The sequence below is a fragment of the Rhodobium orientis genome (assembly GCF_003258835.1).
Taxonomy (GTDB): Bacteria; Pseudomonadota; Alphaproteobacteria; order Rhizobiales; family Rhodobiaceae; genus Rhodobium; species Rhodobium orientis.
In genome coordinates this window covers 1-56,545 of sequence record NZ_NPEV01000021.1, presented here as the reverse complement: position 1 = coordinate 56,545, position 56,545 = coordinate 1, and the positions used below count along the sequence as shown (strand labels likewise).

The 56,545-nt window shown below is 66.9% G+C and carries 53 protein-coding genes; 24 read left to right on the top strand and 29 right to left on the bottom strand.

Going from position 1 to position 56,545, the window contains the following annotated elements:
- Positions 1-179: 179 nt before the first annotated feature.
- From CH339_RS11345 to CH339_RS11305, 9 genes are all read left to right on the top strand, one after another.
- Positions 180-1,355 (top strand): penicillin-binding protein activator, encoded by a 1,176-nt coding sequence (locus tag CH339_RS11345; protein WP_111434465.1) that lies wholly within the window; start codon positions 180-182, stop codon positions 1,353-1,355.
- A gap of 66 nt (positions 1,356-1,421) precedes the next feature.
- Positions 1,422-2,642, top strand: coding sequence for a bifunctional phosphopantothenoylcysteine decarboxylase/phosphopantothenate--cysteine ligase CoaBC (gene coaBC / locus CH339_RS11340; RefSeq protein WP_111434464.1), 1,221 nt, complete (start codon positions 1,422-1,424; stop codon positions 2,640-2,642).
- Complete coding sequence (gene dut, locus CH339_RS11335) at positions 2,639-3,094, top strand: dUTP diphosphatase (RefSeq protein ID WP_111434463.1); 456 nt, start codon at positions 2,639-2,641, stop codon at positions 3,092-3,094. The genes coaBC and dut overlap by 4 nt, the downstream gene beginning before the upstream one ends.
- Before the next feature lie 229 nt (positions 3,095-3,323).
- Entirely contained in the window at positions 3,324-4,316 is a 993-nt protein-coding gene (cysK, locus tag CH339_RS11330; RefSeq protein ID WP_111434462.1) for a cysteine synthase A, read from the top strand.
- Between the two features lie 190 nt (positions 4,317-4,506).
- Positions 4,507-5,658, top strand: a complete 1,152-nt coding sequence (locus tag CH339_RS11325) for a YbfB/YjiJ family MFS transporter (protein ID WP_201240946.1) — start codon at positions 4,507-4,509, stop codon at positions 5,656-5,658.
- A 91-nt stretch (positions 5,659-5,749) separates the two neighbouring features.
- On the top strand, positions 5,750-6,310 hold the full coding sequence (locus tag CH339_RS11320) for a helix-turn-helix domain-containing protein (RefSeq protein WP_111434461.1): 561 nt from the start codon (positions 5,750-5,752) through the stop codon (positions 6,308-6,310).
- A 92-nt stretch (positions 6,311-6,402) separates the two neighbouring features.
- Positions 6,403-7,605 (top strand): glycine C-acetyltransferase, encoded by a 1,203-nt coding sequence (locus CH339_RS11315; protein ID WP_111434486.1) that lies wholly within the window; start codon positions 6,403-6,405, stop codon positions 7,603-7,605.
- Between the two features lie 177 nt (positions 7,606-7,782).
- Positions 7,783-8,811 (top strand): L-threonine 3-dehydrogenase, encoded by a 1,029-nt coding sequence (tdh, locus tag CH339_RS11310; RefSeq protein WP_111434460.1) that lies wholly within the window; start codon positions 7,783-7,785, stop codon positions 8,809-8,811.
- 27 nt (positions 8,812-8,838) lie between these two features.
- Complete coding sequence (locus tag CH339_RS11305) at positions 8,839-9,534, top strand: NnrU family protein (protein ID WP_111434459.1); 696 nt, start codon at positions 8,839-8,841, stop codon at positions 9,532-9,534.
- 67 nt (positions 9,535-9,601) lie between these two features.
- Here the strand turns inward: CH339_RS11305 and CH339_RS11300 are convergent, their stop codons facing one another.
- The 9 genes from CH339_RS11300 to CH339_RS24670 form a co-directional block, all read right to left on the bottom strand.
- Positions 9,602-10,246, bottom strand: a complete 645-nt coding sequence (locus tag CH339_RS11300; protein WP_111434458.1) for a NapC/NirT family cytochrome c — start codon at positions 10,244-10,246, stop codon at positions 9,602-9,604.
- Positions 10,247-10,375: 129 nt separating this feature from the next.
- Positions 10,376-10,810 carry a nitrate reductase cytochrome c-type subunit gene (locus CH339_RS11295; RefSeq protein ID WP_111434485.1) on the bottom strand — a complete coding sequence of 145 codons (435 nt, stop codon included), beginning with the start codon at positions 10,808-10,810 and terminating at the stop codon, positions 10,376-10,378.
- 22 nt (positions 10,811-10,832) lie between these two features.
- On the bottom strand, positions 10,833-11,783 hold the full coding sequence (napH, locus tag CH339_RS11290) for a quinol dehydrogenase ferredoxin subunit NapH (RefSeq protein ID WP_111434457.1): 951 nt from the start codon (positions 11,781-11,783) through the stop codon (positions 10,833-10,835).
- The gene (gene napG, locus CH339_RS11285; protein ID WP_111434456.1) at positions 11,783-12,679 is read right to left on the bottom strand and encodes a ferredoxin-type protein NapG; all 897 of its coding nucleotides are present in this window, start codon (positions 12,677-12,679) and stop codon (positions 11,783-11,785) included. The genes napH and napG overlap by 1 nt, the downstream gene beginning before the upstream one ends.
- A 92-nt stretch (positions 12,680-12,771) precedes the next feature.
- A complete protein-coding gene (gene napA / locus CH339_RS11280; RefSeq protein WP_111434455.1) occupies positions 12,772-15,291 on the bottom strand; it encodes a nitrate reductase catalytic subunit NapA in 2,520 nt (839 codons plus the stop codon).
- 32 nt (positions 15,292-15,323) lie between these two features.
- Positions 15,324-15,551, bottom strand: a complete 228-nt coding sequence (locus CH339_RS11275; RefSeq protein WP_111434454.1) for a chaperone NapD — start codon at positions 15,549-15,551, stop codon at positions 15,324-15,326.
- Entirely contained in the window at positions 15,548-16,051 is a 504-nt protein-coding gene (gene napF, locus CH339_RS11270) for a ferredoxin-type protein NapF (RefSeq protein WP_111434453.1), read from the bottom strand. The genes CH339_RS11275 and napF overlap by 4 nt, the downstream gene beginning before the upstream one ends.
- Before the next feature lie 296 nt (positions 16,052-16,347).
- Positions 16,348-17,400, bottom strand: coding sequence for a Fe(3+) ABC transporter substrate-binding protein (locus CH339_RS11265; RefSeq protein ID WP_111434452.1), 1,053 nt, complete (start codon positions 17,398-17,400; stop codon positions 16,348-16,350).
- A gap of 405 nt (positions 17,401-17,805) precedes the next feature.
- Positions 17,806-18,720, bottom strand: a complete 915-nt coding sequence (locus CH339_RS24670) for a Spy/CpxP family protein refolding chaperone (protein ID WP_170138494.1) — start codon at positions 18,718-18,720, stop codon at positions 17,806-17,808.
- 352 nt (positions 18,721-19,072) lie between these two features.
- Between CH339_RS24670 and CH339_RS11250 the strand changes: the two genes are divergently transcribed.
- From CH339_RS11250 to CH339_RS11240, 3 genes are read left to right on the top strand one after another with little or no spacing between them, the layout of a single operon-like run.
- Positions 19,073-19,819: an ABC transporter ATP-binding protein gene (locus CH339_RS11250; RefSeq protein ID WP_420825896.1), complete on the top strand. Its 747-nt coding sequence runs from the start codon at positions 19,073-19,075 to the stop codon at positions 19,817-19,819.
- Positions 19,820-19,870: 51 nt separating this feature from the next.
- Positions 19,871-22,237, top strand: coding sequence for an ABC transporter permease (locus tag CH339_RS11245; RefSeq protein ID WP_207189578.1), 2,367 nt, complete (start codon positions 19,871-19,873; stop codon positions 22,235-22,237).
- Positions 22,238-22,241: 4 nt separating this feature from the next.
- Entirely contained in the window at positions 22,242-23,462 is a 1,221-nt protein-coding gene (locus CH339_RS11240) for an efflux RND transporter periplasmic adaptor subunit (RefSeq protein WP_111434451.1), read from the top strand.
- A 323-nt stretch (positions 23,463-23,785) separates the two neighbouring features.
- On the opposite strand, the gene CH339_RS11235 is transcribed toward CH339_RS11240, so the two are convergent.
- The 10 genes from CH339_RS11235 to fabA all read right to left on the bottom strand — a co-directional run bounded on the left by CH339_RS11235 (position 23,786) and on the right by fabA (position 34,348).
- The gene (locus CH339_RS11235; protein WP_111434482.1) at positions 23,786-25,120 is read right to left on the bottom strand and encodes a bifunctional folylpolyglutamate synthase/dihydrofolate synthase; all 1,335 of its coding nucleotides are present in this window, start codon (positions 25,118-25,120) and stop codon (positions 23,786-23,788) included.
- Positions 25,121-25,259: 139 nt separating this feature from the next.
- The gene (gene accD / locus CH339_RS11230) at positions 25,260-26,282 is read right to left on the bottom strand and encodes an acetyl-CoA carboxylase, carboxyltransferase subunit beta (protein WP_111434450.1); all 1,023 of its coding nucleotides are present in this window, start codon (positions 26,280-26,282) and stop codon (positions 25,260-25,262) included.
- Positions 26,283-26,497: 215 nt separating this feature from the next.
- Positions 26,498-27,337, bottom strand: a complete 840-nt coding sequence (trpA, locus tag CH339_RS11225; protein WP_111434481.1) for a tryptophan synthase subunit alpha — start codon at positions 27,335-27,337, stop codon at positions 26,498-26,500.
- Positions 27,338-27,380: 43 nt separating this feature from the next.
- The gene (locus tag CH339_RS11220) at positions 27,381-27,938 is read right to left on the bottom strand and encodes a Uma2 family endonuclease (protein ID WP_245408138.1); all 558 of its coding nucleotides are present in this window, start codon (positions 27,936-27,938) and stop codon (positions 27,381-27,383) included.
- 71 nt (positions 27,939-28,009) lie between these two features.
- Positions 28,010-29,224, bottom strand: coding sequence for a tryptophan synthase subunit beta (trpB, locus tag CH339_RS11215; RefSeq protein ID WP_111434448.1), 1,215 nt, complete (start codon positions 29,222-29,224; stop codon positions 28,010-28,012).
- 23 nt (positions 29,225-29,247) lie between these two features.
- A complete protein-coding gene (locus tag CH339_RS11210) occupies positions 29,248-29,913 on the bottom strand; it encodes a phosphoribosylanthranilate isomerase (RefSeq protein ID WP_111434447.1) in 666 nt (221 codons plus the stop codon).
- Between the two features lie 211 nt (positions 29,914-30,124).
- A complete protein-coding gene (locus CH339_RS11205) occupies positions 30,125-31,114 on the bottom strand; it encodes an adenosine deaminase (RefSeq protein WP_111434446.1) in 990 nt (329 codons plus the stop codon).
- 395 nt (positions 31,115-31,509) lie between these two features.
- Positions 31,510-32,367, bottom strand: a complete 858-nt coding sequence (fabI, locus tag CH339_RS11200) for an enoyl-ACP reductase FabI (protein WP_111434445.1) — start codon at positions 32,365-32,367, stop codon at positions 31,510-31,512.
- Positions 32,368-32,406: 39 nt separating this feature from the next.
- Positions 32,407-33,624: a beta-ketoacyl-ACP synthase I gene (gene fabB, locus CH339_RS11195; RefSeq protein ID WP_111434444.1), complete on the bottom strand. Its 1,218-nt coding sequence runs from the start codon at positions 33,622-33,624 to the stop codon at positions 32,407-32,409.
- A gap of 202 nt (positions 33,625-33,826) precedes the next feature.
- Positions 33,827-34,348: a 3-hydroxyacyl-[acyl-carrier-protein] dehydratase FabA gene (gene fabA, locus CH339_RS11190; RefSeq protein ID WP_111434443.1), complete on the bottom strand. Its 522-nt coding sequence runs from the start codon at positions 34,346-34,348 to the stop codon at positions 33,827-33,829.
- 318 nt (positions 34,349-34,666) lie between these two features.
- Here fabA and irrA point away from each other — a divergent pair, with 318 nt between their 5' ends.
- Entirely contained in the window at positions 34,667-35,065 is a 399-nt protein-coding gene (gene irrA / locus CH339_RS11185) for an iron response transcriptional regulator IrrA (RefSeq protein ID WP_201240953.1), read from the top strand.
- 79 nt (positions 35,066-35,144) lie between these two features.
- Here irrA and CH339_RS11180 read toward each other — a convergent pair whose 3' ends face one another.
- Positions 35,145-35,603 carry an SH3 domain-containing protein gene (locus CH339_RS11180; protein ID WP_111434479.1) on the bottom strand — a complete coding sequence of 153 codons (459 nt, stop codon included), beginning with the start codon at positions 35,601-35,603 and terminating at the stop codon, positions 35,145-35,147.
- A gap of 452 nt (positions 35,604-36,055) precedes the next feature.
- Here CH339_RS11180 and CH339_RS11175 point away from each other — a divergent pair, with 452 nt between their 5' ends.
- From CH339_RS11175 to CH339_RS11165, 3 genes are all read left to right on the top strand, one after another.
- Complete coding sequence (locus tag CH339_RS11175; RefSeq protein ID WP_111434442.1) at positions 36,056-37,042, top strand: 2-hydroxyacid dehydrogenase; 987 nt, start codon at positions 36,056-36,058, stop codon at positions 37,040-37,042.
- A gap of 509 nt (positions 37,043-37,551) precedes the next feature.
- A complete protein-coding gene (locus CH339_RS11170) occupies positions 37,552-39,141 on the top strand; it encodes an ABC transporter substrate-binding protein (protein WP_111434441.1) in 1,590 nt (529 codons plus the stop codon).
- A 101-nt stretch (positions 39,142-39,242) separates the two neighbouring features.
- Positions 39,243-39,866 carry a class I SAM-dependent DNA methyltransferase gene (locus CH339_RS11165; protein ID WP_111434440.1) on the top strand — a complete coding sequence of 208 codons (624 nt, stop codon included), beginning with the start codon at positions 39,243-39,245 and terminating at the stop codon, positions 39,864-39,866.
- Here CH339_RS11165 and CH339_RS11160 read toward each other — a convergent pair.
- The 6 genes from CH339_RS11160 to CH339_RS11135 all read right to left on the bottom strand — a co-directional run bounded on the left by CH339_RS11160 (position 39,863) and on the right by CH339_RS11135 (position 45,273).
- Positions 39,863-40,642 (bottom strand): succinate dehydrogenase iron-sulfur subunit, encoded by a 780-nt coding sequence (locus CH339_RS11160; protein WP_111434439.1) that lies wholly within the window; start codon positions 40,640-40,642, stop codon positions 39,863-39,865. The two genes, CH339_RS11165 and CH339_RS11160, sit on opposite strands and share 4 nt — an antisense overlap.
- A 38-nt stretch (positions 40,643-40,680) precedes the next feature.
- Positions 40,681-41,583 carry an FkbM family methyltransferase gene (locus CH339_RS11155; RefSeq protein ID WP_111434438.1) on the bottom strand — a complete coding sequence of 301 codons (903 nt, stop codon included), beginning with the start codon at positions 41,581-41,583 and terminating at the stop codon, positions 40,681-40,683.
- A 25-nt stretch (positions 41,584-41,608) separates the two neighbouring features.
- Entirely contained in the window at positions 41,609-43,444 is a 1,836-nt protein-coding gene (gene sdhA / locus CH339_RS11150; RefSeq protein ID WP_111434437.1) for a succinate dehydrogenase flavoprotein subunit, read from the bottom strand.
- 4 nt (positions 43,445-43,448) lie between these two features.
- Positions 43,449-43,829, bottom strand: coding sequence for a succinate dehydrogenase, hydrophobic membrane anchor protein (gene sdhD, locus CH339_RS11145; protein WP_244669048.1), 381 nt, complete (start codon positions 43,827-43,829; stop codon positions 43,449-43,451).
- Positions 43,830-43,842: 13 nt separating this feature from the next.
- Positions 43,843-44,241: a succinate dehydrogenase, cytochrome b556 subunit gene (gene sdhC, locus CH339_RS11140; RefSeq protein ID WP_111434478.1), complete on the bottom strand. Its 399-nt coding sequence runs from the start codon at positions 44,239-44,241 to the stop codon at positions 43,843-43,845.
- 318 nt (positions 44,242-44,559) lie between these two features.
- Positions 44,560-45,273, bottom strand: coding sequence for a hypothetical protein (locus tag CH339_RS11135; protein ID WP_111434435.1), 714 nt, complete (start codon positions 45,271-45,273; stop codon positions 44,560-44,562).
- A gap of 75 nt (positions 45,274-45,348) precedes the next feature.
- Between CH339_RS11135 and CH339_RS11130 the strand changes: the two genes are divergently transcribed.
- Positions 45,349-46,113: an OmpA family protein gene (locus CH339_RS11130; RefSeq protein WP_170138492.1), complete on the top strand. Its 765-nt coding sequence runs from the start codon at positions 45,349-45,351 to the stop codon at positions 46,111-46,113.
- Between the two features lie 109 nt (positions 46,114-46,222).
- Here CH339_RS11130 and CH339_RS11125 read toward each other — a convergent pair whose 3' ends face one another.
- On the bottom strand, positions 46,223-46,915 hold the full coding sequence (locus CH339_RS11125) for a sulfate transporter family protein (protein WP_111434477.1): 693 nt from the start codon (positions 46,913-46,915) through the stop codon (positions 46,223-46,225).
- Between the two features lie 201 nt (positions 46,916-47,116).
- Here CH339_RS11125 and CH339_RS11120 point away from each other — a divergent pair, with 201 nt between their 5' ends.
- Complete coding sequence (locus CH339_RS11120) at positions 47,117-48,472, top strand: NAD(P)/FAD-dependent oxidoreductase (RefSeq protein WP_111434433.1); 1,356 nt, start codon at positions 47,117-47,119, stop codon at positions 48,470-48,472.
- A 9-nt stretch (positions 48,473-48,481) separates the two neighbouring features.
- On the opposite strand, the gene CH339_RS11115 is transcribed toward CH339_RS11120, so the two are convergent.
- Complete coding sequence (locus CH339_RS11115) at positions 48,482-49,672, bottom strand: acetyl-CoA C-acyltransferase family protein (RefSeq protein WP_111434432.1); 1,191 nt, start codon at positions 49,670-49,672, stop codon at positions 48,482-48,484.
- Between the two features lie 243 nt (positions 49,673-49,915).
- Here CH339_RS11115 and CH339_RS11110 point away from each other — a divergent pair, with 243 nt between their 5' ends.
- From CH339_RS11110 to cowN, 6 genes are all read left to right on the top strand, one after another.
- Positions 49,916-51,151: an ABC transporter substrate-binding protein gene (locus tag CH339_RS11110; RefSeq protein WP_111434431.1), complete on the top strand. Its 1,236-nt coding sequence runs from the start codon at positions 49,916-49,918 to the stop codon at positions 51,149-51,151.
- 79 nt (positions 51,152-51,230) lie between these two features.
- Positions 51,231-52,907: an ABC transporter permease gene (locus CH339_RS11105; RefSeq protein WP_111434430.1), complete on the top strand. Its 1,677-nt coding sequence runs from the start codon at positions 51,231-51,233 to the stop codon at positions 52,905-52,907.
- Entirely contained in the window at positions 52,904-53,557 is a 654-nt protein-coding gene (locus CH339_RS11100) for an ATP-binding cassette domain-containing protein (protein ID WP_111434429.1), read from the top strand. The genes CH339_RS11105 and CH339_RS11100 overlap by 4 nt, the downstream gene beginning before the upstream one ends.
- Positions 53,558-53,651: 94 nt before the next feature.
- Positions 53,652-54,407: an SDR family NAD(P)-dependent oxidoreductase gene (locus CH339_RS11095; protein ID WP_111434428.1), complete on the top strand. Its 756-nt coding sequence runs from the start codon at positions 53,652-53,654 to the stop codon at positions 54,405-54,407.
- A gap of 21 nt (positions 54,408-54,428) precedes the next feature.
- A complete protein-coding gene (locus tag CH339_RS11090; protein ID WP_111434427.1) occupies positions 54,429-55,064 on the top strand; it encodes a Crp/Fnr family transcriptional regulator in 636 nt (211 codons plus the stop codon).
- 67 nt (positions 55,065-55,131) lie between these two features.
- Positions 55,132-55,416, top strand: a complete 285-nt coding sequence (cowN, locus tag CH339_RS11085; RefSeq protein WP_201240949.1) for a N(2)-fixation sustaining protein CowN — start codon at positions 55,132-55,134, stop codon at positions 55,414-55,416.
- Positions 55,417-55,504: 88 nt separating this feature from the next.
- Here cowN and CH339_RS11080 read toward each other — a convergent pair whose 3' ends face one another.
- On the bottom strand, positions 55,505-56,305 hold the full coding sequence (locus CH339_RS11080; RefSeq protein ID WP_111434426.1) for an FAD binding domain-containing protein: 801 nt from the start codon (positions 56,303-56,305) through the stop codon (positions 55,505-55,507).
- Positions 56,306-56,545 lie beyond the last annotated feature (240 nt).

Here is a 56,545-nt window from a genome sequence, read left to right as displayed (position 1 = left end):
AGGCAAACTTCAGAAAAACCGGCCTCAGCGAAGAATTTAGGACCGGCCAATGTCCTTTGACATGGTCAGACAAGGCGTTCAGTATGCCGGATGGGGTCGGAACAATTTCCAGATTGCATCCTCATGCGGCAGGGGAGGCTAGTGTGTATCGAGTAAACCGTCTTTTTGCCTCACTTTCCATGCGCAATCTCAAGCGTGGCGCCGTCGTTGCGGCCGTGCTCGCCGTTGCCGCATGTGGCGGTGGCGGCGGCTTTTCCGGCTGGGGCAGCGGCCCGTCGCGCTCGTCGGGCCCGGTCGCGCCGAGCGGCGAGACCATCGGCTCCGGCTCCGTGCGGGTCGGCCTGTTGCTGCCGAACTCGGCCGGCGGCGACGCCAGTTCCGTGGCGCGGCTGTTCCGCAATTCCGCGGAGCTTGCGATCAACGACTTCCAGGGCGGCGACATCCAGCTCCTGGTCAAGGACACCAACGGCTCGTCCGAAGGCGGCAAGGCGGCCGCCCAGGCAGCGATTGCCGAAGGCGCCGAGCTGATCATCGGCCCGGTGTTCGCCCCCGCCGTCGGCGGCGCTGCCGCCGCAGCGCGCTCCTCGGGCGTTCCGGTCGTTGCCTTTTCCAGCAATTCCAGCGTTGCCGCACGCGGCGTCTATCTCCTCTCCTTCCTGCCGCAGAACGATGTGCGCCGGATTGTTTCCTTTGCCGCCAAGCGCGGCAAGAAGTCGTTCGCCGCGATCGTGCCGAGCAACGCCTACGGCCAGGTGGTCGAGGCCTCGTTCCGGCAATATGCCGGCGAGTTCGGCGTACGCGTCCTCGGCATCGAGCGCTATGACGGCACGGAGGCCGACATCCGCGCCAAGGCCGAGGCGATCGCGACCCTCGGCCCCCAGATCGACGCCGTGTTCATTCCGGACGGCGGCGGCGCGGCGCGGATCATCGCCGGCGTGCTCGCCCAGAAGGGCGTGACCAGCCAGACCGTCCAGATGCTCGGCACCAGCCAGTGGGACAATCCGGCGATCCTCGCCGATTCGTCGCTGCGCGGCGGCTGGTTCCCCGGCACCGACAAGGCCGGCTACCAGAAATTCGCGAGCCGCTACCAGGCGGCCTATGGCGTCAGCCCGCCGCGGACCGGAACGCTCGCCTATGACGCGACGATCCTTGCCGCAGGCCTTGTCCGCAGCGCCGGCGCGCGCCGGTTCTCCGAGGACATCCTGACCAATCCGGACGGCTTCCTCGGCATCGACGGCGTGTTCCGCTTCCGGCGCGACGGCACGAACGAGCGCGGCCTCGCGGTCTATGAGGTCGCCAGCGGCCAGGCCCGGATCGTCGACCCGGCGCCGAAGTCGTTCTCCGCCGGCTACTAGGGCCGTCCTTCCCACGACAGGAGCGCCCGGACCTTTTTTCCGGGCGCGGCCGAGCGGATATCTCCCATGCTGCAATCCCGGCGCATCCTCCTCATCGTCAGCGGCGGCGTCGCCGCCTACAAATGCCTCGACCTGGTGCGCCGGCTACGCGAACGCGGCGCTTCGGTGCGGGTCGTCATGACGGCGGCGGCGACGCAGTTCGTCACGCCGATGAGCTTTGGCGCGATCAGCGGCGACCGGGTCTTCACCGATCTCTTCGACAGGGACGACGAGCACGACATCGGCCATATCCGGCTGTCGCGGGAGGCCGACCTCATCGTCGTCGCGCCGGCGACGGCCGATCTTTTGGCGAAGATGGCGAACGGGCTCGCCAATGACCTCGCCTCCACCGTGCTCCTTGCCACGGACACGCCGGTTCTCATTGCCCCGGCCATGAACCCGAAGATGTGGGCCCATCCGGCGACAGAGCGCAACGTCGCGACGCTTCGCGGCGACGGCATTTCCTTTATCGGCCCCGCCGCCGGCGAGATGGCCGAGACCGGCGAGGCCGGCACGGGGCGCATGGCCGAGCCGATGGAGATCGTGGCCGCCATCGAGGCCCATTTCGGGGGCGCCGCCAAGCCGCTGTCGGGTCGCAAGATGGTCGTCACGTCCGGGCCGACCGTGGAGCCGATCGACCCCGTCCGGTTCCTCGCCAACCGCTCCTCCGGCAAGCAGGGCCATGCGATTGCCGCGGCCGCCGCCGCTGCCGGCGCCGACGTCACCCTTGTTTCGGGACCGGTTTCGCTTGCCGATCCGGCCGGCGTCAACACCGTTCACGTGGAGACCGCGCGGCAGATGCTTGAGGCGGTGGAAGCCGCCCTTCCCGCCGACGTCGCGGTCATGGCGGCAGCCGTCGCCGACTGGCGCCCGGCCACGGAGGTCACCGCGAAAATGAAGAAGACGCCGGGCAGCGGGCCGCCGGCGCTGACCCTCGTCGAAAACCCGGACATCCTCGCCACCATCGGCCGCCACGCCTCGCTGAGGCCCCGCCTCGTTGTCGGATTCGCGGCGGAGACGAACGATCTGATTGCGAACGCCACAGGCAAGCTGACCCGCAAGGGCGCCGACTGGATCGTCGCCAATGACGTGTCGCCTTCAACCGGCGTCATGGGGGGCGATGCCAACACGGTCCGCATCGTCCGCCAGAACGGCGTCGAAGACTGGCCGACGCTTTCCAAGGAAGACGTCGCCGCCCGGCTCGTCGCCGGGATCGCCGAGGCGCTTTCCAAGGCCGACGCTTCATGACCGCCCGCGTTGCCGTCAAGCAGCTCCCGCACGGCGCCGGCCTGCCGTTGCCCGCGTACCAGACCATCGATGCGGCCGGGCTCGACCTCCTTGCCGCCGTTGCCGACGATGCGCCGGTGACGCTCGCCCCCGGCGCCCGTGCGCTCGTCCCTACCGGCATTGCCATCGCCCTCCCGTCAGGCACGGAGGCGCAGGTACGGCCGCGCTCCGGCCTTGCCCTGAAGCACGGCGTCACCGTGCTCAATTCCCCCGGCACCATCGATGCGGACTATCGCGGCGAGATCGGCGTCATTCTCATCAATCACGGCGAAGAACCCTTCACCATCCGGCGCGGCGAGCGCATCGCCCAGATGGTGCTGGCACCGGTGCTGCAGGCGGACTTCGAGCCGGCCCTTGATCTGGAAGCTACAGTGCGCGGCGCCGGCGGCTTCGGCTCTACGGGCCGCGACTGATATTTTGCGCCGCAACAGGGTTTTTCGGCACCGCAGCGCAAGACCATTCTATTCAGGACAAAAATTTCAGAACAGATTGCCCCAATTGACCGTATACAGTCCGCGCGTCGCCCTCGCTCCTTGCGCAACCTTTCGCTAAAATTCCCGCCAACACACCGGCGTGCCGGCCGCCCTTTGGCGCGGCGCCGCCGGACTTCTTCCAGCTCGCATTTTTCAGAAAGGTCAGACCATGAGCAATGCCGCTGCCCTTGAGACCGAAGACGCCCCCGCCGCCGGTCGCGGCCGAATCTATTCGTCCATCATCGAGACCATCGGCGACACCCCGCTGGTCCGCCTCGACCGGCTGGCCAAGGCCGCCGGCGTCAAGGCCAACCTCTTGGCCAAGCTTGAGTTCTTCAACCCGATCGCCAGCGTCAAGGACCGCATCGGCGCGGCGATGATCGACGCCATGGAAGCCGACGGCAAGATCACGCCGGGCAAGACGACGCTGGTCGAGCCGACCTCCGGCAATACCGGCATCGCACTCGCCTTCGTCGCGGCCGCGCGCGGCTACCGGCTGATCCTCGTCATGCCGGAGACGATGTCGGTCGAGCGGCGCAAGATGCTGCGGCTGCTCGGTGCCGAACTGATCCTCACCGAAGGCCCCAAGGGCATGAAGGGCGCCGTCGCCAAGGCCGAGGAACTGGTCAAGGAAATCCCCGACGCGGTCATCCCGCAGCAGTTCGAGAACCCGGCCAACCCGGCGATCCACCGGGCGACCACGGCGGAGGAGATCTGGACCGACACGGGCGGCGACATCGACGCCTTCGTCTCCGGCATCGGCACCGGCGGCACCATCACCGGCGTCGGCCAGGTGCTGAAGCAGCGCAAGCCCGACGTGCGCATCGTTGCCGTGGAACCGGCCGACAGCCCGATCCTCAGCGGCGGCAATCCCGGCCCGCACAAGATCCAGGGCATCGGCGCCGGCTTCGTGCCGGGCGTGCTCGACACCTCGGTCTATGACGAGGTCGTCACCGTCTCCAACGACGATGCGTTCCATTTCGCCCGCCAGTCGGCAGCGGTGGAGGGCATTCCTGTCGGCATCTCGTCGGGCGCTGCGATCGCCGCTGCCATCCGCGTCGGCTCGCGGCCGGAAATGGCGGGCAAGAACATCGTCCTCATCATTCCGTCCTTCGCCGAGCGTTATCTTTCCACGGCCCTTTTCGACGGGCTGGAAGAATAGTCTTTTATAGGGCGTTCAGACGCCACGCAGGCTTTGCGGCGCACGAGCGCCGACGCGCTCTTGCGCTTGCCAATTCCCGGTGCGTTTCACGCTCCGAGAATTGGGATGGAGAACACTGGAAAGTGTCCCCAGATGCTGCCGGCGGTTGAATCCGCTTGATCGACCGCCGGCAACACGCCAATGCTTCGGAGTGACCGAGGATCGTAACCATCCCCTGAGGCTCGCCATCGGCGGGCTCATCGCGCTGGCGGCCGCAATGGGCGTCGGCCGCTTCGTCTATACGCCGATCCTGCCGGTGATGGTCTCCGCCCTCGGGCTCTCCAAGAGCGCGGCGGGCCTCATCGCCTCGTCCAACTATGCCGGCTATCTGCTCGGCGCGCTCATCGCCGTAACCCCCGTCATCAAGGGCTCGCGGCGCGGCTGGTTCCTCGGTGCGCTGGCGCTCAGCGCGGCGACGACCGGCCTGATGGCCGTCTCCGAATCCCTCGCCGCCTTCCTCGTCCTGCGCTTTATCGGCGGCGTCGCCAGCGCCTTCGTGCTGGTCTATTCCTCCGCGCTGGTGCTGGACCGCCTCGCCCGCGCCGGCCGCGCCGGGCTTGCCGCCGTCCACTTCGCCGGCGTCGGCCTCGGCATCGCCGGCTCCGCCGCGCTGATGGCCGTCATGGTGGCGAAGGGCGCCGACTGGCGGGCGCTGTGGTGGGCGAGCGCTGCCGTCACGGTCGTCGCACTCGCCGCCGTCGCCGTCCTCATCCCCGCGCAGCGCGCCGTGCCGTCCGCCCCGGTGAAGCGCGACGGCGGCCGCAACCCCGGGCTTGCCATCCTCATTGCCGCCTACGGGCTCTACGGCTTCGGCTATGTCATCACCGCGACCTTCATCGTTGCCATCGTTCGCGCCGCCCCCGACATCGCGCCGCTGGAGCCGGCGATCTGGCTCGTCGTCGGCCTTGCCGCCGCCCCCTCCATCGCGATCTGGAGCATGGTGGCGAGGCGGATCGGCGACCTTGCCGCCTTTGCCGCCGCCTGCCTGATCGAGGCGCTGGCCGTCATCGTCAGCGTCACGGTGCTCACCCCGCCGGCCATCCTCCTTGCCGCCATCCTCTTCGGCGGCACTTTCATGGGCATCGTCGCGCTCGGCATTTCCGCCGGCAGACGGCTCTCCAGCGGCGATGCGGAACGCATGCTCGCCCTGATGACCGCCGCCTTCGGCCTCGGCCAGATCGTCGGGCCGGCCTTTGCCGGCGTTCTCTTCGATGCCACCGGCAGCTTCCTCATTCCGTCCGCCGCCGCGTCCGCCGCCCTCGTGGTCGCCGGGGCGATGGCCTACGCCATCAAGAAGCTCTGACCCCTTCGCCCGAGCCGGGTGGCAATTGCACGATGGGCGGGCCGCGTGATAGAAATCCGATATATTGGATTTTCTCGGATACAAACGCCCCATGTCGACACCGGAGATCGGCCCCGTCCTGCAGCGCCGGCGCAAGGCCGAGGGCCTGACGCTGGGGCAGCTTGCGGAGCGGTCGAGCGTTTCCAAATCGATGCTATCGCAGATCGAGCGCGGCCAGGCCAACCCGACCTTCGCCGTCCTGTGGAGCCTGACCCGGGCGCTCGGCATCGAACTGGCCGACCTCGTCGACGGCGCGGTGCCGGCCAGTGCGGGCGGCACGATCGAGATCGTCTCGCCGCATGCGATCCCGGAAATGCGCAGCCCGGACGGGCAGTGCCGGCTGCGCATCTTCAGCCCGCCACAGATGGCGGGGATGACCGAATGGTACGAGCTGACCGTCGAGCCCGGCGGCGTCCTCGACAGCAGCGCCCATGCCCATGGCGCAACCGAGCATTTGACGGTCTATGACGGCGTCCTCACAGTAACGAGCGGCGGCGCCAGCGAGCGGGCCCATGCCGGCGATACGGCGCGCTATCCGGCCGACACCGCGCACAGCATCGCCAACCTGGGCGAGGCGGAGGCACGGGCGCTTTTGGTCGTCGCCTATCGCTGACGGCGTGCTGCCGACCGGATCAAGGCAGGCATTCGCCGCTTGACGCGGTCCGGAATAATAGATTATCCATTATATTGAACATGGAGATCGATATGCTGGACGATTTTGCCGCCCACCTCACCCGGACCCTTCAGGAGATCGAAGAGGCCGGGCTCTACAAGCGCGAGCGGCTGATCGCCGGGACCCAGGGCGGCCGCATCGAGCTCGCGTCGGATGGGGACACGCGCGAGGTCATCAATCTCTGCGCCAACAACTATCTCGGGCTCGCCAACCATCCGGAAATCGTTGCGGCGGCGAAGCAGGCGCTCGACGAGTTCGGCTTCGGCATGGCCTCGGTGCGCTTCATCTGCGGCACCCAGACCCTGCACCGCCAGCTCGAGGAACGCATCGCCCGCTATCTCGGCAAGGAGGACGCGATCCTCTTTGCCGCCTGTTTCGACGCCAATGGCGGGGTATTCGAGCCGCTGCTTTCCGAGGCCGATGCGATCGTCTCCGATTCCCTCAACCATGCCTCGATCATCGACGGTGTGCGGCTGTCGAAGGCCAAGCGCTACCGGTTCCCGAACGGCGACATGGACGCGCTGGAGGACCAGTTGAAGGCCGCCGATGCGGACGGGGCGCGGTTCAAGCTCATCGCCACGGACGGCGTCTTTTCCATGGACGGCGCGGTCGCCAACCTGCCCGCTATCTGCGACCTCGCCGAACGCTACGGCGCCCTCGTCCTGGTCGACGACTGCCATGCGACGGGGCATCTCGGCGACAAGGGCCGCGGCACGCCGGCGCTGACCGGTGCGGGAACCCGGGTCGACATCATCACCGGGACCTTCGGCAAGACGCTCGGCGGCGCCATGGGCGGCTTCGTTGCCGCCGACAAGCCCGTCATCGACCTTTTGCGCCAGCGGGCGCGGCCCTATCTCTTTTCCAACAGCCTGGCGCCTGCGGTCACCGCCGGATCGCTCAAGGCCATCGACATCGCGGAGACCGCCGACGACCGGCGCGCGACGCTCGCCCGGCACACGAAGCGGTTCCGCAAAGGTCTTACGGAGGCCGGCTTCGACCTTCTGCCGGGAGAAACGCCGATCATCCCGGTGATGCTGGGCGATGCGGCGCTTTCCCAGAAGATGGCGGCGGCGCTCGACGAACGCGGCATCTACGTCACCGGCTTCTTCTATCCCGTGGTGCCGAAGGGCAAGGCCCGCATCCGCTCCCAGATGTCGGCCGCGCTGACCGACGCCGACATCGACACCGCACTCGAGGCCTTCGTCGCGGTCGGCAACGACCTCGGCATCCTGTAGAAATATGAGAATGATGACCGCGCCTTCGTCATCGCGAGGAGCCGCAGGCGACGCGGCGATCCAGGGGCCACCAGCTCGGAGCGTGCGGTCCTGGACTGCCGCGCTCGCTTCGCTCGCTCGCTATGACGACGGCAGGTGTCGAATGATCGGCAACGGCCCCAGAACACCGGAGATCCCATGAAAGCGCTTGTCAAATCGAAGGCGGAACCCGGCCTCTGGCTCTCCGACGAACCGAAGCCGGAGATCGGCCCGGACGACGTCCTCATCCGGATCCGCAAGACCGGCATCTGCGGCACGGACATCCATATCTTCAACTGGGACGACTGGGCGGCGGGAACCATCCCGGTGCCGATGATCGTCGGCCACGAATATGCCGGTGAGGTGGTCGAGGTCGGCAAGGACGTCACCAACGTCGCCGTCGGCCAGCGCGTCTCGGGCGAGGGCCATGTGGTCGGCAAGACGAGCCGGGCGGCGCGCGCGGGTCGCTTCCACCTCGACCCGGAGACCAAGGGCATCGGCGTCAATATCCCCGGCGCCTTTGCCGAATATCTGAAGGTGCCGGCCTTCAACGTGGTCGCGCTGCCCGACGACGTCGACGACGAGCTCGGCGCCATCCTCGACCCGCTCGGCAATGCGGTCCACACCGCCCTCACCTTCGACCTCGTCGGCGAGGACGTGCTCGTCACCGGCGCCGGGCCGATCGGCATCATGGCCGCGGCCGTTGCCCGCCATGTCGGCGCCCGGCACGTGGTCATCACCGACATCAACCAGGCCCGGCTCGATCTCGCCGCCAAGGTCGCCGATGTGCGGCCCGTCAACGTCGCGAAGGAAACCGTGCGGGACGTCATGGGACGTCTCGGGATGCGCGAGGGCTTCGATGTCGGGCTGGAGATGAGCGGCGCGCCGGCCGCCTTCGACGACATGCTGGAGCACCTCATCGTCGGCGGGCGGATCGCCATGCTCGGCCTGTCCGCCGAGCCCTATCCCGTCGACTGGTCGCGCTTCGTCCTCAAGCAGCTCACCGTCAAGGGCATCTACGGAAGGGAAATGTTCGAGACCTGGCACAAGATGCTGGCGATGCTGCAGAGTGGCCTAGACATCCGGCCGGTGATCACGCACCGGTTCCCCATCGACCGGTTCGAGGAGGGCTTCCAGGCGATGCGCTCGGGCCAAAGCGGCAAGGTGGTGCTGGACTGGACGGCGTAAGGGCGAGGGCACGGTGAGGCTGTACAGATGATCCCGTTCCTCGCCGCACTCCTTGTCTTTTTCCTCTTCCATGCCGTCCCGGCGCAGCCGGCCGTGCGCCGGCGGTTGGTGGCGATGCTGGGGCGGAAGACCTACCTTGCCGCCTATTCGGTGCTCTCGACGCTGCTGCTTGCCTGGCTGATCGTTGCCGCCTGGGCCGCGCCCTATGTGCCGCTGTGGGCGCCCGAGCCGTGGCAGGCCGGGCTTGCCGTCGCGCTTGTCCCCATCGGCCTGTTCCTTGCCGTCGCCGGTGCGGTCTCCGCCAATCCGTTTTCGGTGACACTCACCGCCGCGCCTTTCAGTCCCGAACGGCCGGGCGTCGTCGCCCTCACCCGCCATCCGGTGCTCTGGGGCCTCTTCTTTTGGGGGTTCGCGCACACCATCGCCAATGGCGATGCGGTCGGGCTCATCCTCTTCGGCACCCTCACCGTCTTTGCGGGCACGGGGACCCTCGTCGCCGACCGGCGGGCGCAGCGGCGGCTCGGCTTTGAGGAATGGTCGGCGCTCGCCCGGGGCACCTCCAACCTGCCGCTCGCCGCGCTTCTCGCCGGCACGACCCACTGGACTGCCGACCGGGCGCAGGCCCTTGGCCTCCTCGTCTCCGTCGCGACCAGCCTTTACCTGCTCGTTGCCGGCGGCCACGTCGCCCTTTTCGGCGTCGACCCGCTGATCTGGTGGCGCTGAGCCCTACGGGCCACGCCCCCGGCCGCACGCAACTCCGCGCACCGGGTCTCCCGATCCGGCCGAAGCCTTAGTCGTCTTTCTTGGTCGGCCCGATCTCCGCTGCGATCTTCTCATAGGCTTCGTTGGCGCCGTCCGGGAGTTGGTGGGCGATGCCGCGGTGGCAGTCGATGCAGGTCTTGCCCTCGTCGAAGCCTTCCTCGTGGCGGTCGGCGCTGCGCGACTCCTGGGCTCCGAAATCCATCGACACATCGTCGTGGCAGTTGCGGCATTCGCGGGAGTTCGTCTCCTTCATGGTGCGCCAGACATGGCTCGCCAGCTCCAGCCGCTTGGCCTGAAACTTCTCGCGGGTGTCGATGGAGCCGATGACCTTGTGATAGAGCTCGTTGGAGGCCTGCACCTTGCGCACCATCTTGTGGATCCAGTCCTTCGGCACATGGCAGTCGGTGCACACGGCACGGACGCCGGAGCTGTTGTAGTAGTGGACCGTTTCCGTGTATTCCTCATACACGTTATCGCGCATTTCGTGGCACGAGATGCAGAACGTCTCGGTGTTGGTCAGTTCGACCGCCCAGTTGAAGCCGCCCCACAGGACGACGCCGGCGGCGATGCCGAGGATGAGAATGGCGCCGAAGCCCCAGCTCCGGCTCGGCCGCCAGAAGCGGCGCCACATGCGCCCGAAAACCCCGGGCTCCCGGGTGTCCCGCTCGTTCATTTTCCGACTTCCCTTTTTCTCGCGCCGGGGCCCGCGGCTGCTGCGCCGGGCCGGCGCATGTGTCTTTGGCCGTGCTTCCGCCCGTAGCGGCCCGGCAGACCGAGGCGACGCCGATCGCCGCCGTTCGGCTCAATTGCCGCCGAAGGTGTTCTCCACCAGCGGCTTCACGTCGGCCTGGGGCACGTGGCACTGGCTGCAGAAATGGCGCCGCTGGTTCATGGTCTCCAGCACCTTGCCGTCGGCGTCGACGAAGTGGCTGTCGCCGATCCGCGGCGCCTTCTCCTTCTTGAAGGTTTCCGGGCCGTGGCAGTTGAGGCAGGTGTTTTCGCGGATCGTGATGCGGTCGTTGTCGATGTTGTGAGGGATGGTCGGCGGCTGCAGGTCCCACGCCCGGTCGAAACCGCCGCTCGCCGTCATTGCCCGCTTGCGGTCGAACGCGTCCGATTCGGCGGTCAGGGCCTTGTCGCCGCGCAGCGACACGACGTCGGTGGCGCGCGCGGCGGGAGCCGCGGCCACGATGCCCAGGGCCAGTGCCGCCAGGGTGGTTTTTGACAAGAGTTTCATCGCATCCTCCATGCGTTCGATCTCATGCGATCTTTCGGTCGTCCTGAACGTTCGAAGCGAAGCCCGGGGCGCTGTTGCGGGGATGGTCCGCCGGCAGCGGCCGCGGGGTGACGAGGGCCCGGCCCCGCAGGCCGAAGGCGTAGACATCGTTGGGGCAGATATCGATGCAGCGGCCGCAATTGGTGCAGGCACCGGACAGGATCACCGGGCTGCCGCCGGCCGCCGCGCTCTTGACCGCGGGCGGGATCACCTGCGGTTCGGGGCAGACCTCGTAGCACTCCATGCAGTCGTCGCAGTTGTCGCGCCCGTCGGCGCGCACGCGAACGAGGCTGGCGCTTCCCAGAAGCCCATAGAAGGCGCCCATCGGGCAAAGATGGCCGCACCAGCCGTGGCGGGCGACGAACAGGTCGAAGAGGAAGATGGCCGCGATCACGGCCCAGCCGATGCCGATGCCGAAGATCAGGCCGCGGTGGAGCATCGACACCGGATTGACGAGTTCGAAGGCGAGCGTTCCGGTCGCCGCGGAGACGACGAGGGTGAGGCCGAGCATCCACCAGCGCGCGGAGGGCTTCAGGCGGGCGCTCTGGCGGATGTCGAGGCGGCGGCGCAGCCAGTGGGCGCCGTCGGTGACGATGTTGACCGGGCAGACCCAGGAGCAATAGGCGCGGCCGCCGACCAGCACGTAGAAGACGGCGACGATGGCGGCGCCGAGGAGCGCGGTCGAGGCGAGGCCGACGAAACCGGCGGCGAGCATCTGCAGCACCAGCAGCGGATCGGTCAGCGGCACGGTGTCCAGCACCGTGCTTGCGGCGAGGTTGCCCTTCAACAGCCAGAGGCCGGCCCAGGGGCCGATAAGGAAGAGAACCAGGATGCCGACCTGCGTGGCGCGCCGCAGCAGCAGCCATTTGTGAGCGCCGAACCAGCCCTTGACGGCGATGGCGTCCTTGCCGAGGTCCTTCAGCGGGGTAACCATCACTTCGCTCCCCCTATGCCGCGGTTCAGGGTGTCGAGCGGATTGGACGAGAACGGCGTGTCGCCGGCGCCGGGCGCCGGCGCGGCCGGCTCGTCGACGACGAGGCCGCGGCCGGAATGCTCGTAGTGGACGCCGTCCGGCAGGTTGTAGCGGTGCTCCTGATCCGGCGTGACGAGGGGCCGGCCGGCCTCCCCCTGCTGCTCCCAGCCGAGGCGGTAGTGGTGGCCGAGGGCGCCCCTGGCGAGGGCGATCGGCAAGACCTTGATCGCCGCCGCCTCAAGGATGCAGGCCTTTTCGCACAGGCCGCAGCCGGTGCAGTCCCCGGAATAGACCACGGGCACGAACAGGGCGTGCTTGCCGGAGCGCTTGTTGGCCCGGTACTCCAGCTTGATCGCCTTGCCGCGGACCGGACAGGTGTTGAAGCAGATCTCACAGCGAAGGCCCTGGAAAGCGATGCAGGACTCGTGGTCGACGACGACGGCAAGGCCCATGCGCGCCTTCGCGATGTCCTTCAGCCCGGTGTCGAGGGCGCCGGTCGGACAGTTGACGATGCAGGGGATGTCCTCGCACATCTCGCAGGGGCCGGTGCGGGCGGTGAAATAGGGCGTGCCGGTCGCCACCTCCTCGCCGAGGGTGGCAAGCTTCAGGATGTCGTAGGGACAGTCGCGCACGCAGATGCCGCAACGCACGCAGGCGGCAAGGAAATCGTTTTCCGGCAGGGCGCCCGGCGGGCGCAGCGCCGTCGGCGGCAGCGCCCTGGATTTTTCCGCGTAGAGCCCGACGGCAAGGCCGAACAGGCCGACCCCGCAGGCGGTCCTGGCCATATCGGCGAGGAACTTGCGGCGGCTCTTCAGCCAGTTTGCCGACGTCCCTGAGGTTTCCTTGTCCGTGGACATGGTGCTCGCCCGTTACGCGTTCTGGTTCTTCGCTGTCGAAAGGGCCGCCCGCGCGAAGACAGCGGGAGACGCGGGCGGCCGCTCCCGGCGTGTCAGGCCTTTTCGACCTTGCAGGCACACTTCTTGTAATCCGTCTCCTTGGAGAGCGGATCGGTGGCGTCCAATGTCAGCTTGTTGACCAGCCGGCTGGCGTCGAACCACGGCACGAACACCAGGCCCTCCGGCGGCCGGTTGCGGCCGCGGGTCTCGACCCGGGTCACCAGTTCGCCGCGGCGCGTCGAGACCGTGACCTTGGAGCCGTCGCGCAGGCGCCGTTTGCGGGCGTCCTTCGGGTTCATGTAGACGACCGCGTCCGGCACCGCCCGGTAGAGCTCGGGCACGCGCCGGGTCATGGAACCGGAGTGCCAGTGCTCCAGCACCCGGCCGGTGCACAGCCACAGGTCGAACTCGTCGTCGGGGCTTTCCGCCGGCGGCTCGTAGGGTGCGAAGATGACGTTGGCGCGCCCGTCCGCATTGCCGTAGAACCTGACGACCGTCTCGTCGCCCTCGACATGCGGGTCGTAGCCGCCGCGGAACCGCCACAGCGTTTCCTTGCCGTTGATGACCGGCCAGCGCAGGCCGCGGTTCTTGTGGTAGGCGTCGAACTCCGCCATCTCGTGGCCTTTCTTCGGGATATCGGCGGCGGAGTTGAACAGCCGGTATTCCTCGAACAGGCCCTTCTGGACGTAGTAGCCGAAGTACTCCGACTCGTCGTTGGCGTATTCGTTGCCGCGGTCGTCGACGATCTTGCCCTCATAGGGGAACTTGTCGACCTGGCCGTTGGCGAACAGCACGTCATAGAGCGTCTTGCCGCGGTATTCCGGCATCTTGGCGATCAGCTCTTCCGGCCAGACCTCCTCGACCGTGAAGTATTTGGCGAACTCCATGGTCTGCCAGGCATCGGAGCGGGACTCGCCCGGTGCCTTGACCTGCTGGCGCCAGAACTGGGTGCGCCGCTCGGCATTGCCGTAGGCGCCTTCCTTCTCGGCCCACATGGCGGTCGGCAGGATCAGGTCGGCGGCCATCGCCGAGACCGTCGGATAAGGGTCGGAGACGGTGACGAAGTTGTCCGGGTTGCGCCATCCCGGATAGCTTTCGTCGTTCATGTTGGCGGCGGCCTGCATGTTGTTGTTGCATTGCTGCCAGTAGCAGTTCAGCTCGCCGTCCTTCATCTTGCGGTGCATCAGCACGGCGTGGAAGCCGACCTCCGGATTGATCGTGCCTTCGGGCAGCTTCCAGGTCTTTTCGGCAAAGGCCCGATGGGCGTCCTTGCCGACGACCAGGTCGGCCGGCAGGCGGTGGGCGAAGGTGCCGACCTCGCGGGCGGTGCCGCAGGCCGAGGGCTGGCCGGTGAGCGAGAACGGACCGTTGCCGGGCTCGGAGATTTTGCCCATCAACAGGTGGATGTTGTAGACGTTGCCGTTGACCCAGACGCCGCGGGAGTGCTGGTTGAAGCCCATCGTCCAGTAGGACGAGACCTTCTTTTTCGGATCGGCATAGGCCCTGGCGAGCTTTTCGAGTTGGTCCTTGGGCACGCCGGAGAGTTCGGCGGTGTAGTCGAGCGTATAGGGCTCGACCAGCCTGGCGAATTCCTCGAAACCGACCTTCTCGAATTTGCCCTTGCCGGGATTGGCCGCCTTCTGCTCCAGCGGATGCTCGGGCCTGAGACCGTAGCCGATGTCGGTTGCGGTCTTGTTGAAGTTGACGTGGTTTTCCACGAAGTCCTTGTTGTAGGCCTCGTTCTGGATGATGTAGTTGGCGATGTAGTTGGTGATGGCGAGATCCGTTTGCGGCACGAAGACGATGCCGTTGTCGGCGAGCTCGAAGCAGCGGTTCTCGAAGGTCGAGAGCACATGGACCTCGCAGCCCGGCTTGGTCAGCCGGGTGTTGGTGAGGCGCGACCACAGGATCGGGTGCATCTCGGCCATGTTGGCGCCCCACAACACGAAAGCGTCGGCGTGCTCCAGGTCGTCGTAGCAGCCCATCGGCTCGTCGATGCCGAAGGCGCGCATGAAGGCGCCGACGGCCGAGGCCATGCAATGGCGGGCGTTGGGGTCGAGGTTGTTGGACCGGAAGCCGCCCTTGATCAGCTTGGAGGCGGCATAGCCCTCCCACAGGGTCCACTGGCCGGAGCCGAACATGCCGACGGAGGTCGGCCCCTTGGCCTTCAGGGCCGCCTTCCACTTGTCGGCCATGACGGTGAAGGCCTCGTCCCAGCTTACCTCCTCAAAGTCGCCGTCCTTGGCGAAGGCGCCGTTCTTCTTGCGCAGCAACGGCTTCGTCAGGCGGTCCTGGCCGTACATGATCTTGGTCAGGAAGTAGCCCTTGATGCAGTTGAGGCCGCGGTTCACCGGAGCGTCGGGATCGCCCTGGGTCGCGACCACGCGACCGTCCTTGACGCCGACCAGGACCGAGCAGCCGGTGCCGCAGAAGCGGCAGGCGGTCTTGTCCCAGCGGATGCCGGTATCGTCCTCGGCGGCCAGGACTGGCGCGGCCGGCACGGCGACACCCGCCGTCGCCGCGGCGGCGGCCACGGCGTTTGCCTTGATGAAGTCACGGCGAGAGAGCGACATCGGTCATTCCTCCTTGACTGAATCCGTCGTGCTTATTCGTGGTACTCGTAGACCAGGGCCGTATTGATCACGCCGGGCACGGCGCTCAGCCCCATGATCGTTTCGCTGCATTGCCGGCGGTCGGCATGGTCGACCGTGACCACCAGCTTGCCGCCGGGATCGGTGGCATGGATTTCGATGCCGGCAAGGCCGGCAAGCTTGAGCGCCACGGCGTCGGTGTTTTCCGGTTTGGCGTAGACGACCAGGCTGCAGATGGTCATGCTGCTGCTTCCTCGTTGGCGGGCGCGGCGACGTCGATCGCCCCCTTCGGACAGGGGGCGATGCAGGCGCCGCAGCCGGTGCAAAGTTCGGGATCGATGAGGATTTCGGAACGCCCGCCCAGCGCCGGGCGGAAGCGGATGGCGCGCGGCTCGCACCAGGCTTCGCAGGCGCGGCAGGCGATGCCGGAACGCTCCAGGCAGGCATCGCCGACGCTGGCGCGAAGGCGCCACGGCGCGCCCGCGGGGTCGCCGAGCGCGCCCTCAGTGCAGGCCTCGGCGCAGGCGCCGCAGAAGGTGCAGGCGCCGCGGGCAAAGTCGAGAACGGGATAGTTGCCGCGGCCGGCGCCGAGGATGCCTTGCGGGCAGGCCCTGATGCAGCGCCCGCAGCCGGTACAGCATTCGACGAAGGCGTCTTCCTGCAGCGCGAAGGGCGGACGCAGGACGGCGTCGGTGCCGCCGATCCGGTTAAAAAGCTCGCGTCGTGAGAATGTCCTGGGCATCACGGCACCAAGTTGATGGCGCGATGCTTCTCCCGCGGGGTCTTATTCTCCTTGACGAAAGTCAAGCGTGCGCGCCAGCGTCGCAAAACCGGGCCGTGTGGCGACGCGCGCTCAACACGACGCGGTTTTCATATTCCAGATCGGCGAACCGTAAGAAGGACGGGTCGGGCGGACCGGCGGGCCGACGCAATTCGCCGGCCTCCTCGTCGATCTGACGACGCTGGACCGGGACCAAACAAAAAGGCCGGCGATGTCGCGCCGGCCTTTCCGTTCATTTGGCAGATCGGTCTTTTGGCTCAGGAGCCCGGGCCGTCGTCGAAGGCGACCTCGTCGACCAGTTCGGAGGCGCGCTTGCGGTATTTCGCGACCTCGATCAGCGGCAGGTCGTCGGCCTTGAAGTCGCCCCAGGATTTGACGAGGTCGGAGGGCTCGACCTCCGGATTGACCGGGTATTCGTAGTTGACGCCGGCATAGATGTGCTGAGCCTCGTCGGAGGCGAGGAATTCCATCAGCCTGACGGCGTTCTCCCGGTTCGGCGCATTCTTGGCCATGACCATGCCGGACATGTTGACGTGGGTGCCGCGGCCTTCGGTGTTGGGGAAGAGGATGTGCACGGAGGCGGCCCAGTCCTTCTGCTCCGGCTCCTTCTCGTTGGTCATCATCTGGCCCATGTAATAGGTGTTGCCGAGCGAGATGTCGCACAGGCCGCCGAAGATGTTCTTGACCTGTGCGCGGTCGTTGCCGGCCGGCTTGACCGCCAGATTGTTCTTCACCTTCTTCAGCCAGTCCCGCGTCGCCTCCTCGCCATTATGGGCGATCAGCGAGGCGACGAGGCCGATGGTGTAGTCGTGCTGGCCGGAGCGGGTGCAGATGCGGCCCTTCCATTTCGGATCGGCCAGTTCCTCATAAGTGATAGCATCCTGCGGCACACGCTCGCGCGAGGCATAGACGACGCGGGCGCGGGTCGTCAGGCCGAACCAGTGGCCCTCCGGATCGCGGTATTTGGCCGGGATGCTGTCGTGCAGCACGTCGCTTTCGACGCTCTGGGTGATGCCCATCTGCTTGGTGGCATCGAGCCGGCCGATATCGGTGGAGAGCAACAGGTCGGCCGGCGAGTTGCGGCCCTCGATGCGGATCCGCTCCTCAAGCCCCTTCTTGGCGAAGATGACGTTGACCTGGATGCCGGTCTCGTTCGTGAAGGCATCGAGCAGCGGCTTGATCAGATAGGGCTGGCGGTAGGAATAGACGTTGACGGAGCCGTCGGCGGCGGCCGGCGCGGCGACGCCGAGGGCGAGGGTCGCGGCGAGGATGCCGCAAAGCGCGCCGGTCCGGCAAATTCGTTTCAACATACGTCGTTCTCCCTGAAGTCGTGCCCGGACAGTGCGCGGCAGGCCGCGGTCCTTGCCGCCTCGTGCCGCGCTGCGACCGACATCCCCTCGGCGGTCGCTTCATCCGGCAGATCTTTTCCGTCTGCCATAAAGGGCGTTTCGGTGCCACCCCGTTCGGCCTCTGGATATTGCAATTGCAACTGATTTGCAATCGCGAAAAGTTCCGAAGCCAGCGTGGCAGGCCGTGCGGCAGAAAAAACGCGCCCCGCGACTGGCGCGGGACGCGTCTTTTAAAGGGGCCTGTCGGGGAACGGCCCCTTTTCAGGAACATGGGGGCTGCAGACAGGTGGCGATGGCAGCCCGCGGTTCCCTTCCTGGCGCTACGACCGGCAATCGTGTCCGGCCGCAGCTTGCGCGCAGACGATTCTAGAGCTTCGTGCTGTCGGGTTCGCCGCTTTCGGTCGCGCCGTCGTCCGACGGGTTTTCCTCAGGCGCCTCATCCATCATGCCGCTACCGTCGTCGTCACCGGGATCATCGGCGCTGTCGTCGGTGTCCCAGGGGTTCTGGCCCATCTGCGGCGGGCCACCCCAGCCGGGACCGCCCCATCCGGGGCCGGGACCATAACCGGGACCCGGACCATAGCCGGGACCCGGGCCGTAACCGGGGCCATCCCAGCCGCCGCCGGGGCCGAGTCCGCCCCAACCGGGGCCTCCCCAACCGGGACCGCGCCCATAACCAGGACCGGGGCCATAACCGGGACCGGGGCCGTAGCCGGGACCCGGGCCGAAACCGGGGCCGCCGCCATAGCCCGGACCGCCCCAGCCGCGCATGCCGCGTTGGCCGCGCCAGCCACGGCGGCCGCCACGCCAGCCGCGGCGCATGTTGTAGAGCGCCTGTTTCTGGTCGTCCGAAAGGCTGGCAAAGAGCTTTTCGAGTGCCGGGCGAATTTCCTTGATCGCGGCGAGCCGGGCCTCAAGGCGCTTTTCGACCTGGGCGAGCCGCTCCGGCGGGGTCGCGCTCGGGCCGGGCCAGCTCTTGCAGGCCTCCTGCACCTTGGCACGGGCCTTGTCCATCGCCGAGCGCAGATCCGCGATCAGCGGCTTCTGCTCTTCGGTCGGATCGATCGCCGCCTCGGCGCGATCGAGCATGAAGCCCATGCGCGGGCTGGCCGTGCTGCGACAGGTCATGGCCATCATCGGGCCGCCCATCATCATGCCGCGTCCGCCCCCCGGACCGCCGCGCGGGCCATAGGGGCCGCCGAAGGCGTGGGCGCCGACGGCGCTTGCTCCGAGCGCAGCGGCAACGAGGCCGGCGGTCAGAAGCTGGGTTCTCCGTCTCATGACGTTTCCCTTCCTGTGAATACTTTTTCGTCGTGCAAAGCGTGACATTTGAAGCGTGCGCTCCCGCCCTGGCAGTTGTCAATTTGGCCCCACATTAAGTTTTTGTAATGGCACGGTAATCTTGCGTTCATTCAGGCCTCTTCCTTGGGCGCATTCTAAATTCCGGTCGCCAGGATTGCCGCCATCGCGGCCCTTGCCGGCCCGCCTTGCCGCCGGTGCGAGCGGCATCTTCCAGGCGCGGGCTTTCGCCGCGGCGCGCCCCGGTTGTCCCCTGGCGCCTTCTCCCCCATCTCGGCGGCGACACCCGCAGCGGGTGCCAAGCGGGACCGGGACGCGTAGGATGGCCGGCGTGATGACAATGACAGAACGGAACGGGCACCCGGCCGAAGCGGCCGCCGGCCCTGTCTTTCGCACAGACGGCCTCGTCAAGGTCTACAAGACCGGCGCGGTGGAGGTTCAGGCGCTGCGCGGCGTCGACTTCACCGCGGCCGCCGGCGAGTTCGTCGTCCTGCTCGGCCCGTCCGGCTCGGGCAAGTCGACCTTTCTCAACATCGTCGGCGGGCTCGATACGGCGACGTCCGGCACCGCCTTCTTCCGCGACACGGAACTGACCGCCCTCGGCGACCGGGAGCTGACCCGCTACCGGCGCGAGCATGTCGGCTTCGTCTTCCAGTTCTACAATCTGGTGCCGAGCCTGACGGCGCTGGAGAACGTCGCGCTCGTTACCGAGATATCCCGCGCGCCGATGGCGCCGGAGGATGCCCTGGCGCTCGTCGGGCTTGCCGAGCGGCTCGACCATTTTCCGGCCCAGCTTTCCGGCGGCGAGCAGCAGCGGGTGGCGATTGCCCGCGCGATTGCCAAGAACCCGGACGTGCTGCTCTGCGACGAGCCGACCGGCGCCCTCGATTCCAGGACCGGCATCCAGGTGCTCGACGCCCTCGTCAAGGTCAACGAGGACCTCGGCACGACGACGCTCGTCATCACCCACAACGTGGCGATCCGCGAGATCGCCCACCGCGTGGTGCGGTTCGGAGACGGCCGCATCGTCGCCGAGGAAACGATCGAGACGCGCAAGCGTCCGGCCGACGTGACCTGGTAGGCTGTCGGCCAAGGGGACCGAGAAGGTCTTGGGGAGGAAGGAAGACGCACCATGGTGCGGAGCCTTGACCGCAAATTGCTGCGCGACCTCGTCCGCCTGTGGCCGCAGGCGCTGGCGATCGCCATGGTGATGGCGGCGGGCGTCGCGACGTTGATCCTCGCCGTCGGCGCCCATCAATCCCTCGACGAGACGCGCGCCGCCTATTACGAACGCAACCGCTTCGCCGACGTCTTTGCCGAGGCAACGCGGGCGCCGAACCGGCTCGGCGACGCCATCGCGGCGATCCCCGGCGTCAGCGCGGTGGAGACCCGCATCGTCGAGGTCGCCCTCCTCGACATCCCCGGCATGAGCGAGCCGGCCTCGGCCCAGCTCGTCTCGCTGCCCGATATCGGCCGGCCGGTGCTCAACCGGCTCTATATGCGCGAGGGACGGCGCCCGATCGTCGGCGACGAGAACGAGGTCGTCGTCAACGAGGCCTTCGCCGAGGCGCACGGCTTTACCATCGGCTCGCGTTTCAAGGCGCTCCTGAAGGGCGCCAAGCGCGAGGTCCGCGTTGTCGGCATCGCCCTGTCGCCGGAGTTCATCTACACCATCGGCCCCGGCGACCTGATGCCCGATCCGCGCCGCTTCGGCATCGTCTGGATGTCGGAAAAGACGCTGGCCGCCGCCTACGACCTCGACGGCGCGTTCTCCAACGTCGCCGTGGCGCTGCTGCGCGATGCCAACGAGGACGCGGTCATCGACGCCCTCGACGACCTCCTCGCCCGCTATGGCGGGGCCGGTGCCTATGGCCGCAAGGACCAGATATCCCACGCCTTCATCGATGCGGAGCTGGAGCAGCTCGCCGCCATGGCGCGCGTCCTGCCGCCGATCTTCCTCATCGTCGCCGCCTTCCTCGTCAACATGACGATGTCGCGGCTGGTGGCGCTGGAGCGCGAGCAGATCGGCCTCCTGAAGGCCATCGGCTACGGCAACGGCGCCATCGGCATGCACTATCTGAAATTCGTGCTCGCCATCGCCGTCGTCGGCACTCTGATCGGGGCGATCGCCGGCACCTGGCTCGGCATCGGCCTTGCCCGGATGTATGGCGACTTCTTCAACTTCCCGTTCCTGATCTTCCGAAAAGATCCTTCCATCTACGTCATCGCCGTCCTCGTCACCGTGGTGACCGCCGGCGTCGGCGCGCTGAAGACGGTCTCCGGCATCGCCAGGCTGTCGCCGGCCGTTGCCATGGCGCCGCCTGCGCCGGCCATCTATTCGCGCTCGCCGTTCTGGCGCATCGCCCGGCTGATCGGCCTGCCGCAAAGCCTCACCATGGTGATCCGCCACCTCGTCCACGTGCCGGTGCGCACCGGCTCGGCGATCCTCGGCATCGCGCTTGGCGTTTCCATCGTCATCGCCTCGATCTGGGCCTACCCGTCCATCGACTTCATGGTCGACGTGACCTTCTTCCGCGCCGACCGGCAGGACGCCTCAATCAGCTTTTCCGAGACCAAGCGCATCGCCGCCGCCTATGAGGTGGCGCGGCTGCCTGGTGTGCTTGCCGTGGAGCCGTTCCGCTCGGTTCCAGTGCGGATCCGCTTCGGCCACAAGGAACGGCGGGTCTCCGTCCTCGGCAAGCCGGCCGATGCGACGCTGAGCCGGGTCATCGACATGGATTTGCGGCCCTTGACCATGCCGGAGACCGGGATTGTCCTCTCCGACATGCTAGCGCGCACCATCGGGGCACGGACCGGCGACATCGTCGAGATGGACCTCCTTGAGGGCGACCGGCGCACCGTGCAGGTGCCGGTGACGGCGACCGTGGAAGGGTTCATCGGGCTTTCCGCCTATATGGAGCTTTCCGCCCTCAACCGGCTGAAGCGCGAGGGGGCGCTGATCTCCGGCGTCTATTTCAGCCTCGATACGGCCAGGCAGGACGCGCTCTATGCCGAGATCACCGACATCCCGGCCGCCAATTTCATCGCGCTGCAAAAAGTGTCGCTGCAGAAATTCCGAGAGACGCTGGCGGAGAACATCTTCATCATGACCTTCGTCTACGTCACGCTCGCCTCTATCATTGCCTTCGGCGTCGTCTACAACTCCGCCCGCATTTCGCTGTCGGAGCGCGGTCGGGAGCTGGCGAGCCTGCGCGTCCTCGGCTTCACGCGGGCCGAGGTCTCGCGCATCCTCCTTTTGGAGTTGGCGATCGTCACCTTCCTTGCCCAGCCGCTCGGCTGCCTCATCGGCTATGGCTTTGCCTATGCCATCGTCACCGGTTTCGAGAGCGAGCTCTATCAGGTCCCGTTCGTGCTGACGCCGGACATCTTCGCCTGGTCGAGCATCGTCGTTCTGTCCGCCGCCGCCATTTCCGCCCTCATCGTCCGGCGGCGGATCGACCGCCTCGACCTCATCGAAGTTCTGAAAACCCGGGAGTGATGCCATGGGCACGCTTGTGCGCCGGTTCGTCTACCTTGTTGTCATCGCAGCTGTTGCCGGCACCATCGCCTGGGCGATGTGGCCGCGTCCGGTCTCCGTCGATACCGCGGAAATCGCCCGCCAGCCGCTGGAAGTGACCGTCGAGGACGAGGGCGTCACGCGCATCCGCGAGGTCTATACGGTCTCCGCGCCGATCTCCGGCAAGGTGACGCGGGCGCCGCGCGAGGTCGGCGATGCGGTGACGGCCGGCGATACCGTCGTCGCGGAGATCATGCCGACCGACCCGACCTTCCTCGATGCGCGCAGCCGGCGGGTCGCGGAAGCCGCGGTGGAAGCCGCGCGGGCTGCCGTGCAGCTCGCCGAGGCCGAGGTGAAACAGGCAACGACCCAGCTCGACTTCGCCAGGAGCGACCTCAGCCGGGCCGCGCGGCTCGCCGAGCGAAAAACGATTTCCGCGCGCACGCTGGAAAAGGCGGAGGTCGACGTGACGACGGCCGAGGCGCAAGTCGCCAGCGCCAGGGCCTCGCTGGAAGTGCGCCGGCGCGAGCTGGAAAGCGCCCGCGCGCAGCTCATCCAGCCGGGCGCGGAGGAAGAGCTGGGCGCCGGCTGTTGCGTCAATGTGCCGGCGCCGGTCAGCGGCCGGGTGTTGAAGCTGATCACGGAGAGCGAGACGGTGGTGACGGCCGGGACAGGGCTTTTAGAAATCGGCGATCCGCACGACCTTGAGATCGTCGTCGACCTCCTGTCGCGCGACGCCGTCAGGGTCACGCCCGGAGCCGAGGCGCAGATCGTGAACTGGGGCGGGCCGAAGCCCCTCAAGGCCGTCGTCAAGCGGGTCGATCCGGCCGCCTTCACCAAGATCTCCGCGCTCGGCATCGAGGAACAGCGGGTCAAGACCATCCTCGACCTGACGAGCCCCGAAGAGGACTGGGCCTCGCTCGGCCACGCGTTCCGGGTGGTCGCCCGCATCGTCGTCTGGCGCGACGAGAATGCGGTCACCGTTCCCCTTGCGGCCCTTTTCCGGCGCGGCGAGGACTGGGCCGTCTTCAAGGTGGTGGGCGGCACGGCGACACTGCAGAAGGTCGAGATCGGGGAAAGGAACCTGCAGCTTGCCGAGGTGAAGGCCGGGCTTGCACCGGGCGACACGGTCATCGTCCATCCGAGCGACACGGTTGCCGACGGCGTTGCCATCGAGGACCGGGGGATGCTGGAGACGGAGGAATGATCCAGGGCGGCGGTCGCTGCTACCCGTAGGGCGGTGTGCCGGCAGCACGTCGCGTCTCTGTCGCGGTGGCTCTGCGTCGCCTGTCACTCGGCGCGATTCATGGGCGTCCTTGCGGCGACGAACCTCCGGTTACCCTCCGCGTCCCACCCCACTCCGCGTCATTGCCGGGCTTGATCCGGCAATCCATTCGGCCTTTGATTTCAATCTCTTAGGGTGGTATATGCCGCTCTTCATCATGGACCACCGGATCAAGTCCGGTGGTGATGCAGAGTGGGGGAAGCGGCCGAGTACACCCAACGCACTCAACATGACCCGCGGGAAACCTATTCCGGCGGGGTACCGTTGAGGTCGAGAGCCTCACCCGCCAGATAAAGCGAGCCGCAGATGAGGATGCGCGGCGGGGCGTCGAAGGGCTCGGCCGCGAGGTGCCGGAGGGCGGCGCCGATGGAGCCGAAGGGGCGCGCCGGAAGGCCGACGTCGCGGGCGGCATCGGCGAGCTCGCCGGGGTCCACCGCGGCCTCCACCTCGGCGATCGGCACGGTGAGGACGTCGCGGGCAAGGCCGGCGAAATGGGAAAAGAAGCCGACCGGATCCTTCGTCGACAGCATGCCCGCAATCAGCACCAGCGGCCGCGGCGCGCGGTCCTGGAGGTCCGCCATGACGGTGGCGACGGCCTGGCCGGCGGCCGGATTGTGGCCGCCGTCGACCCAGAGCTCGGCGTCCTCGGGCGCTTCTTCCACCAGGTTGCCGAAGGAGAGCCGCTGCATCCGCGCCGGCCAGTCGACCTTCGCCAGCCCGGCTTCGACCTCGGCCGTCGGCGGCATGCGGTCGAGCGCGCGAAGGGTCGCAAGGGCAAGGCCGGTGTTGACGAACTGGTGATCGCCGATGAGCCGCGGCGCCGGCAGGTCGAGGAGACCGCCCTCGTCCTGGTAGACGAGCCGGCCATGCTCCTCATGGGCCATCCAGTCGCGGCCGCCGAGCACCAGCGGCGCGCCGATCTCGTCCGCGCGGGCCTCGATCACCTCGGTGACCGCGTCGGCCTGCGGGGCAACGATGGCCGGCACGCCCTTCTTCAGGATGCCGGCCTTTTCGCGCGCGATGTCGCGGATGTCGGAGCCGAGATAGGCCTCGTGGTCGAAAGCGATCGGCGTGATCAGGGTGGCGAGCGGCCTGTCGACCACATTGGTGGCATCCAACCGGCCGCCGAGGCCGACTTCCAGCAGCAGATAGTCGGCCGGGTGGGCGGCGAAGAGGTCGAAGGCGGCCGCGGTGGTGATCTCGAAGATGGTGATCGGAGATCCGCCGTTGAGGTCCTCGGCCTTCAGCAGTGCCTCGGCGAGCGCGACGTCGGAGACGAAGCGGCCGCCGCCCTTCGCTCCCAATCGGACGCGCTCGTTGAAGCGCACCAGGTGGGGCGAGGTGTAGACATGGACGGACTTTCCGGCGGCTTCCAGGACCGCCTTCAGGGTCGCCGAGGTCGAGCCCTTACCGTTGGTGCCGGCGATGTGAATCACCGGCGGCAGACGCCTCTCCGGGTGGTCGAGGGCTGCCAGCACCTGCCACATCCGGTCGAGCGACAGGTCGATGCTTTTCGGGTGGAGCGCGACGAGACGCTCCAGAATCGCGTCGGCCGTCTCGGGGATCGTCGGCAGGTTCATGGTCGCTCGGGGTTGAGAGGCGAGTGTCCCGGCGCCGCGGCCCGGTGAAAAGCCGCGTCGCACGCGGTCGGAAAAATAGGGCGGCAGGGCGGCGACGGCCATGGGCCGGCAAGGCCGCGGCTGTTCTCCGCCGGCCGGCCTATTCGGCCGCTTTCGATTCGGCCGCCTCAACCGGTGCCGGCTCGGGTGCTTTCATCGGCTTTTCCGGCGCCGCGTCCGCCTTTGCAGCTTCAGCGTCGGCGCCCGTCTCTTTCGGCGCCTCGGCGGGCTCGTCGGGCGTTGCCGGCACAGCCTCTGCAATTTCCGCCTTTGCCGGATAGCCGAGCAGGATGCGGCAGATCTTCAACAGCGTCTCGCGCAGGGCCGAGCGCTCGACCACCATGTCGACCATGCCGTGCTCGAACAGATATTCGGCGCGCTGGAAGCCGACGGGCAGCTTTTCGCGGATCGTCTGCTCGATGACGCGCGGGCCGGCAAAGCCGATAAGGGCGCCGGGCTCGGCCAACTGGATGTCGCCGAGCATGGCGTAGGAGGCGGTGACGCCGCCGGTCGTCGGGTTGGTGAGGACGACGATATAGGGAAGGCCGGCTTCCTTCAGCGCCGAGACGGCGACCGTGGTGCGCGGCATCTGCATGAGGGAGAGGATGCCCTCCTGCATGCGCGCGCCGCCGGACGCGGCAAAGAGGATGAAGGGTTTTTTCTCGGCGCGGGCGAGATCGGCGCCGGTGATGATCGCCTCGGCGGCGGCCATGCCGAGCGAGCCGCCCATGAAGTCGAATTCCTGCACCGCGCAGATGACGCCGATCTCGTCGATGGCGCCGCGGGCGACCAGCACCGCGTCCTCAAGCTCCGTCTTGGCCTTGGCGTCGCGCAGGCGATCGGTGTAGCGCCGCTCGTCGCGGAATTTCAGCGGATCGACCGGGACCTCGGGGGTCTCGATCTGGACCCAGGCATCGGTGCCGAGGATCATGTCGAGGCGCTTGCGGCAGGGCATGCGCATGTGGTGGCCGGAACTCGGCACCACCCAGTTGTTGGCCTCCAGATCCCGGTGGAACACCATCTCGCCGGTATCAGGGCACTTGATCCAAAGCTTCTCGGGCACCTCGCGCTTGTTGAGGAGCCCCTGAATCTTCGGGCGAACGACGTTGTTGATCCAGTTCACGTGTCTTCGATCCGTTTTTCTTAGAGCGTTTCAGGCGATTACGGAATCGCCTGAAACGCTCTAACTTTTTGTTTTGACGCGTATTCTTATCCGAAAACCGGTTCCCACTTTTCGGGAATACGCTGTAGTCCGGCGCCAGGAAGACAGCGCCAGCATCTGGGTAGCCTGCAAATCCGGCCGAATTCCGGCCGCGCGGCGTGCGTGGAGATCGCCGGTCAGGCGTCCTGAAGCCGCGCCGACCGTACGCCCTCGGCAAGGGCGCTGACAAGGCGGGTCACGGAAGGCACCGTCTCGGCGGTCGCGCCATTCGCCGCATCGAGGCTGGCGCGGATGGTATCGACGATGGCCGAGCCGACGACGACACCGTCCGCCGCCGCGCCGATGGCGCGGGCCTGTTCGGCCGTCCGGACGCCGAAGCCGACGGCGACCGGCAGGTCGGTCTTTGCCTTGATGCGGCCGACCGCACGGCCGACAGCATCGGCATCGGGCGCGGCCGATCCGGTGATGCCGGTGATAGAGACGTAGTAGACGAAGCCGGAGGTGTTTTCGAGGACGGCCGGCAGCCGTGCCTCGTCGGTCGTCGGCGTGGCGAGGCGGATGAAGTTGATGCCGACCTCCATCGCCGGCAGGCAGAGCTCGTCGTCGGCCTCGGGCGGCAGGTCGACGATGATGAGGCCGTCGACGCCGGCGTCCTTGGCGTCCTTCAGGAAGCGCTCATTGCCGTAGGAATAGATCGGGTTGTAGTAGCCCATCAGGACGATGGGGGTCGTATCGTCGCCTTCGCGGAAGCGGCGGACCATTTCCAGCGTCTTGACCATCGTCTGGCCGGCCTTCAGGGCGCGGAGGCCGCCCGCCTGCACGGCCGGGCCGTCGGCCATCGGATCGGAAAACGGCATGCCAAGCTCGATGACGTCGGCGCCGGCACCGGGCAGCGCCTTGACGATTTCAAGGCCGGCCTCGAAGCCCGGATCGCCGGCGGTGATGAAGGTGACGAGGGCCGGGCGGCCTTCCGCTTTCAGCGCGGCGAATTTTCTGTCGATGCGGGTGGTGGTCATCGGGGTCGTGTCTTTCCAATAGCGGCGGATACCGTCGCCGGGATCATGCGGGTTGGTCGGCCTCAAATGCGAGGCCGTCGTAAAGGTCGACGAGCGCCAGTCCGGCGCCGAGTTCGGGCAATTCCACGACGCTGTCGAGGCCGATGAAATCGCGACTGTCCCAGAGCCGGGACGCATCGCGGAAATAAAGCTTGGCGCGCGGCGCGTCGGTGTCGAGGAAGAGCACATAGGCGAGCGTATCGAGCGCCTTGTATTCTTCGAGCTTCTGGACCTGATCGAAGGCGCGGGTCGATTTCGACAGCACCTCGACGACCATGCGCGGGTCGTTGGCCTGAAGATCGGTGCCCACGAACGCGCCGCAATCGACGGTGACGTTGGGACGGCGGACGTTAGCGCCGTGTCCCGTGAAGACTGTGATGTTGTCGGTCGTCGGCCAGCACGGCGATCCACGCAGGGCATTGCGAAGTTCGACAAGCGTATTGACGACAACCTGATCGTGCCGGCGCGTCGCCCCGGTCATCATCTGCACCGGAAAACCGCCGACGAGTTCCCACTTGTCGTCGCGTCCCTCGTGCCAGGCGAGGAACTCCGCAGCGGTCATCTGAACATGCGCCATTTCGCCCATGGGCATCACACCTCAGGCAGCCGATCCGGGATGTTGCCGGAAGCTTATCATATGTCCATGCCGAGATGGCCGGCGACGGCGAAGACGTCCTTGTCGCCGCGGCCGCACATGTTCATGACGATGATCTGGTCCTTGTCCATGGTCGGCGCCAGCTTCATGACATGGGCGAGTGCGTGGGCGGGTTCCAGCGCCGGGATGATGCCTTCCAGCTTCGTGCAGAGCTGGAACGCCTCCAGCGCCTCGTCGTCGGTCGCCGGCACGTAAGTAACGCGGCCGATGTCCTTCAGGTGCGAGTGCTCCGGGCCGATGCCGGGATAGTCGAGGCCGGCCGAGATCGAATGGCCTTCCAGGATCTGGCCGTCGTCGTCCTGGAGGAGGTAGGTGCGGTTACCGTGCAGCACGCCGGGGCGGCCGGCGTTCAGCGAGGCGCAGTGCTCGTCGCCCTCAAGGCCCTTGCCGCCGGCTTCGACGCCGTAGATGGCAACGCTGGTGTCATCGAGGAAGGGATGGAAGAGGCCGATGGCGTTGGAGCCGCCGCCGACGCAGGCGACCACCGCATCGGGGAGCCGCCCTTCGGCCTCGGCAAGCTGGGCCTTTGCCTCCTCACCGATCACCGACTGGAAGTCGCGGACCATCTCCGGATAGGGGTGCGGGCCGGCGGCCGTGCCGATCAGGTAGTAGGTGGACTCGACATTTGTGACCCAGTCGCGGAGCGCCTCGTTCATGGCGTCCTTGAGGGTGCCGGCGCCGGCGGTCACCGGGACGATCTCCGCGCCGAGGAGCTTCATGCGGAAGACGTTGGGCTTTTGCCGCTCGACGTCGGTGGCGCCCATATAGACGACGCAGGGAAGGCCGAAGCGGGCGCAGACGGTGGCGGTGGCGACGCCATGCTGGCCGGCGCCGGTCTCGGCGATGATCCGGGTCTTGCCCATGCGGCGGGCGAGCAGGATCTGGCCGAGCGTGTTGTTGATCTTGTGCGAGCCGGTGTGGTTGAGCTCGTCGCGCTTGAAGTAGATCTTTGCACCGCCGAGATGCTCGGTCAGCCGCTCGGCGAAATAGAGCGGGCTCGGACGGCCGGCATAGTCCTTGGAGAGCACCTTCAGTTCGGCGGCGAATTCCGGATCGGCCTTGGCCGCGGTCCAGGCCTCTTCCAGGCTGAGGATCAGCGGCATCAGCGTCTCGGCGACGTAGCGGCCACCGAAGATGCCGAAAAAGCCCCGCTCGTCGGGTCCGGAACGGTAGGTGTTCGGCTGAACGGTCACGACAAGCTCCTTTTCGCTGCGCCTTACTGCGGCGCAAATTTCGCATCGGCGGCGACACGGGTCGCGGCGACGAAGGCGCGGATCATGTCCGCGTCCTTTTCCCCCGGCGCGCGCTCCACTCCGGACGAGACGTCGACGCCGATCGCCCGGGTGCGGCGGACCGCCTCTGCAACGTTCGCCGCATCAAGCCCGCCGGAAAGCATGAAGTCAACTGCGGGGTCAAGGGTGTCGAGCAGCGACCAGTCGAAGGTTTCTCCAAGGCCCCCGGGCCGGGTGGCACTCTTCGGCGGCTTGGCGTCGAACAGCAGGCGGTCGGCGATGCCCGCATAGGCGCCGGCGCGCTCAAAGTCTTCGGGCGAGGAGACGCCGAGGGCCTTCATCACCGAACGGCCATGGCGCGCCCTCACCTCGGCGACCCGTTCCGGGCTCTCCGTGCCGTGGAGCTGCAGCCAGTCGGGTGCGACCGTTTCCATCACGGTATCCAGCAGGGCGTCGTCCGGGTTGACCGTCAGCGCGACGATCTCGGCCCGGCCGCGGGCTTTTTCTGCAAGGCGGGCGGCCGTCTCAGGCGCGACATGGCGCGGGCTTTTGGGAAAGAAGACGAGGCCGATCATGTCGGCGCCAGCCTCCAGCGCCGCGTCCATGGCACCGTCGGTCTTCAGGCCGCAGATTTTTATGATCAGAGACATGGGTGTCCGAGCCCGCCTACCAATCCACCATCACACAAACGGCGACGTGGTTTTCTGGATTGCCACGTCGCCTTCCCGGGGTCGCGTCACGCGCCGCTCCCCGTCCTACGGACCCTCGCAATGACGCCGAGAGGGGTTGAACCGTTCCGGCAAACTGTCATTGCGAGCGCAGCGAAGCAATCCAGGAACGGCCACACCGTGCGCAAAAAGCTCACGCCGCAGCCATATCCACTTCCGCCAGCCGCCGCGCCTTTTCGCCGTCGTCGAGGAAGGAGCCGGCAAAGGAATTCTTGACCAGCGCTACGACGTCTGCCTTCGACAGGTCGAAGGCTTCGGCCACGGCCTTCAGGTTGTCGCCCACATAGCCGCCGAAATAGGACGGATCGTCGGAGTTGACGGTGACGCAGAGGCCCGCATCCAGCATCTGCTTCACCGGGCTTTGACCGACCGTGTCGATCACCTTCAGGGACAGGTTGGAGAGTGGGCAGGAGGTGAGCGCGACGCCGCGCTCGGCGATCTCGCGAACGAGGTCCGGATCCTCCATCGCCCGGTTGCCGTGGTCGATGCGGTCGACGCCGATCTCGACCAGCGCCTGGCGCACATAGTCGGGCGGGCCCTCCTCGCCGGCATGGCAGCAAAGCTTGAACCCCAGCTCGCGGCAGCGCGCGAAAAGCCTGGCGAAGTCGCGCGGCGGATGGCCAAGCTCGGAGGAATCGAGCCCGAAGCCGGCGAACCGGTCGTACCAGGGCTCGGCCTCCGCCAGCGCCTTGAAGCCGTCCTCTTCCGGCAGATGGCGCAGGAAATTCGGGATCAGCTTCCAGGTGATGCCGTGGCGGGTCTCGCCGTCTTCAAGGCCTTTCAGAATGCCCTCGACGGCGACGGCGAACGGCACGCCGCGGCCGGTATGGGCCTGCGGGTCGAAGAAAACCTCCACATGGACGACGTTGTCGGCGGCGACGCGGTCGAGATAGGCGCGGGTGAGATCGAAGAAGTCCTCCTCCTCGCGCAGCACGTTCATGCCCTGGTAGTAGAGGTCGAGAAACTCCTGGAGGTTTGAGAAGCGATAGGCGGCGTGCAGTTCCTCCACCGAGGCATAGGGCAGCTTGAGCCCGTTGCGCGCGGCGAGCCGGAACATCAGCTCGGGCTCGAGCGAGCCCTCGATATGAATGTGCAGCTCGGCCTTCGGCAGGCGGTGGATCATTCTTTTGTCTCACGGCAGCTCGCGGGCGCTCGCGCCTCCGACGGGGCGGCCTGACCGGCCGGCGCCCGTTCGGGCTTGCGAACCCTGCGGGTTCGGTCTTGCGCCGCTTGTCTCACGGCAGCTCGTGGGCGCTCGCGCCTCCGACGGGGCGGCCTGACCGGCCGGCGACCGTTCGGGCTTGCGAACGCTCCGCGTTCGATGTGATGCCGTATGTCTCACGGCAGTTCGCGGACGTTCGCGCCTCCGACGGGCGGCCTCATCGGCCGGCGACCGTTCGGGCTTTCGAACGCTTTGCGTTCGGTACCGTGCCCAATCCGCGCACGTACCGCTTTCTTTTTCAGATTATAGAGCCTTGGACGGTGGCGAACACCTGCCGAACCGGGCGGCCGCTGCCTTTAGTGCGCTGCCGCGCCGGCGTCGGTCTCTTCCTCGACCTTTTCGGCTTCCTCGCGCCTTTCCTCGGCCTTCAGTTCCCCGAGCCGCGGCATGGAGACGATGGAATAGCCGGAATCGACGAAATGGACCTCGCCGGTGACGCCGGTGGACAGGTCGCTCAGAAGGTAGAGGGCCGTGCCGCCGATCTCCTCAAGGGTGACGGTGCGGCCGAGCGGCGAGTTCTTCTTCTGGTAATTGTACATCAGCCGGGCATCGGTGACGCCCGAACCGGCAAGGGTCCGCACCGGGCCGGCGGAAATGGCGTTGACGCGGATGTCTTCCAGGCCGAAATCCATGGCGAGATAGCGCACCGAGGATTCCAGCGCCGCCTTGGCGATGCCCATGACGTTGTAGTTGGGCATGATGCGGGTCGAGCCGCCATAGGTCAGCGTGATCATCGAGCCGCCGTTCGGCATCATCGCGGCGGCGCGCTTGGCGACCTCGGTGAAGGAAAAGCAGGAGATCAGCATGGTGCGGGAAAAATTCTCCCGGCTGGTCTCCGAATAGCGCCCCTTCAGCTCGTTCTTGTCGGAATAGGCGATGGCGTGGACGATAAAGTCGATCGATCCCCATTTCTCGGCAAGGGTCTGGAAGACGGCATCGACGGACGAAATATCCTCCACGTCGCAGGGCAGCAGCATGGTCGAGCCGATCGATTCGGCGAGCGGCTTCACCCGCTTGCCGAACGCATCGCCCTGATAGGTGAACGCCAATTCCGCGCCGTGCTCGCTCAGCGTTCGGGCAATCCCCCACGCGATCGAGTTGCGGTTGGCGACGCCCATGACAAGGCCCCGCTTGCCCTCCATCAAATTGCTCATCCGTCCTGCCCAAACGTTCGTGAAAAAGGGATCTCGCGGTCAGCCGTTGTAGCGCTGCAGCGCCAGCGTGGCGTTGGTGCCGCCGAAGCCGAAGCTGTTGGTGATCGCAAGGTCGATATCGACATTGTCGATACGCTGGCGGACGATGTTGGCGTCGGCCACTTTCGGATCGATTTCGAAGATGTTGGCGCTTTCGGCGATGAAGCCGTTCTGCATCATCAACAGGGTGTAGATGGTCTCGTGGACGCCGGCGGCGCCCTGGGCGTGGCCGGTCAGCGATTTGGTGGCGCTGATCGGCGGCATGTCGTCGCCGAACACCTCGCGGATGGCATCGATCTCCGGGCCGTCGCCGACCGGTGTCGACGTGGCGTGGGGATTGATGTAGTCGACCTTCCCGCCGACTTTTTCCAGCGCCAGGCGCATGCAGCGCGCGCCGCCCTCGCCGGAGGGCGCGACCATGTCGGCGCCGTCGGCGGTTGCGCCGTAGCCGACGATTTCCGCATAGATCTTGGCGCCGCGGGCCTTGGCGTGCTCCAGCTCCTCCAGGATGACTATGCCGCCGCCGCCGGTGATGACGAAGCCGTCGCGGTCCTTGTCATAGGCGCGCGAGGCGGTCGCAGGCGTGTCGTTGAAGTTCGCCGACATGGCGCCCATGGCGTCGAACAGCACCGACAGCGTCCAGTCCAGCTCCTCGCCGCCGCCGGCGAACATCACGTCCTGCTTGCCCCACTGGATCATTTCCGCGGCGTTGCCGATGCAGTTGGCGCTGGTCGAGCAGGCCGAGGAGATCGAGTAGTTGACGCCCTTGGTCTTGAAATAGGTGGACAGGTTGGCCGAGCAGGTCGACGACATCGCCTTGGGGACGGCGAACGGGCCGACGCGGCGCGGGCCCTTGTCGCGGGTGACGTCGGCGGCGTTGACGATGGCGACCGTGGACGGGCCGCCGGAGCCGACGATGAGGCCGGTGCGCGGATTGCTGACCTCGCTGTCCTCCAGGCCGGCGTCGGCGATCGCCTGTTTCATGGCGACGAAGGCATAGGCCGCGCCGTCGCCCATGAAGCGGCGCGCGCGCCGGTCGACGACCTCGTCGAGATCGATCTTCAGGCTGCCGTGGACCTGGCTGCGAAAGCCGAGCTCCGTATACTTCTCGGCGGCAACAATCCCCGACCGGGCATCCCGGAGGCTTGCCAGCACTTCCTGGCAGTTGTTGCCGATCGACGACACGATCCCCATTCCCGTGACGACTACCCGTCTCATCTCGGTCTCCCGGTCACAAATCTATTTTCCGCACGGTTTACGCCACGTCACGCACCGGCCCAAGGGAAATGATGTCCTCCCTGCCGGCGCGGCAGGGATCACCATTTTCGGTCCGGGTCGGGGACGCGGCCACGAAATCCTCACGGCGACGGCCCGGGACGCCAACGGACCCGGGCAACGCCGCCAATTTCTTACGGCGATCCTAGAACGCCTCGGCCTCGGCGGTAAACAGACCGACACGCAGGCCCGCCGCCTTATAGATGGTGTTGCCGTCGGCCTTAAGCCAGCCGTCGGCGATGCCGAGCACCAGCTTGGAGCGCATGACCCGCTTCAGGTCGATGCCGTACTGGATGTGCTTCACCTTCGGCGTGACCATGCCGGAGAATTTCACCTCGCCGACGGAGAGCGCGCGGCCGCGGCCGGGCTCGCCGAGCCAGCCGAGGAAGAAGCCGAGCATCTGCCACAGGGCATCGAGGCCGAGGCAGCCCGGCATCACCGGATCGCCCTTGAAGTGGCAGGGGAAGAACCACAGGTCCGGCTTGATCTCGAGTTCGGCGCGCACCTGGCCCTTGCCGAACTCGCCGCCCTCCTCGCTGATCGCGGAAATGCGATCGAACATCAGCATCGGCGGCAACGGGAGCTGAGCGTTGCCCGGCCCGAAAAGCTCTCCGCGGCCGCAGGCCAGAAGGTCTTCATAGTCGTATTCCGAACGGCGTTGTTCCATTCCAGCTACCGTACCTCAAAAATCGCGCGCCTTTTCGGCGCGTGTGACTGGTTCATCCGACAAATCGGGCCCTACCTAACACACGTCTCCGTCCCGGTGAAAGGGTTCGGATAGCGCGGCAAAGCTGATATGTGAACTGCAAGCTTGCTTATTGGAATGAGAATTTTTATTTTATATGTGTATATCGCTTTCTGTTGACATATGACGCCGGTCCGGGGACAGCCGACGTAGCCACTGGATGGGATCTGAACGTTGGACGCGATTTCGACTATCAAGGCTCGCAAAACCTACTCCGCCGCGCCGAGGCGCCGCGACGGCGTGGACGTCGTCGGACTCCTGCGCTCCGCCGGCCTCAGGCCGACGCAGCAGCGCCGCGCGCTGGCCGAACTGCTGTTTGCAGGAGGCGGCCGCCACATCACCGCAGAATGCCTGCGGGAAGATGCGATGAAGGCCGGCATTCCGGTCTCGCTGGCGACAATCTACAATACTCTCAATCAGTTCACCGATGCAGGCCTGCTTCGCGAACTGGCGATTGACGCCAACAAGACCTATTTCGACACCACCACCCACGAGCACCATCACTATTTCGTGGAAGGCACCGACGAGGTGTTCGACATCCCGGAAATGGAACTGTCGATCACCGACCTGCCGGAGCCTCCGGAGGGGATGGAAATTGCCCGCGTCGACGTGGTGGTGCGGCTGCGTCCCAAGAGCTGACGCCAGAGACGACGAGATCCGGCGGCCCGGTTTCGCGCGCCTGCGCGTCCGGGCCGATTCTTATCGGCCGTGAAGCCGGCTATTTGATCTTTTCGTCGGGATAAACACCCCAGAGCTGGGTCTGATCGATCCATCCGGACCAGTTTTCGGCGCCGATGCGGCACCATGTCCCATCGCACTCATAGACATTTGCAAGGACGCCCGGCTGGACGAAGGCGGCGGCCGGCGTCGCCGGGTCCGGCTCGCGGTGGACGGTCAGGGATTCCGTCTTTTCCCAGGGCGCGACCAGGGCAGACCGGCGCCCGGACAGCAGGCTGTGGAAGACCCAGCCCTCCTCCCCTTCGGAATCGCGGATGCGGCGCCAGTTCTCGAATTCCTGCACCACCTCGACCGGCAGGCCGGCGCGCACGAAGACCCAACTCACCGCGTGGTCGCGGCCGGGCCCGCGGCGGACATTGATGCGATCGGACTTGAGGCTGACGAAACGGGGCAGCGGCAGGCCGCTCGGTCCGGTCTTGACGTTCTGGGCGTGGGACATCGACGGCACCGAGACCGCGCCGAGGCCGACGGCAAGGGCGATCGCCAGCGGCGTCACCGCGATCCGGCGCGGGCGGCGGGGTGCCTTGTCCTTGCGGCGCGCGCGGCGATCCGCACGCTCCTTTGCAGCCGAAAGATGACGAAAAAAACGCAGCACGATATCCAAACCTTGCAATCGACGGTGTGACGGTATGACAGTCGTTTTCCGCGCCGGCCGGCGGCCACCCGCCTGTCCGGTTTTGCGGCGCGGAACCCGGCATTTTCCTGTCATGCCGATATGGTCAGAATGTGAACTGCGGCAGTCTCACCGGTTTGTCATTTCACGTCGATCTGCTACAGAAGACACCGGTAAAAAAGACGCGCCGCTCCACGCCCCGATGAGGCCGTGGAGTGTGGCATGTTGTCAGTTAAGGACCCCTCAACGGGTCCGGCCGGAAATGCAAGGCGAGGCGGATGGCGAAGAAAAAGCCCCTGGTAGTTGTGACCCGAAAGCTTCCGGACGTGATCGAGACCCGGATGCGCGAATTGTTCGACACGCGCCTCAACGAGACCGATCAGCCGATGACCCAGGCACAGCTTGTCGATGCTGTGAAAACCGCCGACGTCCTGGTGCCGACGCTGACCGACCGGATCGACTCCGCCCTGCTGTCCCAGGCCGGCGAGCAGCTCAAGCTGGTTGCTACCTTCGCCAACGGCGTCGACAACATCGACGTCGACACCGCCAACACCCGCGGCATCACCGTGACCAACACGCCCGGCGTCCTCACCGAGGACACCGCCGACATGACCATGGCGCTGATCCTTGCCGTGCCGCGCCGGCTGGCGGAAGGCATCAAGATCGTCGAGGAGGACGCCTGGAGCGGCTGGTCGCCGACCTGGATGCTCGGCCACCGGATCTGGGGCAAGCGCCTCGGTGTCGTCGGCATGGGCCGCATCGGCACGGCCGTTGCGCGCCGCGCCAAGGCGTTCGGCATGTCGATCCACTACCACAACCGCCGCCGGGTGCCGGCGCCGGTGGAAGAGGAGCTGGAGGCGACCTACTGGGAGAGCCTCGACCAGATGCTGGCGCGCATGGACGTTGTCTCGATCCACTGCCCGCACACGCCCGGCACCTTCCACCTCCTGTCAGCGCGCCGGCTGAAGCTGATGAAGGCGGAGAGCTACATCGTCAACACCGCCCGCGGTGAGGTCATCGACGAGAACGCGCTGGCCCGCATGCTCGATGCCGGGGAACTGGCCGGCGCCGGCCTCGACGTTTTCGAGCACGAGCCGGCCGTCAATCCGCGGCTCGCCAAGTCGCCCCGCGTCCTGCTGCTGCCGCATATGGGCTCGGCCACCATCGAGGGCCGCATCGACATGGGCGAGAAGGTAATCATCAACATCAAGACGTTTATGGACGGCCACCGCCCGCCCGACCGCGTGCTGCCGAGCATGCTCTGATTTTTGGCCCTGAACGGTTCGCCGGACGGGGCCCCTCCTCCCGCATCCCCCAGATCCAGGCCGGCGCCGTTCGGCGCGCCGGCTCGTTTTTGCGCATGGCGACAGCCGCCTGATCCCGCGCCTCGGTCAACGCGTGGGCCTGGTGGTGTGGCCGGTCTCACCCGAGCCCTGGCTCCAGCGTCTCGGCGCTCGCGACCGCGAACTTCTCATCCGACCCATGAGCACAACCGTCCCGGTCCCGAACAAGGCGCTGGACGTTGCCCTATATATGCGTGCATTTCACATATTATAGGTCTGAAAGCCGGCCTGCATCCGACCTTTTCCGGGCTTCGGGTGGACCCTTGCCCCTTGCCGGCCTATGCTGGCGCCGCAATCCGATACCGTGCCCGCTGGCCGCGGCCGTTTCTCGCCGCGCACCGGGCGGCATTCCGACAACCGCATTTCGCGGCCGACTGCCCCACCGGGCAGCGTTTGAGGGATGCCAAATCAACAACGGAGAGAGAGGAACGATGTCAAACAACGACCTGACGAAACTCCTGCAATATGAAGGCCTGACGCGCCGCCGCTTCATGCAGCACGCGGCCGCGCTCGGCATCACCGCCAGCGCCGCCTCGGTCTTCTGGGGCCAGTCGGTGCGCGCCGCCGAGCCGCAGAAGGGCGGCACCTTCCGCCTCGGCATCGGCCACGGCTCGACCACGGACTCCCTCGATCCGGCGACCTTTGAAAACCTCTATATGCAGGTGGTCGGCAGCACCATCTACAACTGCCTGACCGAGGTCGCCAATGACGGCTCGCTGGTGCCGGAACTGGCGGAGTCCTGGGACGTCACCGAGGACGCCAAGACCTGGACCTTCAAGCTGCGCCCCGGCGTTACGTTTCACAACGGCAAGACGATGGACGCGGGCGACGTCATCGCCTCGTTCCAGCACCATATGGGCGAGGACTCCAAGTCGGGCGCCAAGCCGATCGTGGAACAGATCACCGACATCAAGGCCGACGGTGACGACAAGGTCGCCTTCACCCTGAAGGAAGGCAACGCCGACTTCCCGTTCATCGTCAGCGACTACCACCTGGCGATCCTGCCGGCCACGGACGGCAAGGTCGACGCGACGGCCGGCATCGGCACCGGCGGCTACACGATCGCAACCTACGATCCGGGCGTGCGCACCGACCTGAAGCGCTTCGAGACCTACTGGAAGCCGGACCGGGCCCATTTCGACGCCGCCCAGGTGCTCGTCATCATCGACCCGGCGGCGCGCACCAACGCGCTGACCACCGGCGAGATCGACGCCATGGACCGGGTCGACCTGAAGACCGCCCATCTCCTGAAGCGCAACCGCAGCGTCAAGATCGAGGAGGTCAGCGGCACCCAGCACTACACCTTCGCGATGCGCTGCGACATCGCCCCGTTCGACAACAACGACGTGCGGCTGGCGCTGAAGAACGCCATCGACCGCGAGGCGCTGGTCAAGACCATCCTGCGCGGCCACGGCGTCGTCGGCAACGACCATCCGATCGGCCAGTCCAACCGCTTCCACGCCGACGACCTGGAGCAGCGCACCTACGATCCGGAAAAGGCCAAGTACCACCTGAAGCAGGCCGGCCTTTCGGAACTGAAGGTCGATCTTTCCGCCGCCGACGCCGCCTTCCCGGGTGCCGTCGACGCCGCCGTGCTCTACCGCGAGCATGCCGCCAAGGCCGGCATTGACATCAATGTCGTGCGCGAGCCGAACGACGGCTACTGGTCGAATGTCTGGCTGAAGAAGCCGTTCTGCGCCGTCTATTGGGGCGGCCGGCCGACCGAGGACTGGATGTTCTCCACTGCCTACGCCAAGGGCGTGCCGTGGAACGACACCCACTGGGACAACGACGCGTTCAACAAGCTCCTGATCGAGGCCCGTGCCGAGCTCGACGAGGACAAGCGCCGGCAAATGTATTACGAGATGCAGGAACTCTGCCGCGACGATGGCGGCACCATCATCCCGATGTTCGCCAACTACGTGATGGCGACCAGCGACAAGGTCGGGCACGACGAACTCGGCGCCAACTGGAGCCTCGACGGCTTCCGCTGCATCGAACGCTGGTGGTTCGCCGGCTGATCCGCACGGACATCGCTGTGAGACTGGAAATGGCACTGCGAAAGCGGTGCCATTTCTTTTTGGCCTATTGGCATCGGGCATTTGCGGGGCGAGAGTGAGACATGTCCGCCTCGCCCGACGACATCATCGGCCTCTATCAACGCTTCGCCCGCCGCTTCGACGAGGTGCGCGGGCGATATCTGATGGAACGGCGCTGGCTCGACGCCTTCCTGAACCTGATCCCTGCCGGCGGGATTATCCTCGATCTCGGCTGCGGCAGCGGCGAGCCGATCGCTCGTCACATCGTCGATCGGGGATACAAGGTCACCGGCGTCGATAGTGCGCCGGCGATGCTCGCCATGTGCCGGGAGCGGTTTGCGGACCATTCCTGGATCGAAGCCGACATGCGCAGGCTCGGCCTCAGAGCGCGGTTCGACGGCATTATCGCCTGGGACAGCTTTTTTCACCTGAGCGGCACGGACCAGCGAGCGATGTTCCCGATCTTCCGGGCGCATGCGGCGGCGCGGGCGGCGCTGATGTTCACGAGCGGACCGGTGGCGGGCATCGCCATCGGTGACCTCTTCGGCGAACCGCTCTTTCATGACAGCCTCGACCCGCAAGACTATCGTCGGCTGCTTGAGGAAAACGGATTTTCCGTCGTCGACTACGTCGCCGAGGATCCCGATTGCGGCGGCCATACAATCTGGCTGGCGCAATCAATCGGGACGGAATCAGCCGGCACCTAAATCCGCCGCTCGACCATCATCTTCTTGATCTCGGCGATCGCCTTGGCGGGGTTCAGCCCTTTCGGGCAGGCCTTGGAGCAGTTGAGGATGGTGTGGCAGCGATAGAGCTTGAACGGGTCCTCAAGCGCATCGAGGCGGTCGCCGGTGGCCTCGTCGCGGCTGTCGATCAGCCAGCGATAGGCCTGCAGGAGGATGGCCGGGCCGAGATAGCGGTCGCCGTTCCACCAGTAGCTCGGGCAGGAGGTCGAGCAGCAGGCGCACAGGATGCACTCGTAGAGGCCGTCGAGCTTGTCGCGGTCCTCGATCGACTGCTTCCATTCCTTCTGCGGCGTTGGCGTCGTCGTCTTCAGCCAGGGCTCGATGGAACGGTGCTGGGCGTAGAACTGGGTGAGATCCGGAATGAGGTCCTTGACCACCGGCATGTGCGGCAGCGGATAGACCTTCACCGTGCCCTTGATCTCGTCCATGCCCTTGGTGCAGGCGAGCGTGTTGGTGCCGTCGATGTTCATGGCGCAGGAGCCGCAGATGCCCTCGCGGCAGGAGCGGCGCAGCGTCAGCGTCGGGTCGACCTTGTTCTTGATCCAGAGCAGCGCGTCGAGGACCATCGGGCCGCAGTCCTCGGTGTCGACATAGTAGGTGTCGAGGCGCGGGTTGCGGCCGTCATCGGGATTCCAGCGATAGATCTTGTATTCGCGCAGCGACGTTGCGCCTGCCGGTTTCGGCCAGACCTTGCCGTCCGTGATCCGCGAATTCTTCGGCAGGTTGAACTGAACCATAGTCGGGTATCCCTGTTCTTGTCGGCGCAAACCGGCGCTCAGGCGCGGCGTTGCAGGACAACGTTCTCCGTGGTTTCCAGAACGGCGGCAAAGCCGGCTTCCCTCAGGCGGGCAACGGCATCGTGTTGCCACAGCGCGCGGTGCTCGGTCTCCAGCTGCAGCCGGCGCGGCCAGGCTTCCTGCGGCAGGGCGAGCACGGCATCGACGATGCGATCCTCGAACCCCTCCACATCGATCTTCATGGCGGCTATCGCCTCGATCCCCTCGTCCTTGAGGAGTTCGGCGAGGGGCAGTGCCTCGACGGTGACGGCAACGCCGCTCTTGCCGGCGCCTTCGGCCAGCAGCGACGACTGCCCGGCATTGGAGCCGGCATTGGCGAAAAGCGTCACGGTACCGGCCTTCTCGCCGACGGCAATCTGGCGCAGGCTCACGTCGCCGATCCGGCCGCGGTTGGCGGCAGCGTTGGCGGCGAGCTTGGCGTGGGTGCGCGGGGACGGCTCGACGGCCAGCACCTTGCCGCCGGGTGCCATGCGGCGGGCGGCATCGAGGGCGTAGGTGCCGATATTGGCGCCGATGTCGACGACCACATCGCCGGCCTCAAGCCCCTCGAACAGCGCCTCGTGTTCCTCCACCTCCGGCAGGCGCCGGCGGGCAAGGACGATCCGGTCGCAATAGTTCTCCGCCGGCCACAGCCGCCAGCAAAGGCCGCCGGCCATCACGTCGAAGGGACCAGGAAAGGCGCGCGCGGCAAGGCGCCGGAGCGGCTTCTTCAGACCCTTGCGGAGGCCGCGGCGCATGGCCAGACCCCACGCGGCGCGGGCGAAGAACCCCGGGCGCAGGGACCCGAAGGGCGCATCGGCCTCAGCGGGCATGACGACAGGCAGGGATGCGGCTTTCGCCGATCCGTTCTTTCCCGCCATGGCCAGGGCCGTTCCGCTCATGCCGTTCGTCGTTCCTTCGCTTCGCTTAATAGACGCGCGCCTGGGGCTCGATATAGGCGATGTCGTTCGACATGGTGAAGGAGTGCACCGGCCGGTAGTCGATGGTCACCTTCTTGCTGTCGGTGTCGGCAAAGACCAGCGTGTGCTTCATCCAGTTCTCGTCGTCGCGGTCCTTGAAATCCTCGCGGGCGTGGGCGCCGCGCGATTCCTTGCGGTTGGCGGCGGACTCCATGGTCACCACGGCCTGCTCGATGAGGTTGCTGAACTCCAGGGTCTCGATGAGATCGGAGTTCCAGATCAGCGAGCGGTCGGTCACCTTGATGTCGGCGGCCGCCGACCAGACGTCGGCGATCAGGCCGCAGCCCTCGTCCAGGATCTCGCCGGTCCTGAACACCGAGCAGTTGGACTGCATGGTCTTTTGCATGTTCATGCGTAATTCGGCCGTCGGCGTGCCGCCATCGGCGTAGCGGGCCGCATCGAGGCGCGACAGCGCCAGGTCGCCAGCATCGGCCGGCAGATCGCGGTGCTTCTGGCCGGGCTCGATGGTCTCGGCGCAGCGCAGGCCCGCGGCACGGCCGAAGACGACGAGGTCGATCAGCGAGTTGGAGCCGAGCCGGTTGGCGCCGTGGACGGAGGCGCAGGCCGCCTCGCCGACGGCCATCAGGCCCGGGACCACGTGATCGACGTCGCCATCGATCGGGCAGACCACCTCGCCGAAATGGTTGGTCGGGATGCCGCCCATGTTGTAGTGGACCGTCGGCAGCACCGGGATCGGCTCGCGGGTGACGTCGACACCGGCGAAGATCCGCGCCGATTCCGCGATGCCCGGCAGGCGCTTGTGGATGATCTCCTGGTCGAGATGGTCGAGGTGCAGGAAGATGTGGTCGGATTCTTTGCCGACGCCCCGGCCCTCGCGGATCTCGATGGTCATGGAGCGCGAGACGACGTCGCGCGAAGCGAGGTCCTTGGCGCTCGGCGCGTAGCGTTCCATGAAGCGCTCGCCCTCGGAGTTGACCAGATAGCCGCCCTCGCCGCGCACGCCCTCGGTGATCAGGCAACCGGCGCCATAGATGCCGGTCGGGTGGAACTGGACGAACTCCATGTCCTGCAGCGGCAGGCCGGCGCGCAGCACCATGGCGTTGCCGTCGCCGGTGCAGGTGTGGGCGCTGGTGCAGGAGAAATAGGCGCGGCCGTAGCCGCCGGTCGCCAGGATGACCTTGTGGGCGCGGAAGCGGTGCAGGGTGCCGTCGTCGAGATTGATGGCGACGAGGCCGCGGCAGGCGCCGTCCTCCATGATCAGGTCGATCGCAAAAAACTCGATGAAGAACTCGGCGGAGTTCTTCAGGGACTGGCCGTAGAGGGTGTGCAGGATGGCGTGGCCGGTGCGGTCGGCAGCGGCGCAGGTGCGCTGCACCGGGGGGCCCTTGCCGAAATTCTGCATATGGCCGCCGAACGGGCGCTGGTAGATGCGGCCCGATTCGGTGCGCGAGAAGGGCACGCCGTAGTGGTCGAGCTCGTAGACCGCGGCCGGCGCCTCGCGGCACATATATTCGATGGCGTCCTGGTCGCCGAGCCAGTCGGAGCCCTTGACGGTGTCGTACATGTGCCAGCGCCAGTCGTCCGGGCCCATGTTCTGGAGCGAGGCGGCGATGCCGCCCTGGGCGGCGACGGTGTGCGAGCGGGTCGGGAACACCTTGCTGATGCAGGCGGTCTTGAGGCCGGCTTCGGCGCAGCCGACGGTGGCGCGCAGGCCGGCGCCGCCGGCACCGACGACGACGACGTCGAAGGTGTGGTCCTCGAAGGTGTAGGCGCGTCCGTTGACGCCGGGCGCCGAAGCGCCGTTGCCCTTGCTGTCGGCCATGGGGTCAGGCTCCGAAACTGATTTTCAGGATGGCGAAGACGCAGGCGATGCCGACGAGCACGGCAAAGAACACATTGCTCATCAGCGCCAGCACCTTCAGGCCCTCGGAATGGACGTAGTCCTCGATGATCACCTGCATGCCGAGCACCATGTGGTAGAGGCCGGTGAGCACGAAGAACAGCATCAGGATCGCCGCAAACGGCGAGGCGAGCGTCGCGTGGACGTTCTCGTAGCCGGTGCCGGAGGTGACGATGAGGATGACGAGGAAGGCGACCGTCAGCGGCACCAGCGCCACCGATGTCAGGCGCACGATCCAGAAATGCCCGGTTCCTTCCCTGGCGGAGCCGGAGCCGCGGGCGCGGCCGAGCGGGGTTCGCATTGTCATGGTCCGTCTCCCCCTAGCGTACGATGTAGGCGATCACCCAGATCGCGAGCGTCAAAACGAACGAGCCGTAGAGCGAGGCCTGGGCGAGGATCTCGCGCCCGGGGTGCTCCAGTCCGCGGCCGAAGTCCCAGATAAAATGGCGGATGCCGCCGAGCAGGTGGAGCATCAGGGCCCAGGTATAGCCGAACAGGACCAGGCGCCCGAGGAACGATCCGGCAAGGCCGTCGACGAAGGCGAAATAGTCGGGGCCCGCGGCCGCCGCGATCAGCCACCAGGCCAGCAGCACGGTGCCGAAATAGAGCGCCGTACCCGTGATGCGATGCAGGATCGACATCATCATCGTCAGCAGCGGCCGGTAGATCTGAAGGTGGGGAGAGAGCGGCCGGGCGGCCTTCAGTTCGGTGTCGGACATGGTCCTCATTCCGTTGGGGCGAATATCAGAATATTCTAATGTAATCGCCTGAAGAAAAACGGCGACTCCGGTTCCAGTTAGTTTCTAGCGCCCTTGTGCAGCGCAGTCAAAGCAGACGAAGGGAGGGTGCGGGCGACGCGGAACGGCGCGGCGGCGCGCCGCCGTTACCGCCACCTGGCCGAACTCCGCAGGAACAAAAGGCCCTGCCAACCGTTTCGAATAATCGAAATTGAGCGGGGTCCATGAAAGCGATTCTGAACCCGCCATGGCCTGCAACGGACGAAATCGCAGGCTCAACCCAATCGTTGAACGGGCCGTTCAGGCGACATTCACCTCTCGTCTGTGATGTGTATGGCCTCGAAAATGTTCCTTGAAAACGGAAACGCAGAAATGACAAAGATAATTGCCAGTCTGGGGGGCCTGATCGTGGCAGCGCTGGCGCTTGCTTGCGGTCCGGCATCCGCGGCGGTGACACAGAAGGCCTCCGGCCTGAACGCGGTCGCGGAAGCGCCGATCATCCTTGCGCAACAGCACAATCAAAAGCGCAGCAACCGTCAGCAGCGCCGCAAGCAGCGCGCCAACCAGAATCAGCGCCGGAACCAGAACAAGGTCCGCCGCAACCAGCAGCGCCGGGACCAGAAGGCGCGTCAGAACCAGCAGCGCCAGAAGGCGCGGCGGCAGCGCCAGCGTCAGCAGGCCCAGAAGCAGCGGCGCCAGCAGCAGCAGACCCAAAAGAGGCGCCAGCAGCGGCAGGCGCAGCAACAGCGTCAGAAGCGGCAGGCCCAGCAACAGCGTAAGCAGCGCAAGGCCCAGCAACAGCGCCAGCAGCGTAAGGCCCAGCAACAGCGCCAGCAGCGTAAGGCCCAGCAGCGGCGCCAGGAGCGGCAAGCCCAGCAGCGGCGCCAGGACCGCCAGGCCAAACAGCGGCGCCAGGAGCGCCAGGCCAAACAGCGGCGCCAGGAGCGGCAGACCCAGCAACGGCGTCAGGATCGCCAGGCCAAACAGCGGCGCCAGGAGCGGCAGACCCAGCAACGGCGCGCCGACAATCGTGATCGTCGTTTCCGCCGCCGGGTCGACCGACGTCCGGGCCGTCGCCGCGGCGTGGAGTTGCGTCGTCGTCGTTTCGAAGGCCGTCGCGGACGCCCGCGGTTCTATCGCAGCCGCCGGGTCTATGTGGTCGACCGGCGCTACCGCAACCGGTTCCGTCGTGGTCGCAGCGTCTACTACCTGCCGCCGCGCGGCGCAGACATTGCCGCCGCAGCATTCGTGATCGGCGCCTCCGCAGCGTCGGCCGCGGTGATCTATGACGCCCTGTCGGCCCCGCCGGTGGTGGAACCGCCGCGGCGCTACACCCTCGACGAGATCGTCGAGGACCCTGAGGTCCGTCACTATGTGCGCGCCGTCGACGTCGACACCATCAACTTCGCCAGCGGCGAATCGGAAATCACGCCTACGGAACTGGGCAAGCTCGACAACATCGCGGGCGGCATCCAGCGGGTGGTGAAGAACGATCCGGGCGCGCTGTTCCTGATCGAAGGCCATACCGACGCCGTCGGGGACGAAGAGTCCAACCTCGTCCTGTCGGAAGACCGCGCCCTTGCGGTCAAGGTCGCCCTTGTCGAGGAATACGGCATCGACGAGAGCAATCTGGAGGTGGCCGGCTACGGCGAGCAGTACCTGAAGATCGACACGGACGGTCCCTCGCACGAAAACCGGCGCGTTACCGTGCGCAACATCTCCAACCTGATCGCGCAAGGCTCCGCCGACGACGAGGCCGGTTCGGCCGAGTCCGACGAAGGCTTCGCCGACGATCAGGGCGAGGATTTCCAGGACGACCAGTTCCAGGACGACAATGGCGGCGGCCAGCAGTAAGGCCCTTCGCTAGACGCCGGACCCTCTCCGGCGCAGTGTCCGAAACGAACAAGGCCGGGCGGTTCTGCCGCCCGGCCTCTTTTTTCGGGATTTTCGACGACCTGCCGCGCTACGGCATCATCCGCACGCGATCGGAGGCGAGCGCCGGCGCCGGCATGCGCTTGTGCAGCCGGACCATGAAGGCGGCGGCAAACAGCGGCGTGACGAGGTTGAGGATCGGCACCGCCATCAGCGCGGCAATGATCAGGCCGGCCACGAAGATCTGGCCGGTATTGTCCTTGCGCAGCCTTTTCGTCTCGGCCTCGGAGCGGAACCGCCTTGCGGCAAACTCGAAATATTCCCGCCCCAGGAGGTAGCCGTTGGCGATGAAGAAGGCGACGATGTTGATGCCCGGCAGCAGCAGCAGGAGGAGCACCAGAAGGTTCACCGCGATGACGACGCCGGTGAACTTCAGCGCCATCCAGACGCCTTGCAGGATCGGCATCGCCCGCCCCGGCGGATCGCCCGGGAACCGGGTTTCCTCCACTACCTCGGCAACCTCGTCGAGGAACAGACCGGCAAAGATCGAGGCAACCGGCGCGATCAGGAAGCTGAGGCCGACGACCAGGCCGAGGCCGGCGACGATGCCGATGATCGTCTCCACATAGGGGATCGACAGGTCGACGAAAAAGCCGAGCGCGGCCTCCGCGCCGATGAACAGCACGACGAGGAGGGCGAGCGTCAGGCCGAGGGATTTCCAGAGCACGCCGCGGAACGGCGGCGTGAAGACATCGCGAAAGGCATCGATAGCGTCTGAGAGCATGGCTTTTTTCATTGCTAACTGAAACGCAGTTCACATAGGGAGGAGGCCCCGGCGTCGCAAGCGGCCCGGTCCCGGCCCGGGCACCGAGCCTCGAATGTCGCCTGCGGCGGATGTACGCGTATTCCCGGATTCCACCCCGTGCCGCTTGCCGCCGACGGGGAGCCGCCGCACTCTCCCCGCCTGACCACTCCGGAGTTATCCATGTCCGCCAGATACCTTTATCATCCGGCCGCCCATGACGGTGCGCAGCCCGTTCGGTCCTACTGGGAGGCCATCACCGGACCGCTGCGGCGCGAGACGCCGCCGCTTTCCGGCGCCGCGCAGTGCGACGTGGCGGTGATCGGCGCCGGCTATACCGGCCTTGCGGCGGCAGAGGCGCTTGCCGGGACCCATGGCATGGACGTGCGCGTGCTGGAGGCCGGGACGCCCGGCTGGGGCGCCTCGGGCAGGAATGGCGGCTTCTGCTGCCTCGGCGGGTCGTCGTTTTCCACCGAGGACCTCATCCGCCGCTTCGGGAAGGACGCGGCAAGCCGGTTCTACCAGGTCCAGCTTGAGGCCATCGACCAGGCGCGAGCGTTCCTCAAGGCGCGCGACTGCGTCGACGGCTTTGCGCCGTCGGGCGAGATGGTGCTTGCCCACAAGCCGAACCGGATGGCGGAGCTGCGGCATGAGGCGGAGCTCATCAAGGACCTCCTCGGCCTTGAGACGCCGCTCTATTCGCGCGAGGAGCTGGTCGACATGGGCTTTGCCGGCCCCGGCTTTTACGGCGGCGCGCTGGAGCCCTACGGCTTTCCGCTGAACCCGCTCGCCTATGCGCGGATGCGGGCCGAGGCGGCGATCGATGCCGGCGCCAGGGTGCACAGCTTCAGCGCCGTGCGCGACTGGAAGATGGACGGCGGCCGGCACCTCCTCTCCTGCGACACCGGCACGGTCAGCGCGCGCTACGTGCTGGTCGCCACCAACGGATATTCCAGCGAGGCGCTGCCGGAGTGGATGTACGGCCGCACCCTGCCCGTGATGTCGAACATCCTGGTCACCCGCCCGCTCACCGCATCGGAATGGGCCGCGCAGGGCTGGACCACCGACCGCATGTCGTTCGATACCCGGATCATCCTGCACTATTTCCGGAGGTTGCCGGACGGGCGGTTCCTGTTCGGCGGGCGCGGCGCGCTCGATGCCTCGCCGGAGGCAAGGCCGGGCCTGGAAGCCGGGCTGCGGCGCCGCTTCGAGAAGCTGTTTCCGGCCTGGAAAGCGGTCGAGACGGAGTATTGCTGGCAGGGCTTCATCTGCCTTGCCCGCAATTTCGTGCCCTTCGCCGGCCCGATCCCGGGCGTTGAGGGCGCGTTCGCGGCGCTCGCCTATCACGGCAACGGCGTTGCCTTTTCCGGCTGGGCCGGCCAGGCGATCGCCGACCGCATCGCCGGCAAGGACGGCGCGGAGGACGCCGTGCCGGAGATCATGCGCACGCCGCTGAAGCGCTTCGAGACGCCGAACCTGAGGCTCTTGGGCCTCAGGCTGGCGCTCGCACGATATGACTTTATCGACCGGTTCTTGTAAGCGGGCCCGTCAGAGCTTCTCGATCGCCATGGCGATGCCCTGGCCGCCGCCGATGCACATGGTGATGAGGCCGATCTTGCCGCCGGAGCGCTCAAGCTCGTAGAGCGTCTTGACGGTGAGGATCGCGCCGGTGGCACCGATCGGGTGGCCAAGCGCGATGGCGCCGCCATTGACGTTGGTCTTTTCCGCCGGAAAGCCGAGGTCCTTTGCGACCGCGCAGGCCTGGGCGGCGAATGCCTCGTTGGATTCGATGACGTCGAAATCGTCGACCGAAAGGCCGGTGCGCTCCATCAGCTTCCTGACCGCCGGGATCGGGCCGAGGCCCATATAGTCCGGGTCGACGCCGGCATGGGCGTAGCCGAGGATGCGGGCGAGCGGCTTCTTGCCTTCGCGCTCGGCCTTTCCTGCCTCCATCAGCACCACGGCGGCGGCGCCGTCATTGATGCCGGACGCATTGCCCGGCGTCACCGTGCCGTCCTTCTTGAAGGCCGGCTTCAGCTTGGCCATGTCGGCATCGGAGACCTCGGTGCGGACATGCTCGTCGGTATCGAACATCACCGTGTCGCGGCGTACCTTCACCTCGATCGGCAGGATCTGGTCCTTGAAGCGGCCCTCCTTGATGGCCGCTGTCGCCCGCTTGTGGCTCTCGACGGCGAAGGCGTCCTGTTCGGCGCGGTCGAGGCCGTAGCGCTCGGCGACGTTTTCGGCCGTGATGCCCATATGGCCGTGGCCGAAGGGGTCGTTGAGGGCACCGAGCATCATGTCGGTCATCCGCGCATCGCCCATCTTGGTGCCGGAGCGGGAGTTGAGCTGGGCGTGCGGCGCGCGGCTCATGGACTCCGCGCCGCCGGCGAGCGCGGCGTCGACGTCGCCGAGCATGATCGACTGGGCGGCCGAGACGATCGCCTGCAGGCCGGAGCCGCAGAGCCGGTTGACGGTGAGCGCCGGCGCTTCTGCCGGAACCCCCGCCTCCACGGCGACGACGCGGGAGATGTACATGTCCCGCGGCTCGGTGTGGATGATGTTGCCGATGACCACATGGCCGATGGCGTCCGGCGAGATGTCGGCCCGCGACATCGCTTCCCTGGCACAGGCGGCGCCGAGCGCCGATGGCGGGGTGTCCTTCAGCGCGCCACCGAAGGTGCCGATCGCCGTGCGCACCCCGGAGAGAATAACGACATCGCGTGCTTGATCTGCCATGGATTTTTCCTCCCTAATCCTTGCTCCCGCCGGTCTCGTTGTTGTCGCGTGCGGGTTGCATCCAAGAAATCCAGCACCGACCATAGCGCGGCCCGACAGCAGAAAACAGCGTGGATTCCCGGAGGCGTGGGGCATCCGGTGGCGACAGGCCGGTTCACCGATCCGTGTTGGAGCGTGACGGCAAGAACGGTTGGACGGTGAGCGCGCAGAAGCTAAAAGCGTCCGGTCAACAGGAGGAACGGCATGGGACGGGCGAGACGGTTTTTTTTAACGGCGGCCTTTGCGGGTCTCGTCGGCGCCGGCCTTGGCGGCGTGGTGCAGGCGGCCGACGCGCCCGATCCGGGCGACTGGCAGTCCGTCCTTGAGGACGCCGGGGGCGAGACCGTCTATTTCAACGCCTGGGCCGGCGAGGCGCGCATCAACGACTTCATCGCCTGGGTCGGGAACCGGGTGAAGGAGGAGTACGGCGTCACCCTCGTCCATGTGAAGATCGACGATGCGGCGGCCGTCGTCTCGCGGGTGCTGGCCGAAAAGACCGCCGGCAAGACGGAGGGCGGCTCGGTCGACCTGATCTGGATCAACGGCGAGAATTTCGCCGCCATGAAGCGGCAGAACCTTTTGATGACGCCCGGCTGGGCCGACAGGCTGCCGAATTTCAAGGACGTCGACGTCGAGGGGAAGCCGACCGTCGTCAACGATTTCACCGTGCCGACCGAGGGGCTGGAGGCGCCCTGGGGCATGGCGCAACTCGTCTTCTATTACGATAGCGCACGGCTTCCCGAGCCGCCGCGCTCGCCGGAGGCCCTGCTTGAATGGGCGAAGAAAAATCCCGGCCGCTTCACCTATCCGCAGCCGCCGGACTTCACCGGCTCGACCTTCCTGAAGCAGGCGCTCATCGGGCTGGTCGACGACCCGGTCGTTCTGCAGAAGCCGGTGGAGGAGGCCGATTTCGACGCGGAGACGGCGCCGCTCTTTGCCTTCCTCGACGAACTCCACCCGGTGATGTGGCGCTCCGGGCGGGCCTTCCCGCAGAACGCCTCGGCGCTGCGCCAGCTCATTGCCGACGGCGAGACCGATATCGCCTTTTCCTTCACCCAATCCGAGGCAAGCTCCGCCATCGCCCGGAGCGAGCTGCCCGACACCGTGCGCTCCTTCGTGTTCGAGGACGGCACCATCGGCAACACCCATTTCGTCGCCATTCCCTTCAACGCCAACGCCAGGGCCGGGGCGCTGGTCGTCGCCGATTTCTTGATGTCGCCGGAGGCGCAGGCCGAAAAGCAGAAGCCGGAGGTCTGGGGCGACTTCACCGTGCTCGACGTCGCGGGATTGGACGCCGACGACCGGGCGCTGTTCGACGACATCGACCTCGGCGTTGCAACCCTGTCGCCGGCGGAGCTCGGTGCCGCCCTTCCCGAACCGCACCCCTCCTGGATGGTGCGGCTGGAAGAGGCGTGGACGAAGCGCTACGGCGCGCAGTGAGGCGGCAACAACAACGGGGCGGGACGGCAGGGGCAAGGGCCGCCAAGGGAATCGGCCGTTCTTTCAGGTATGCGGCCTGATGCTCCGCCTCGTCCCCTTTCTCGCGATCCTCGTCCTCGTCGGCCCTGTCGCTGCCGGGCTCGCCGGGGCGGCTCTTCCGGCTTTCGGCTACCTGCCCGCCCTCGGCGGCACGGCGTTTTCCCTCGACCCGTTCCGCGCGGTGTTTGCCGCGCCGGGCATCTGGACCTCGATTGGGCTCAGCCTCGGCGTCGGGCTGACCTCGACGGCGATTGCCTTTCTCGCCGTCGTCCTGTTCGTTGCCGGCTGGCAGGCGACGCGGGTCTTTACCGTCCTTACCCAGATGCTGTCGCCGCTCCTTGCCATGCCGCATGCGGCGGCCGCCTTCGGTCTCGCCTTCCTGATCGCGCCGTCCGGCTGGCTGGTCCGGCTCGCCTCGCCCTGGGCGACGGGCATTGCCCGCCCGCCCGACCTCCTCATCGTCAACGATCCGCTCGGCCTTGCCATTGTCGCCGGGCTCGCCCTCAAGGAGATCCCGTTCCTCTTCCTGATGACGCTCGCCGCCCTGCCGCAGACCGACGCGCGGCGGCTGACGGAGGTGACGGCCAGCTTCGGCTATGGCCGCACGGCCGGCTGGATCGTCGCCGTCCTGCCGCGGCTCTATCCGCAGATCCGGCTGCCGATCTTTGCCGTCATCGCCTTTGCCTCCTCGGTGGTCGACGTCGCCCTCATCCTCGGGCCGACGACGCCGGCGCCACTCGCCGTCAGGCTTGTCACCTGGATGAACGATCCCGACCTTGCCATGCGCTTCCAGGCCTCTGCCGGAGCACTCGTTCAATTGGCGACGACCGCTTGTGCCCTCCTGATATGGATTGCCGGCGAAAGATTTTTGGGACGGCTTGCCGGCCCGCACCTTGCCTCGGGCCGCCGGCATGCGAATGACGGACCGCTGCGCGCCGCCAGCGCCGGCGTCATGGTGCTGGTGGTCATCGCCGTCGCCCTCGGCATTGTCGTGCTGGCCGTCTGGTCCTTTGCCGGCTACTGGCGTTTCCCGGACGCGCTTCCCGGTGCGACTACGCTCGCCAACTGGGCGCGGCAGGTGCCGGGTATTTTCGGCCCGCTGGAGACGACCGTCGTCATCGGCATCGCCGCCACGGTCATTGCGCTCGCTCTTTCCCTCGGCGCGCTGGAAAACGAAAAGCGACGCGGCCGGGTGGCCGGCAGCCGGGCCTTGACGCTCCTCTACCTGCCGCTGATCGTGCCGCAGATCGCGTTTCTGTTCGGCCTGCAGGTGCTGTTCATCGCCGCCGGGCTGGACGCCACCGGCGCCGCGCTCGTCCTCTCCCACCTCGTCTTCGTCATGCCCTATGTGTTCCTGTCGCTGGCCGATCCCTGGCGCGCCTTCGACGAGCGCTATGCCACGGTCGCAAAGGGGCTCGGCAGTTCGCCGACCGGCATCTTCTGGCGCGTGCGCCTGCCGATGCTGATCCCCGCCGTGCTGACGGCGGCGGCCGTCGGCTTTGCCGTCAGCGTTGGGCAGTACCTGCCGACGCTCCTCATCGGCGCGGGACGCTGGCCGACCGTGACGACGGAGGCCGTGGCGCTCGCCGCCGGCGGCGACCGGAGGGTGATCGGCGTCTATGCGCTGTTGCAGATGGTGCTGCCGTTCCTCGGCTTTGCCGTCGCGACGCTGGTGCCGCTCCTGTTGTTTTCCCGGCGCCGGGGGCTTGCCGCATGACCGAACGGAGCGCCTCGGGCCTTGTCCTTGAAAACGTCCGCATCAGCCTCAAGGGGCGCATCCTCGTCGATCTGTCACTTGGCGTCGCGCCCGGACGGGTCGCCACCGTCATGGGACCTTCCGGTTCCGGCAAGTCGACGCTGCTCGCCTATGTCGGCGGTTTTCTGGAACCGGCCTTCACGGCCGAGGGCACCGTGCTCCTCAACGGCACGGACATCACCCGTCTTGCGGCGCACCGGCGCCATGTGGGCATCCTGTTCCAGGACGACCTCCTCTTTCCCCACCTCTCCGTTGCCGGCAATCTCGCCTTTGCCCTGCCGGAACGGGTGCGCGGGCGCGCGGCGCGGCGACAGCGCGTGGAGGACGCGCTTATCGAGATCGGGCTGGAAGCCCATGGCGAGCGCGATCCGGCGACCCTTTCCGGCGGCCAGCGGGCGCGGGTCGCGCTGATGCGGGTGCTGCTCTCCGAGCCGCACGCCCTCCTCCTCGACGAGCCCTTCTCCAAGCTCGACGCCACCCTTCGCGCGCAAATCCGCGATCTGGTCTTTGCCAAGGCGCGCGAGCGCGAGCTGCCGGTGCTGCTGGTCACCCACGACCCGGCGGATGCGGAAGCCGCCGGCAACCACGTCGTATCGCTCTCCTCGCCCTGACGATGGTCATTGACAGGGAGTGGTAACCGGCGGTCAAACTCCTACCTTCATGGGAGACTTTTCCCCCTTTGCGGCAAGCCGCCCAGCGAAAGACATGAATGTGCCTGAGAACAGCCAACGCAAGACCCTGGTCCTGACCGGCGCAAGCCGCGGCATCGGCCACGCCACCGTGAAGCGGTTCTCCGCCGCCGGCTGGCGCGTCATTACCTGCTCGCGGCAGGCCTTTTCGGACAAATGCCCGTGGCCGTCGGGACCGGAGGACCACCTCCAGGTCGACCTGTCCGATCCCGACAATCTCGGCATGGCCGTTGCCGAGATGCGCGACCGGCTGGAGGCGAGCGGCGACCGGCTCGATGCGCTGGTCAACAATGCCGGCATCAGCCCGAAGGGCGAGCACGGCGAGCGGTTCGATTCCGTGACGACGCCGATGCATGTCTGGCGCCAGGTGTTCCAGGTCAATTTCTTCGCGCCGATCATGCTGGCGCGCGGCCTCTTCAACGAGTTGAAGGCGGCCCGCGGCTCCATCGTCAACGTCACCTCCATCGCCGGCGGCCGGGTCCATCCCTTCGCCGGCACCGCCTATGCCACCTCCAAGGCGGCGCTCGCCTCGCTGACGCGCGAGATGGCCGCCGACTTCGGCCCGCACGGCATCCGCGTCAACGCCATCGCGCCGGGCGAGATCGACACCTCGATCCTGTCGCCGGGAACGGAGGGCCTCATCGAGGGCATCCCGCTTCGCCGGCTCGGCACGCCGGAGGAGGTCGCCGACACGATCTTTTTCCTGTGCACCGAGCCGAGCTCCTACGTCACGGGCGCGGAAATCCACATCAATGGCGGCCAGCACGTCTGATCGACGGACCGGGCCTTTTCGATGTCCCGCAGCAATCCTCCGGCGCCCGGCCTGCCCGACTGGCTCGGCCAGCTCGACGAAGGCCGTCGCCAGAACTTCGCCGCCGGCGAGATGATTTCGCAGCCGGAGGCGGACGACAACCGCCTCTTCGTCTTGACCTCCGGCCGGGCGCGGATCTGGCTTGCCGGCGAAAGCCGGGCATTGACGCTCGCCCTTCTGGGACCCGGCGGCATCTATGTCACCCATACGAGGGCCTGGGTGGAGGCGCTGGAGGCGGCGGAAACGCGGAGCTGGCCGCTGTCGGAGCTGCGCGCGCTCATTGCGGAGCGCCCGGAGCTGGCGATCGCCGCCCTCGGCGAGATCGGCCAGGTGCTCAGCGGCGCGATCACGCTGATCGAGGACCTGGCGTTCCGGCGGGTCGAGGCCCGCCTCGCGCGGCTCCTCATCACTGAGGCCGGGCGCCAGGGAACGGACGTCGTCCACCTGCCGGAAAGTACCGAGACGCTCGCCAGCCTCTGCGGCACGTCGCGGCAGACGCTCTCGACCCTCCTCAACCGCATGGTCCGGACCGGCCTTATCGCCCGTCCGGACCGGCGCCATCTGGCGATCGCGGACCCGGCGGGCTTGCGCGATATCGCCGAACTGTCAGATGGCTGACAGATCGCCCGAACGGGAGTTGCTATAGCTCGCCGCTCGGAACGTCGCTTTCTGAAGGAGGGAAGGTTTGTCCGAAAAACCCGAAATCGATCGCTACGTCACCTTCAAGGGGCTCGACTGCGATGGCGACGCCGACCGGCTGATCGCCCGGCTGAAGGAGCTGAGCGGGCGCGGCACCGGCTCCAGGTGGGAAGCCTATTTCACAGACAAGCTCGCCCAGAACGCCCGCATGGGCCAGGACCACCTGTTCTTCGTCGGCGCCCACGTCAACACGCTGCGCAGCTTCTTTGAGGAATGCGACGACGCGGACGCGCTGGAACTGCTCGACCATCTGGAGCTGAACTGCTGCTGAGGGCCGTGTTTTTTTCGGGATCGGACAAGAGAAAAGGCGGGCCGCAACGACCCGCCTTTGTTTTCGACCGACGTCGTGATGGCCGGGATCAGCCCGCGGCCTCAATCGCCCGCTTGGCCATGACGACCACCAGGTTGGCGCGGTAGTCCGCCGAGCCGTGGAGGTCGGAGAGCATGTCGTCCGGCGATACCGATGCGCCAGATACCGCGTCAGACGACCAGTTGGACGACAACGCGTCTTCCATGCCGGCATGGCGGAACACGCCCTCATTGCCGGCGCCGGTGACGGCAACGCGGACCTGGCCGTCCTTCATCTTCGCCGCCATCACGCCGCACATGGCATAGCGCGAGGCCGGGTTCGGGAACTTGGCGTAGCCCGCCTTTTCCGGCACCTGGAAGACGACCTTGACGATGATCTCGTCCTCATCCAAAGCCGTTTCGAAGAGGCCCTTGAAGTAGTCGGCGGCGGCGATTTCGCGCTTGTTGGTGACGACGGTGGCGTCCAGGCCGAGGACGGCGGCGGGATAGTCGGCCGCCGGGTCGTTGTTGGCGATGGAGCCTCCGATGGTCCCCATATGGCGGACATGCGGGTCGCCGATCTTGCCGGCAAGAGCGGCCAGCGCCGGGATGGCGCCCTTGACGGCGTCGGAATTGGCGACGTCCGCATGGCAGACGGCGGCGCCGATGGTGACGGTCCCGCCGGAGACGTCGATCCCCTTCAGCTCGTCGAGATTGCGGATGTCGATGACGTCCGAGGGCGCCGCCAGGCGCTGCTTCATGGTCGGGATCAGCGTCTGGCCGCCGGCCAGCAGCTTGGCGTCCTCGTTGCCGGCGATCTGCGAAGCGGCGTCGCTAAGGCTGGACGCGCGATGGTAGTTGGTTTCGTACATTGTTCGGTCCTCTTCTCGCTCACGGGCCGCACCGCACCTTCGGTGCTGGCCCTCCGCGGGGGCGGCCTGACCGGCCGGCGCCCGTTCGGGCTGGCGAACCCGTGACCGGGTTCGGGGGGTTATCACTTACGGGCCTTGCCGCACCTGCGGCGCTGGGCCTGCGCGGGCGCGGCCTGGCCGGCCGGCGCCCATTCGGGCTGGCGAACCCGTTTCGGGTTCGGACATTTCGTAGGCGCGGGC

Coding starts and splice junctions, on each gene's coding strand:
- CH339_RS11155 (WP_111434438.1), bottom strand. CDS start 41,583: ATGAGCGGAACGGCCCTGGCCATGGCGGGAAAGAACGGATCGGCGAAA.
- CH339_RS11115 (WP_111434432.1), bottom strand. CDS start 49,672: ATGGCAGATCAAGCACGCGATGTCGTTATTCTCTCCGGGGTGCGCACG.
- CH339_RS11295 (WP_111434485.1), bottom strand. CDS start 10,810: ATGAAACTCTTGTCAAAAACCACCCTGGCGGCACTGGCCCTGGGCATC.
- CH339_RS11105 (WP_111434430.1), top strand. CDS start 51,231: ATGCTCCGCCTCGTCCCCTTTCTCGCGATCCTCGTCCTCGTCGGCCCT.
- CH339_RS11345 (WP_111434465.1), top strand. CDS start 180: ATGCGCAATCTCAAGCGTGGCGCCGTCGTTGCGGCCGTGCTCGCCGTT.
- CH339_RS11125 (WP_111434477.1), bottom strand. CDS start 46,915: ATGCTCTCAGACGCTATCGATGCCTTTCGCGATGTCTTCACGCCGCCG.
- CH339_RS24670 (WP_170138494.1), bottom strand. CDS start 18,720: ATGAGACGGAGAACCCAGCTTCTGACCGCCGGCCTCGTTGCCGCTGCG.
- CH339_RS11240 (WP_111434451.1), top strand. CDS start 22,242: ATGGGCACGCTTGTGCGCCGGTTCGTCTACCTTGTTGTCATCGCAGCT.
- CH339_RS11205 (WP_111434446.1), bottom strand. CDS start 31,114: ATGATCCACCGCCTGCCGAAGGCCGAGCTGCACATTCATATCGAGGGC.
- napG (WP_111434456.1), bottom strand. CDS start 12,679: ATGTCCACGGACAAGGAAACCTCAGGGACGTCGGCAAACTGGCTGAAG.
- CH339_RS11300 (WP_111434458.1), bottom strand. CDS start 10,246: ATGAACGAGCGGGACACCCGGGAGCCCGGGGTTTTCGGGCGCATGTGG.
- fabA (WP_111434443.1), bottom strand. CDS start 34,348: ATGGAACAACGCCGTTCGGAATACGACTATGAAGACCTTCTGGCCTGC.
- fabI (WP_111434445.1), bottom strand. CDS start 32,367: ATGAGCAATTTGATGGAGGGCAAGCGGGGCCTTGTCATGGGCGTCGCC.
- CH339_RS11080 (WP_111434426.1), bottom strand. CDS start 56,305: ATGTACGAAACCAACTACCATCGCGCGTCCAGCCTTAGCGACGCCGCT.
- CH339_RS11265 (WP_111434452.1), bottom strand. CDS start 17,400: ATGTTGAAACGAATTTGCCGGACCGGCGCGCTTTGCGGCATCCTCGCC.
- CH339_RS11250 (WP_420825896.1), top strand. CDS start 19,073: ATGACAATGACAGAACGGAACGGGCACCCGGCCGAAGCGGCCGCCGGC.
- CH339_RS11180 (WP_111434479.1), bottom strand. CDS start 35,603: ATGTCCCACGCCCAGAACGTCAAGACCGGACCGAGCGGCCTGCCGCTG.
- CH339_RS11305 (WP_111434459.1), top strand. CDS start 8,839: ATGATCCCGTTCCTCGCCGCACTCCTTGTCTTTTTCCTCTTCCATGCC.
- CH339_RS11110 (WP_111434431.1), top strand. CDS start 49,916: ATGGGACGGGCGAGACGGTTTTTTTTAACGGCGGCCTTTGCGGGTCTC.
- napA (WP_111434455.1), bottom strand. CDS start 15,291: ATGTCGCTCTCTCGCCGTGACTTCATCAAGGCAAACGCCGTGGCCGCC.
- dut (WP_111434463.1), top strand. CDS start 2,639: ATGACCGCCCGCGTTGCCGTCAAGCAGCTCCCGCACGGCGCCGGCCTG.
- trpA (WP_111434481.1), bottom strand. CDS start 27,337: ATGACCACCACCCGCATCGACAGAAAATTCGCCGCGCTGAAAGCGGAA.
- CH339_RS11090 (WP_111434427.1), top strand. CDS start 54,429: ATGTCCCGCAGCAATCCTCCGGCGCCCGGCCTGCCCGACTGGCTCGGC.
- CH339_RS11220 (WP_245408138.1), bottom strand. CDS start 27,938: ATGACCGCTGCGGAGTTCCTCGCCTGGCACGAGGGACGCGACGACAAG.
- tdh (WP_111434460.1), top strand. CDS start 7,783: ATGAAAGCGCTTGTCAAATCGAAGGCGGAACCCGGCCTCTGGCTCTCC.
- CH339_RS11170 (WP_111434441.1), top strand. CDS start 37,552: ATGTCAAACAACGACCTGACGAAACTCCTGCAATATGAAGGCCTGACG.
- sdhA (WP_111434437.1), bottom strand. CDS start 43,444: ATGGCCGACAGCAAGGGCAACGGCGCTTCGGCGCCCGGCGTCAACGGA.
- CH339_RS11095 (WP_111434428.1), top strand. CDS start 53,652: ATGAATGTGCCTGAGAACAGCCAACGCAAGACCCTGGTCCTGACCGGC.
- CH339_RS11320 (WP_111434461.1), top strand. CDS start 5,750: ATGTCGACACCGGAGATCGGCCCCGTCCTGCAGCGCCGGCGCAAGGCC.
- coaBC (WP_111434464.1), top strand. CDS start 1,422: ATGCTGCAATCCCGGCGCATCCTCCTCATCGTCAGCGGCGGCGTCGCC.
- CH339_RS11315 (WP_111434486.1), top strand. CDS start 6,403: ATGCTGGACGATTTTGCCGCCCACCTCACCCGGACCCTTCAGGAGATC.
- CH339_RS11120 (WP_111434433.1), top strand. CDS start 47,117: ATGTCCGCCAGATACCTTTATCATCCGGCCGCCCATGACGGTGCGCAG.
- CH339_RS11275 (WP_111434454.1), bottom strand. CDS start 15,551: ATGACCATCTGCAGCCTGGTCGTCTACGCCAAACCGGAAAACACCGAC.
- cysK (WP_111434462.1), top strand. CDS start 3,324: ATGAGCAATGCCGCTGCCCTTGAGACCGAAGACGCCCCCGCCGCCGGT.
- CH339_RS11165 (WP_111434440.1), top strand. CDS start 39,243: ATGTCCGCCTCGCCCGACGACATCATCGGCCTCTATCAACGCTTCGCC.
- sdhC (WP_111434478.1), bottom strand. CDS start 44,241: ATGTCCGACACCGAACTGAAGGCCGCCCGGCCGCTCTCTCCCCACCTT.
- CH339_RS11100 (WP_111434429.1), top strand. CDS start 52,904: ATGACCGAACGGAGCGCCTCGGGCCTTGTCCTTGAAAACGTCCGCATC.
- CH339_RS11175 (WP_111434442.1), top strand. CDS start 36,056: ATGGCGAAGAAAAAGCCCCTGGTAGTTGTGACCCGAAAGCTTCCGGAC.
- sdhD (WP_244669048.1), bottom strand. CDS start 43,829: ATGACAATGCGAACCCCGCTCGGCCGCGCCCGCGGCTCCGGCTCCGCC.
- napF (WP_111434453.1), bottom strand. CDS start 16,051: ATGCCCAGGACATTCTCACGACGCGAGCTTTTTAACCGGATCGGCGGC.
- CH339_RS11245 (WP_207189578.1), top strand. CDS start 19,871: ATGGTGCGGAGCCTTGACCGCAAATTGCTGCGCGACCTCGTCCGCCTG.
- CH339_RS11235 (WP_111434482.1), bottom strand. CDS start 25,120: ATGAACCTGCCGACGATCCCCGAGACGGCCGACGCGATTCTGGAGCGT.
- CH339_RS11210 (WP_111434447.1), bottom strand. CDS start 29,913: ATGTCTCTGATCATAAAAATCTGCGGCCTGAAGACCGACGGTGCCATG.
- napH (WP_111434457.1), bottom strand. CDS start 11,783: ATGGTTACCCCGCTGAAGGACCTCGGCAAGGACGCCATCGCCGTCAAG.
- fabB (WP_111434444.1), bottom strand. CDS start 33,624: ATGAGACGGGTAGTCGTCACGGGAATGGGGATCGTGTCGTCGATCGGC.
- CH339_RS11160 (WP_111434439.1), bottom strand. CDS start 40,642: ATGGTTCAGTTCAACCTGCCGAAGAATTCGCGGATCACGGACGGCAAG.